The sequence below is a fragment of the Brachymonas sp. J145 genome (genome assembly GCF_036312245.1).
GTDB lineage: Bacteria > Pseudomonadota > Gammaproteobacteria > Burkholderiales > Burkholderiaceae_C > Brachymonas > Brachymonas wangyanguii.
Genome location: NZ_JAZDCI010000005.1, coordinates 1 through 55,440 on the forward strand (window position 1 = coordinate 1; position 55,440 = coordinate 55,440).

Below are 55,440 nucleotides of genomic sequence, written 5' to 3' on the forward strand. Positions count from 1 at the left end.
TGGAGTTCCCCCCATTTGACGGACACTTTCACTGAGAAGAAAGGAGCCCCCATGGGAAAAACCAAGCCCCCGTACCCCGAGGCATTCAAACAGCAGATCGTCGAGCTGTTTCATTCCGGTCGCAGCCAATCCGAGCTGGCACGTGAGTTCGATGTGTCAGCGGTGAGCATTGCCAACTGGGTTGCACGCGCTGCAGCCGATGCTGGCAAGCCGTTATCCGGCAAGGATGTGTTGACAACGTCCGAGCGCGAGGAACTCGTCCGCTTGCGCCGGGAGGTCAAGCGTCTTCAAACGGAGCGCGACATCCTGGCAAAGGCTACGGCCTGGTTTGCCGGACAAAGCGAGAAGACGTCCACGCCGTCTACGCGCTGATGCAGGCGAACCAGGCCGATCTCCCAATACGCACCATGGCCCGGGTGTTGGGTGTGTCCAGCAGTGGTTACCACGACTGGCTAAATCGCCGACCCAGTGCACGCGATCAGGCCAATGCCGAGCTGCTGCTGCGCATCAAAGCCATCCATCAGATGAGCGATACCACCTACGGCGTGCCGCGCATGGTCGCGCAACTGGCGCGCGATGGGGTGATCGTCAACAAGAAGCGCGTCGAACGCCTGATGCGTCAGGCGAGTCTGAAGGGTGTCAGCCGCCGGCGCGGCTGGTGCGTGACAACGCGCCGTGATCGAGAGGCTGGGCTGGCCAGCGATCTGGTCAATCGCCGCTTTGCGGCGGATGCTCCTAACCAACTTTGGGTGGCAGACATGACCTACCTGCCTACCTGGAGCGGGTTTGCCTATCTGGCGGTAGTCATCGACGTATACAGCCGCAAAGTAGTGGGTTGGGCCTTTGGCACGCGCATGACGGCCGATCTGGTGGTGCAGGCGTTGGAGATGGCCGCCTTCACGCGCAAGCCCCAGGGCGTCATCCACCACTCCGATCAGGGCAGCCAATACACCAGCACGGTGTTTGGCAAGCGTTGCGAGGAAATGGGCGTGCGCCCAAGCATGGGATCGGTGGGGGATGCTTACGACAACGCCATGGCCGAGAGTTTCTTTGCCAGCCTGGAATGCGAACTGGTCAACCGAAGAAGCTGGAAAAGCCAGACCGAGGCCAGGCATGCCGTGTTTACCTGGATAGAGGGCTGGTACAACCCACATCGGTTGCACAGCGCACTGGGCTACCTTGCTCCCAACGAATTCGAGCAAATCAATGCACAATCCGGGCAGTCCCCGGTAGAAAATACCACCGTTACCGCGCTGAATTCTTCAGCGCTCAACCGTCCGTGAGATAGGGGGAACTCCAGGTCGTCCCGACCTGCACAGCCTGCGTGAAGTTCTGCTCAGCCATGGCTACGAAAACCAGCTCAGCGAGCGCCCGCTGCAGGATGTGCCGGCGCTGGCCGTGCCCCTGCTGGTGCTCACCACCGATGGCGATGCCGAACTGGTGTCGGAGATCCAGGGCGAGGGCGCACAGCGCCGCTACACCCTGATGGAGCAGGAAGGCAGCACGCGCACGGTGTCCCATACGGAACTGGAGGCGCGCTACCTGGGCTACAGCTGGTTCGTCAAGATGAAGCCCGAGCTGGACAACCGTTCCGAGCTGCCCGAGTACACCATGGGCAAGGCTTGGTTCTGGAAGGTCATCTGGCGCTTCCGCAGCTACTACTCGCAGGTGGTGCTTGCCACCGTGCTGATCAACGTGCTGGCCCTGATCGGCTCGCTGTACGTGATGAACGTGTACGACCGCGTGATTCCCAACAAGGGCTACGAAACCCTGTGGGTGCTGAGTATCGGCGTGCTGCTGGCCAACCTGTTCGAGTTCATCGCGCGGACCTTGCGTGCGCGCCTGACCGATATCGCCGGCAAGAAGGCCGACCTGATCATCAGCTCTGCGCTGTTCCGCCGCGTCATGTCGCTCGACCTGACGCAAAAGCCGGCGTCCTCCGGCTCCTACGCCAACAACCTGCGCGACTTCGAATCGGTGCGTGACTTCATGACCAGTGCCAGCCTGCTGGTGCTGATCGATTTGCCTTTCGTGCTGCTGTTCGTGTTCGTGATGTCCATGGTGTCCGGCCGTCTGGCTTTTGTGCCGCTGCTGACGATTCCGATCGTGGTGATCGCCGGTCTTCTGGCACAGCGTCCGCTGGCGCGCTCGATCAACGCCTCCATGAAGGAAAGCTCGCAGCGCCAGGGCCTGGCAGTCGAGGCCATCGAGGGTATCGAGACACTGAAGGCCAACAACGCCACCAACTGGGCGCAGCAGCGCTGGGAGCGTTTTACCGCTTCCACCGCCTCCGCCTCCATGAAGCAGAAGGACATCAGCAACCTGGTGGTCAACTTCTCCATGCTGGTGCAACAGGCCAACACGGTCTTCCTGGTGCTCTGGGGTACCTACCTGATCCACCATGAGGATCCGGCCGTGCGTATCACCATGGGTGCGCTGATCGCTACCGTGATCCTGTCTGGCCGTGCGCTGTCGCCGCTGTCGCAGGTGGCCGGCCTGATGATCCGCTTCCAGCAGGCGCGCATGGCGCTGCAGGGCATCAACCAGGTGGTGGAACGCAAGACCGAACGCGACCATACCCGCAGCTATATCAGCCCGACCCATATCCGCGGCGACCTGGCCTTTGACAACGTCAGCTTCCATTACGGCGAGCAGGGTCCGGATGTCTGCAAGGAGATGCGTTTCCAGATCAAGGCCGGCGAACGCGTCGGTGTGCTGGGCCGTATCGGCAGTGGCAAATCGACCATGTTGCGCCTGGCGGCCGGCCTGTACGAGCCGCAAAAGGGCAACGTGCTGCTTGACAGCATGGATGTGCGCCAGATCGATCCGACCGATGTGCGCAACCACATCAGCCTGCTCAGCCAGCAGCCGCGCCTGTTCCTCGGAACGCTGCGCGAAAACCTGGAAATGGGCCGCATGGACCGCCTCAGCACCGACGAGGAGCTGGTGGCCGCACTGCAGCGTTTCGGCCTCGAATCCATCGTGCGTGCGCATCCGATGGGCCTGAACATGCCGCTGGGTGAAGACGGTGCCGGCCTGTCCGGTGGCCAGCGCCAGCTGGTCGGCCTGAGCCGCATGACGCTGCGTGATCCGAGCGTGGTGCTGCTGGATGAACCCACCAGTGGCCTGGACCAGATGACCGAGATGGCGGCCCTGCGCGGCATTGCCGACTGGGTCAGCAAGAGCAAGCGCACCATGGTAGTGGTCACGCACCGTCCGCAGGTGCTCAATATCGTCGACCGCATTATCGTCGTCGACCAGGGCAAGATCATCATGGATGGCCCGCGCGATGCCGTGCTGCAGCGCCTGGCCGCTAATGAGCGAGACGCACAGCAACAGGCGCAGCAGCGTGCCGCCCAGGCGGGTGCTGCTGCAGGGCAGCAGGTCACGGCCACCATCCAGCCGGCAGCCGCATCGGCTGATGGTGCAGCGCCCCGTACGCAACGCGTGGTGGTGAGCCGTCGTGCCGATGGTCAGCCTGCCAACGCGCAGGTACGTGTCCAGCAGACAGCCGCGCCTGCCGCAGCTCCTGCTGCCGAAACACCCGCTGCCGCCGTGACAGATACAAGCGACAAGAACCCTACCCCGACAGGTAACTGAAGATGTTTGGCAAAGACAAGCAAAACGCTGGCCATGGTGGCCAGCAAGCCTCCGGCGAAAAGATCAGCAAGAAGGATCTGCCGCTGCTGAATGACCTGCAGGCCGCAATGCAGCATGAAAAGCACCGCGGCATGTCCTGGACCATCAGCCTGCTGGCGGTATTCCTCGTGGTGTTCGTGGTCTGGGCCTATTTCAGCAGCGTCGAGGAAGTGGCGCGTGGCCAGGGCAGCGTGATCCCGAGCAGCAAGGAGCAGGTGATCCAGAGCCTGGATCCGGGCGTGCTGTCCGAGATGCTGGTGCGTGAAGGCGATGTGGTCGAGAAGGACCAGGTCCTGCTGCGCCTGGACGATACCCGCAGCACCGCCATTTACAAGGAAACCGAGAACAAGGTGCAGGCGCTGGAAGCCAGCGCTGCGCGTCTGCGTTCCGAATCCTATGGCGTGCCGCTGGCCTTCAAGCCAGGCCTGAGCCAGGAACTGGTACAGCGCGAGACGGCTGCCTACCATTCCCGTGTCCGCGCCGTGAATGACAGCATCCGCAGCATGCGCCAGACCAAGGCGCTGCTGGATCGCGAAATCGCCATGACGGCGCCCATGGTCGGCAAGGGCGTGGTGTCCGAGGTGGAGCTGCTGCGCCTGCGTCGCCAGTCGAGCGACCTGAACATGCAGATCACCGAGCGTCGCAACAAGTTCAAGGCCGATGCCAACACCGAGCTGGTGCGCGTCGAGGCCGAACTGGCGCAGAGCACGGAAACCATGGCGGCGCGTGCCGACCCGGTCAACCGTGCTGCGATCAAGGCACCGCTGCGTGGCATCGTGAAGAACATCAAGATCAACACTGTGGGTGGCGTGGTCAGCGCCGGCCAGGACATCATGGAAATCGTGCCGCTGGACGGCCCGCTGCTGGTCGAGGCCTACATTCGTCCGCAGGACGTGGCCTTCATTCACCCCGATGCCCCGGCCACGGTCAAGCTGACTGCCTACGACTATTCGCTGTATGGTGGCCTGGAGGGCAAGGTGACGCACATCAGCCCGGACACGCTGCAGGACAATCGCCGCCCGAGCGAACTCAAGCTCAACCCGGACGAATCCTTCTACCGCGTCATCATCCAGACTGAACAGAATACGCTGCGCGACAAGAAGGGCGAGACCATGCCCATCATCCCGGGCATGATTGCCTCGGTTGACATCCGTACCGGCGAAAAGACCATCTTCCAGTACCTGGTCAAGCCGATTACCCGCCTGAAGCAGGCACTGCGGGAGCGTTGAGCATGCGCAAGAAGTCCAACACATCCACCTCCTGGCAGCCACGGCTGGCGGCCGTCTGCGCCGGCATCAGCTGCCTGATGGCGGGCCTGCTCTGGTCCGGTACGGCGGCAGCTACCGGCCTGGCCGGCCTGATCGTCGATGCCACCGAGCGCGACCCCTCGGTGCTGGAAGCACGTGCGCGCGAGGAACAGGCCTCCATGCAGACGCAGCGTTCGCGCTCTGGCCACTGGCCGGTGGTGGGCGTGCAGGCGACTGGTGACATCCAGCGCAGCAATGGCATGGATTCAGCCGATCCGGTGGCGCTGGTCGGTCGGGTAAACCTGTTCTCTGGTGGTGCCATACGCTCGCAGATCCGGCGCGACGAGTTTCACCAGAAATACTACGGTGAAAAAATCGGCGAAACCCAGGAAAACCTGGCCATGCTGATGGGCGAGCAATACCTGGCAGCGCTGCGCAACCGCGAACTGCTGGATACCGAGCAGCGCAACCTGCAGCGCCACGACCGCATCATCGACGACCTGCGCGTGATCGTGCAGCACGACCCGGGCCGTGACTACGAACTGGTCCAGGCCCAGGCCCGCGCGCTGCAGGTGCGCATGCGCCTGGTGCAGTATGAAAAAGGCCTGCGTCTGGCGCTGAGCAAGCTCAGCCGTTATACCGACAAGAACGTGACGCTGGGCAACCCCTTCGGTCCGGACTGGCGCAAGGTGGTGCCTGACAACAGCAAGGCCACCAACCCGACCATCCTGGCGCAGCAATATGAAATGGACGCCACGCGCGAGGAAATGGAAAACCTCAAGCGTTCGCGCTGGCCCAAGGTGGACCTGATGGCCGCTGTCGGCAAGGACGACCAGTACACGCGCGTCGTGATGAACTGGGACTTCCTGGACCGTGGTGCCTACTACAGCCAGCAAAGTGCCGCCAAGCAGCTGCTGGCAGCGCAGAGCCGGGTGGACATGCTGAACCGCGAAATCGACGAGCAGACCCAGACCGCCGAATCCGACATGGCCCAGAGCCGGCTGCAGGCGATGGCGGCGCAGCAGCAGATCGGTGCTTCCGAGAAGGTGGTGGAGCTGTACCAGATGCAGTTCCGCATCGCCCGACGCAGCCTGCTGGATCTGCTGAACGCCTACGCCGAACTGGCTTCGGTCGAGGTGTCCAAGGTGACGGCCGAGAACGATTACCGCCGTGCCGTGTTGTCCTATCTGGACGCGACCGCTTCCATCAATGACTGGGCACGTCACAGTGCTGGCGCACCGGCGGTGCAGCCGCAGGTGATGTCGGTGGCGCCACAGCGTCCGGCGGCCGCCGTGGTGGTGCCGGCAGCCGTCGAACCGGTTGCCGCACCTGCTGAGCCGCTGCTGGTAGGCGCGCACGACGATGTGCATCCCTCTGGTACGGCAATGCCCTCGGTGCATGCACAGCCGCCGGCACCGGTGGTGGTGTCGGCACGCGAGTACCTGGGTGCCGATGCGCCGGCCGAACCCGAACCGGCTGTGGTTCCGGTGGCAGCCGTCGAGCCGGTCCAGTGGATCGAGCCCGAGCCTGTTGCGGCAGAGCCGGTGGCGTTAGCCGCAGCAGCAGAGCAGCTGCCGGCAGAACCGGTGGTTGAGGTGCAGCAGGTGGTGGCTGTGGAGGCTATGCCTGTCGCGGAGGTCGTTGCCGAAGCCGCGCCTGACAGCACGCCGCAGGCAGCCGTGCCCAGCACCAATATCGTCTCGCGCTTCGATCAGCCAGATGCGGACGGTCTGAGCACCTACTGATTGCCCAGCGGCGGGCGCTGGCCCAGCCGCTGCAACAGCAGGGCCAGATTCTGGCCTTCCAGCCGCCAGGCCTTGCCAAAGCCGCCGTTGAGGCTGGCCGCCTGTGGTCGCAGCCGCCAGAAGGCGAAGTCGGCAAAATCCACATACAGCTTCGCCTTGGGTTGCCAGGCGACAAAGGCATCGCGCAACAGGGCGCGTTCGGTATCGTCCGTGCGCTCTGCCAGGCACTCCAGACTCAGCCGGGGGTGTGCCAGCGGATCGCCCGCGCCCGGCTCACCTACCAGCAGGCCGCAGCGTGCATCCTGCTGCAGCGCTGCAAAGTGGGCCGACAGTTGCGAGATCAGGATCAGTGGCAGGCCCTGGACATCGTGACCCAGTGCTACCCGGCTCAGGGCCGGCATGCCGTTGTCCGGCTGCAGCACGCCCAGGCTGGCATGGCGCGCTTCGCCCAGCAGACGACAGGCCAGGTACAGCGCCGCTTCGTCAGTGGCTTGCAGGAATCGGGAAGCTTCAGGAGGCATAGGGGTTAACCGGACGTAAGAGGGTGCTGTGGAACAGGTATCATCAGAGGAGTGCACACGATTGGTGCATTTTGCCAAGTCGTGCCCAGAAGGATCAAGTATATGGCCACCTCCAAGACTGCCAAGCCCAGCTCCCAGACCGACCTGCCGGCGGACGACACCGCGGCCACCGCCAGCGATCCGTCCCTGCGCATCATCAAGAAATACCCCAACCGCCGGCTCTACGACACCACCAGTTCGTCCTACGTGACGCTGACCGAGGTCAAGGCGCTGGTGATGCAGGGCGAGCGCTTCGTGGTGCGTGATGCCAAGACAGGCGATGACCTGACGCGCAGCATCCTGCTGCAGATCATCCTGGAAGAAGAAGCCGGCGGCAGCCCGATCTTTACCGAGGCGGTACTGGCCAACATCATCCGCTTCTACGGCCATGCCATGCAGGGCTTTTTCGGTGCCAACCTGGAAAGCAATATCCAGGCCTTTGCCGACATGCAGAAGAAGATGATGGAGATGACACCGGGCTTCAACTCTGATGCCTGGAGCAAGATGCTGGAAATGCCCGGCCAGAAGATGGTGCAGAGCATGATGCAGAACTATTCCGAGCAGTCCAAGCAGGCCATGCAGCAAATGCAGGACCAGCTGCAGAACCAGTACCAGGCCAATATGCAGCAGTGGCTGGCGGCCTTCCAGCCCAAGCGCTGATCCTTATTGACAGGGCAGGGGGCTGCCAGAAACGGTGGAAGCTGCGACAATAATGCACCATGAGTGCATCCACCAACACGCCCCCTGTTGCTGCCAGTGGCAGCAACCCCAAGATCGGATTTGTCAGTCTCGGCTGCCCGAAAGCTTTGACCGATTCCGAACTGATCCTGACCCAGCTCTCCGCCGAGGGCTATGACACCTCCAAGACCTTTGCCGGTGCTGATCTGGTGATCGTCAACACTTGCGGCTTTATCGATGATGCCGTCAAGGAAAGCCTGGACACCATTGGCGAGGCCCTGGCCGAAAACGGCAAGGTGATCGTCACCGGTTGCCTGGGTGCCCGCAGCGGCGCCAGCGGCGACAACCTGGTACGCGAGATCCACCCCAGCGTGTTGGCCGTGACCGGTCCGCACGCCACGCAGGAGGTGATGGACGCCGTGCACAGCCATTGCCCGCGCCCGCATGATCCTTTCATGGATCTGGTGCCGGCTGCCGGCATCAAGCTCACGCCGCGCCACTATGCCTACCTGAAGATCAGCGAAGGCTGCAACCACCGTTGCACCTTCTGCATCATCCCATCGATGCGCGGTGACTTGGTCAGCCGCCCGATTGGTGATGTGCTGAAAGAGGCGCAGGCCCTGTTCGAAGGCGGCGTCAAGGAATTGCTGGTGGTCAGCCAGGACACCTCGGCCTATGGCGTGGACGTCAAGTACCGCACCGGCTTCTGGGATGGCAAGCCGATCCGTACGCGCACCTTCGAACTGGCGCAGGCTCTGGGCCAGCTGGCGCGCGAACATGGCGCCTGGGTGCGCCTGCACTACGTCTACCCCTACCCGAGCGTGGACGAGATCATCCCGCTGATGGCGGAGGGCCTGATCCTGCCGTATCTGGACGTTCCGTTCCAGCACAGCCATCCCGATGTGCTCAAGCGCATGAAGCGCCCAGCCAGCGGTGAGCGCAACCTGGAGCGCCTGCAGCGCTGGCGCGAGCTCTGCCCGCAGCTGGTGGTGCGCAGCACCTTCATTGCCGGCTTCCCGGGCGAGACCGAGGCCGAGTTCCAGGATCTGCTGAACTTTGTCGAGGCGGCACAGATTGATCGCGCTGGCTGTTTTGCCTATTCCCCGGTGGAGGGTGCCACGGCCAACGAACTGCCGGGTGCTTTGCCCGATGATGTGCGCGAAGAGCGTCGTGCACGCTTCATGGCTGTGGCCGAAAGCGTGTCGATCAGCAAGCTGAAGCAGCGTGTCGGTTCCACCATGCAGGTGCTGGTAGACCATGCGCCGCAGCTGGGCAAGAAGGGTGCCGTCGGTCGCAGCTATGCCGATGCTCCCGAGATCGATGGCCTGGTGCGTCTGCTGCCGCCGCAGAAGATCAGCAAGACGCTGAAGGTCGGTACCTTTACCCAGGCGCGCATCGTCGATACCGACGGCCACGATCTGGTGGCGCTGCCCATCTGATCCGACCTGACACCCGCCAACGACAACGCCCCGCTGCAGTGCAGACGGGGCGTTGTGCTTTTGGACGGGACCGGTTTACTGGTTGAACAGGCCGTTCAGGCGCGCCGTGTGGATGGCCTGGGTGCGGCTCTTGACGCCAAGGCGGCGGAACAGGCGCCACAGGTGCACCTTGACGGTGTGCTCGCTGATGCCCAGGCGTTCGGCGATGTCGCGGTTGCTCAGCCCTTCTTCCAGCGCGGCCAGCAGCTGCACCTGGCGCTTGGAGAGCTTGCTGTTGGTCAGCGGGCTTTCTTCTTCCACGCTGTCCGGAATCAGCAGCTGGCGCAGCGAGGTATACAGTTCGGCACTGTTGAGCTGCTTGGACAGGTAGGCATCGCTGCCGGCTTCCAGGCAGGACGCATCGGTTTCACCGTCCGGCAGGTCGGAGACCGTGACGAGCAGGGCGTTCGGGTAGTGGTGGCGGATTTCACGGATGCCGGAATAGCCCAGGGTGTCGCTCAGGGTCAGATCCAGCAGGATGGCATCGGGTTCGCCATGGGTCTTGACGGCGAGCGGCAGGCTGCCAACGCGTTCCAGTTCGACCACTTCCGTGCCCGGCTTGATGCGGCGGATCAGGTTGCCGAGGGCTTCGCGGTACAGGGGGTGGTCTTCGATGATGAAATAGGACATGGTATGAGGGTGTGGTAATCACAGGGGAGCATTACATGCAGCGACCCTCAAGGTAGTCAACCCTTTGGAATAAGGATGATCACATGTTTGGCCAAACTTGCAGAAGATTGACGCTGTGATGATCGCTTAAGAATGCATGTCCAGCATTTTATAGTAATTATGGGGATTACTGCAAAAGTGCGCGCAAAGGTGCCATCAAAGTTTCAATTACGCCATAGGTGGCATGCATCAGTGGCATCATCCAGATCGCGCCAGCTACGCCAGTGACCACCAGCAGCAGCACGATATAAAAGCCGAAAGGCTCGATACGGGCAAACTGCATGGCCAGCCTGGGCGGCAACAGGCTGGCCAGGATGCGACCGCCATCCAGCGGCAGCAGCGGAAACAGGTTGAACACGAACATCACCACGTTGACCAGCACGCCGCCGGTGCACATCTTCAGGAAGAATTCCTCGCGGATGCCGCCCAGCTGCAGCAGGTAGTAGAGTGAGGCCCAGAAAATCGCCTGGATGAAGTTGGAGCCGGGACCGGCCAGCGCGACCCACAGCATGTCGCGGCGCGGATTGCGCAGCCGGTCCATGCGCACCGGTACCGGCTTGGCGTAGCCGAACAGGAACTTGCCGCCGGTCATGAACAGCAGCGCGATCGGGATCAGGATGGTGCCGACCGGATCAATGTGCTTGAACGGATTGAGCGTGACGCGGCCCAGGCTCCAGGCCGTGTTGTCGCCGAAATGGCGTGCCACATAGCCGTGTGCGGCTTCGTGCAGGGTGATCGACAGCAGCACCGGGATGGCATAGATGCTGATGTTCTGGATGAGCTGGCTGATATCCATGGCAATACTTTCGTGAAGGCAGGGCTGGCCCGGAGCGGCTCAGAGGCCGAGCAGGGCCGGATCGCCGGCACCCTGACGGATCAGTTCCGGGGCATCGCCCTTGTCCATCGGTGTCAGGTCGACCACGGTGGTGGGCTGCAGCGGGCAGCTGCCGCTGGCGACCACGGCAGCGACCTGGTGTTCCAGCCGGTCCAGGATCTCATCGGGATCGTTCAGCGGGTCGTCTTCGCCGGGCAGGATCAGCGTGGCGCTCAGCAACGGCGCGCCGTGTTCTTCCAGCAGCGCCAGCAGCGTCTTGTGGGCCGGCACGCGCAGGCCGATGGTCTTGCGCGAGGGATGGCTGAGGCGGCGCGGCACCTCCTTGGAGGCTTCGAGCACGAACACGAAGGGGCCGGGCGTGGCCTGCTTGAGCAGGCGGAACTGGCGGTTGTCGACACGCGCATAGCTGGCCAGCTCGCTCAGGTCGCGGCAAAGCAGGGTCAGCAAGTGCTTGTCGTCCATCTGGCGGATGCGGCGCAGCTGGTCGCTGGCGGACTTGTCGTCCAGATGGCAGACCAGGGCATAGCTGGAATCGGTGGGCACCGCCAGCACTTGGCCCTTGCGCAGCATGTCGGCGGCCTGGCGCAGCAGGCGCGGTTGCGGATCTTCGGGGTGGATGTCGAGCAGAAAGGCCATGTCAGGCTCCGGTGGCAACAGGTTGCGGGTAGCGGATGCGGCTGGCCAGCAGTTGCCAGACCGGCTGCAGGCCAGCGGGCAGTGCAGGCAAGGTGCCCAGGTCGATGCGGCTTTCGTTGGGCGAATGGAAATCGCTGCCGCGCGAGGCATGCAGGCCATAGTCGCGCGCCATCTGGGCGTACTGCTGCACTTCGGCTTCAGAGTGGCTGCTGGTCATGACTTCCACGGCCTGTCCGCCCAGCTCCTTGAAGCGTGAGAACAGGGCATGCTCTTCCTGCGGCGTGAAATCGTAGCGTGCCGGATGGGCGATTATGGCGACGCCGCCGGCATCGCGGATCCATTGCACGGCCTGTTCCAGCGAGGCCCAGCGGTGCGGCACGTAGCCGGGCTTGCCTTCTGTCAGGTAGTTGCGGAACACTTCGGGCACATCGGCGCAGACGCCGGTTTCAACCAGGAAGCGGGCAAAGTGCGAGCGCGAGATCAGGTCCGGGTTGCCGACAAACTGGAGTGCGCCTTCGTAGGCGCCGGGGATGCCCGCAGCCGCCAGCTGATCGGCGATTTCGCGCGCGCGCTCGTCGCGGCCGCCGCGTGTCTGGCGCAGGCCTTCGACCAGGCCAGGGTGTTCCGGATCCACGCCCAGACCGACGATGTGCACCGTCTTGTCGATATAGGTGATGGAGATTTCCACGCCGGCCAGAAAGGGCAGGTTCAGGGCAGCCGCAGCAGTGGCGGCACGGGCGCAGCCCGCTACCTCGTCGTGATCGGTCAGCGCCCAGAGCTGGACGCCGTTGTCGGCGGCACGCTGTGCCAGCCATTCAGGCGACTGCGTGCCATCGGACACGGTCGAGTGGCAATGGAGGTCGGCATTGAGGGCCGCATCCAGGGAGAGGGTGGTCGCGTTCATGCAACCATTGTAGACATGCAGCGCGCAGGCTGCAGGCGCCTTGCTCAGGTTTTGCGGTGCTGCAGCTGTTCGGCCAGGGCGCGCAGAGCATCGCTCCAGGCGTTGACGGGCAGGGTGGCCATGGCGTCGATGGCGCGCTGTGCCTCGGCGGCGGCAGCCTGACGGGCGCCGTCCAGGGCACCAGTGCTGCGCACCACGGCCACCACATCGTGCAGGCGCTCGACCGAGCCGTTCTCGATCGCTTCGCGTACCAGGGCGGATTGCTCTGGCGAGCCATTGCGCATCGCCAGGATCAGCGGCAGCGTGGCCTTGCCTTCACGCAGGTCATCGCCCACGTTTTTGCCGAGTTCCTCGACCTGGCCTTCGTAGTCCAGCACATCGTCGATGATCTGGAAGGCGGTACCCAGTGCCTGGCCGTATTCGGCGCAGCGTTCTTCCTGGGCGCTGTCGCAGCCGGCGATCACGGCGCTCAGGCGCGTGCTGGCCTCGAACAGCTTGGCGGTCTTGGAACGGATCACGTGCAGGTAGCCGGCTTCATCGAGCGAGGCATCGTGCATGTTCATCAGCTGCATCACCTCGCCTTCGGAGATCACGTTGGTCGCCTCGGCGAGGATTTCCATGACGCGCATATTGTGCGTCTCGACCATCATCTGGAAGGCGCGCGTGTAGATGAAGTCGCCGACCAGCACACTGGCCGGGTTGCCAAAGGTGGCGTTGGCCGTGGGACGGTTGCGGCGCAGCGTGGATTCGTCGACCACGTCATCGTGCAGCAGGGTAGCCGTGTGGATGAATTCGATCAGCGCTGCCAGATGGTGGTGCAGTGTGCCCTGGTAGCCCAGTGCGTTGGCCATCATCAGCAGCATGGCCGGGCGCAGGCGCTTGCCGCCGGCGGAGATGATGTATTGCGCCACTTCGGCCACCAGCGGTACGCGGGTATCCAGTCGGTTCTGTATCACGCGGTCCACGGCCTGCATGTCGGGAGCGACCAGGTTCAAGGCAGATTGTTGTGGCGAGGCAGACAAGGTGGAATCCTGAAAAATGGGTGGCAACGGCCGGTCGCGTGGTTCCGCCAAGAAGCGGGCGACCTCGAAGTCATCCGATGATTATAGGAGGCTGCAACGGCACCCAAGGAGGGCTGCGACCAGTTCCGGCTGTTATTGTTGCTTTGCAGCAGGTGCCTGCTTGACGCCGTAGAAGGAATGCGTTAATATCTTTGGCTTGCCGGAAATCCGTCTGGCAAGAATCCATATTTGAGGTTTACACATGTACGCAGTCATAAAAACCGGCGGCAAGCAGTATCGCGTTGCGGCTGGCGACAAGATTAAAGTAGAACAGATTGCTGCGGACGAAGGTAACGAGATCACCATCGATCAGGTTCTGGCCGTCGGCAACGGCGACACCCTGACCGTGGGAACTCCCCTGGTGTCCGGCGCAACCGTAGTGGCCAAGGTGGTCGCTCATGGCAAGCACGACAAGGTTCGCATCTTCAAGATGCGCCGTCGCAAGCATTACCAGAAGCGCCAGGGCCATCGTCAGCAGTTCACAGAACTGGAAATTGCTTCCATCAACGCTTGATGCCCGAAGGAGAGTAAGTCATGGCACAGAAAAAAGGCGGCGGCTCTACGCGTAACGGGCGTGATTCCAAGCCCAAGATGCTGGGCGTGAAGGCGTTCGGCGGTCAACTGATCAGCGCTGGCTCCATCATCGTGCGTCAGCGTGGCACCAAGTTCCACGCTGGCAACAACGTGGGCGTGGGCCGCGACCACACCCTGTTCGCCCTGGTGGACGGCCACGTGTCTTTCGACACCCGTGGCGCCCTGAACAAGCAGGTGGTGGACATTACTCCGGCGGAGTAATCCTTCCCAGCTGACCAACGGCATCTGTGGATGCCGGTTCGCCAAGCCCCGATGCCGCCAAGGTTCGGGGCTTGTGTTTTCTGGCGATACGGATCGCCTACAATTTGCCGATACAGCGGAACCACGGCATCCGCACAGGAAATACTGGCATGAAATTCGTTGACGAAGCGTTCATCGACATCGCTGCGGGCGACGGCGGCAATGGCTGCGCTTCGTTCCGCCACGAGAAATACAAGGAATTCGGCGGTCCCGATGGCGGCGACGGTGGTCGTGGCGGCCATGTCTGGGCGATTGCCGATACCAACCTCAACACCCTGGTGGACTACCGCTACACGCGCCGCTTCGAGGCCAAGCGTGGCCAGCACGGCATGGGTTCCGACATGTTCGGTGCTGCCGGCGATGACATCACGCTGAAGATGCCGGTCGGCACCATCATCACCGACGCCGAAACCGGCGAGACGCTGTTCGAATTGCTGGTTCCGGGCGAGAAAATCCTGATCGCCAAGGGCGGTGAGGGTGGCTACGGCAACCTGCGCTTCAAGAGTTCCATCAACCGCGCGCCGCGCCAGAAGACGCTGGGTCATCCCGGTGACCGTCGCAGCGTCAAGCTGGAGTTGAAGGTGCTGGCCGATGTCGGCCTGCTCGGCATGCCCAACGCTGGCAAGTCCACCTTTATTGCGGCTGTCTCCAACGCCCGCCCCAAGATTGCCGACTATCCGTTTACCACGCTGCACCCGAACCTGGGTGTGGTGCGCGTCGGTCCGGAGCAGAGCTTTGTCGTGGCCGATGTGCCCGGCCTGATCGAAGGTGCAGCCGAAGGCGCCGGCCTGGGGCACCAGTTCCTGCGCCACTTGCAGCGCACGCGTCTGCTGCTGCACGTGATCGACATGGCGCCGTTCGACGACGAAGTTGATCCGGTGGCACAGGCCAAGGCGATTGTCGGTGAACTGAAAAAATACGACGCCGAGCTGTACGCCAAGCCGCGCTGGCTGGTGCTGAACAAGCTCGACATGGTGCCTGCAGACGAGCGCGAGGCGCGCGTCAAGGACATGGTCAAGCGCCTGCGCTGGAAGGGGCCGGTGCACCAGATTTCCGCCCTCACGCGTGAAGGCTGCGAGCAGCTGATCCGCGAAATCTACCAGCATGTGCATCAGGCCCAGGTCGAGGAATTGCCGCCCGAGCCGGAGCAGGATCCGCGCTTCATCGAGCTGCCTGACGAAGATGCGCCGCAGACCGAATCGCAGCCTGCACCCGCCCGCAGGCGCCCGGTACGTCGCAAGAAGCCGGCTGCCGAATAAGAACAACACCGGTGCTGCGGCACCTTCCCGAACCTGTCCCGAGTCTCCATCATGTCCGAGCTTGCCTTCCAGCCCGATCCCGTCAGCATGCTGCTGTCTGCCCGCCGCATTGTCGTCAAGGTCGGCTCCAGCCTGGTGACCAACGAAGGGCGCGGACTGGACGAGGCGGCAATCGGTGAATGGTGCCGCCAGCTCGCCGCCCTGCGTGCCGATGGCCGCGAAGTGGTCATGGTGTCCAGCGGGGCCATCGCCGAAGGCATGCTGCGCCTGGGCTGGCGCACGCGCCCGAAGGAGGTCAACGAACTGCAGGCTGCGGCCGCCGTTGGCCAGATGGGCCTGGCGCAGATGTACGAGACCAAGTTGCGTGAAAACCAGCTGCAATCGGCGCAGATCCTGCTGACGCACGCCGACCTGGCCGATCGCGAGCGCTACCTGAATGCACGCTCCACGCTGTTGACGCTGCTGGAGTTGGGCGTGCTGCCGGTCATCAACGAGAACGACACGGTGATTACCGACGAGATCAAGCTGGGTGACAACGACACCTTGGGTGCGCTGGTGGCCAACCTGATCGAGGCCGACCTGCTGGTGATCCTGACCGACCAGAAGGGCCTGTTCGATGCCGATCCGCGCAAGAATCCGCAGGCCAAGCTGGTGCAGGTGGCGCGCGCCGGCGATCCGGCGCTGGAGGCCATGGCCGGTGGCGCCGGCAGCACGATTGGTACCGGCGGCATGCTGACCAAGGTGCTGGCGGCACGCCGTGCCGCCGGTTCCGGTGCCAGCACTGTGATCGCCTGGGGCCGCGAGCCGGATGCGCTGCTGCGCCTGATGCAGGGCGAGATCATCGGCACCGCACTGATTGCCACCACGCCCAAGATGCAGGCGCGCAAGCAGTGGATGAAGGATCACCTGAAGCTGCACGGCTCGGTGCTGGTCGATGCCGGTGCCGTGGCCAAGCTGAAGCACGAAGGCAAGAGTCTGCTGCCGATTGGTATGACCGAAGTGCGCGGCGAGTTCCGCCGTGGCGAAGTGATTGCGATCTGTACGCCGGAAGGGCAGGAGATTGCGCGTGGCCTGGCCAACTATGCCAGCCACGAGGCGCGCCAGCTATGCCGCCATCCTTCGCGCGAGATCACAGCGATCCTGGGTTACGCGGCCGAACCGGAGTTCGTGCACCGCGACAACCTGGTGATGCTCTGAGACTTGCCGGTTCAGTAGCCGCCGTTGCGGTCCCAGAGTGACTGGCCGGTGCGCAGGATGCGGCGTGCATCGCGCGAAGACGTTGGCGGCGTCAGGCCGGTGCAGAGGCCGCTGCTGGCAATCGCACGGGCCTGGCGGTTGGTCTGGCGGTCATGCAGGCTGGTCCAGTCTGTCTCGACGTTTTCCCAGCCGGGAGGCGTGGTGTTGAAATCGTAACGGGCATAGGTGCGCACGGCAAAGGTCGTGCAATTGATGCCCTGGTAGTAGGCGCTACGGCTGGCAGCGCCATCGCGACCCTGCATCAATACCACATAGCGCACGATGCCATCGGGAGCCACTTCGACGCTGTCCAGGTCCACCGAGGTGCGCATGGCGGAAAACCCGGGCATCTCGATATCCACCAGCTTGCGCGTGCTCAGCGCCGGAGCCGGTGGCACCGGGCTTTCCTGTGTCGTTTCCTTCAGGATCTCGGGCTGGTCTTCCTTGGGACCACCACCCCAGAGCTGGATCTGGGCCTGGCTGGCGGTGCTGGCCAGCAGGCCGAGAGCGAGCAGGCCGCAGCCGGCCAGCGAATGGGAGAACTTCATGATGGGGTATCGCCTGCAGTAGGGGGTTGCGGGTCGAAGCTGGCACCGGGCGGCAGATCCAGCGTGTTGCGCATGGCTGCAGATTGCAACGGGCGCAGATTGCCCATGGCACGCATGGGGTCGTCCTGGCGCTCGGCGCGTGGCTTGCCTTGCGGATTGCGCAGATAGCGGTTGCGATGATCGTTGCGTGGCAGGAAGCGGGCCAGTTCGGTCAGCGCCATCTCGTAGACGCCGCGCTTGAACTCGACGACCACATCCAGCGGCACCCAGTAGTCATTCCAGCGCCAGGCATCAAATTCGGGACGATCGCTGGCACGCAGATCCAGCTCCCAATCCTGACCCAGCAGTTGCAGCAGGTACCAGATCTGCTTCTGGCCCTTGTAATGGCCGCGCGATTCGCGGCGGATAAAACGGTCTGGCACTTCATAGCGCAACCAGTCCCGGGTTCTGGCGACGATGCGGACATGATGCGGGAGGAGGCCAACTTCCTCTCGCAGTTCACGATACATGGCCTGTTCGGGCGATTCCCCGCGATCTATGCCGCCTTGGGGGAATTGCCAGCTGTGGGTGCGAATACGCTTGCCCCAGAACACCTGGTTCTTGCGGTTGAGCAAGATGATGCCGACGTTGGGGCGGAACCCTTCCCGGTCGAGCATGATCAACTCCAATTCTTTAATGCGACCATTATGCACTGTTGGGCCTGGATATCAACGAGAATACGAGTTGTTGCCATGCAGCAGAGAAGGCTGTTGCCTGGCGTGTTTTCCTATCCTGCAGAACCATGAAAGCTTCCCAGTTCCTGATTACCACCCTGCGTGACGCCCCGGCCGATGCCGAGATCGTCAGCCACCAACTCATGATGCGTGCCGGCTTCATCAAGAAGCTGGGCGCCGGCATCTACAACTACATGCCGATGGGCCTGCGCGTGATCCGCAAGGTCGAGGCCATCGTGCGCGAGGAAATGAATCGCTCTGGCGCCATCGAGCTGACCATGCCGGTGGTGCAGCCGGGCGAGCTGTGGAAGGAAACAGGCCGTTTCGACCAGATGGGCGACGAGCTGCTGCGTTTCCAGGATCGCCACGACAACGATTTCGTCATCCAGCCGACCAGCGAAGAAGCGGTGACCGACATTGCGCGCCAGGATTTCCGCAGCTACAAGCAGCTGCCCAAGAACCTGTACCAGATCCAGACCAAGTTCCGCGACGAGCGCCGTCCACGCTTCGGCCTGATGCGTGGCCGCGAGTTCATCATGAAGGACGCCTACAGCTTCGACAAGGATGCCGATGCCGCGCGCGACAGCTACCAGAACATGGTGGACACCTACCGTCGCATCTTTGACCGCTTCGGCCTGGACTACCGTGCCGTGGCGGCCGACAGCGGCGCCATCGGTGGCGACCTGAGCCAGGAATTCCAGGTGATCGCCGCCACCGGCGAAGACGCCATCGTCTACTGCCCGAACAGCGAGTACGCGGCCAATATCGAGAAGGCCGAGGCGCTGGCGCCGACGCAGTCGCGTCCTGCTGCCAGCCAGGCGATGCAGGTCACGCCGACGCCGGGCAAGAGCACCTGTGCCGATGTCGCCGAGTTCCTGAAGGTGCCGCTGCAGACCACGGTCAAGTCGCTGGTGCTGGCGACCGACGTGACGGACGAGGCCGGCAACATCACGGGCAGCCAGATCTGGCTGCTGCTGCTGCGTGGCGACCACGACATGAACGAGGTCAAGGTCGGCAAGCTGCCGGGCCTGGACAAGGGTTACCGCTTTGCTACCGAGGACGAGATCGTGGCGCACTTTGGCACGCGCCCCGGTTATCTGGGCCCGATCAGCACGCGCCAGCCGGTGCGCGTGGTGGCCGACCGCGAAGTCGCCATCATGGCCGACTGGATCTGCGGCGCCAACCAGGAAGATGCCCACATCACCGGCGTCAACTGGGGCCGTGACCTGCCCGAGCCGGAACTGGTCGCCGACCTGCGCAACATCGTCGAGGGTGATTTGTCGCCGGACGGCCAGGGCGTGCTGGCGATCGAGCGCGGTATCGAGATTGGCCATGTGTTCTACCTGGGCACCAAGTACAGCCAGGCCATGAACGCCACCTTCCTCGATGTCAATGGCAAGGCGAAACACTTCGAGATGGGCTGCTACGGCATCGGCATCACGCGCCTGCCGGCAGCGGCGATCGAGCAGAACCACGACGAGCGCGGCATGATCTGGCCCGAGGCGATCGCGCCGTTCACGCTGGTGATCTGCCCGATTGGCATGGACCGCAGCGAGGCGGTCAAGGCCGAGGCGATGCGCCTGTACCAGTCCATGCTGGACGCCGGCGTGGATGTGATCCTGGATGACCGCGGCGAGCGCCCGGGCGTGATGTTTGCCGACTGGGAGCTGATTGGCGTGCCGCACCGCGTGGTGCTGTCCGACCGTAGCATCCAGGCCGGTGAAGTCGAATACCAGCAGCGTCGTGACAAGGAGGCCAGCAAGCTGGCCCTGGCCGATATCGACGCGCTGCTGCGCGACAAGCTGGGCCTGTAAGCCGGCCATGCTGCAGTCGCCTGCCTTTTCCCGGCGCCACTGGCTGCAGGCCACGGCGCGCTGGGGCGGAGCCGGGCTGCTCGCGCCTGCGCCTTGGCCGCTGGCTTGGGCCGGCGCACAGAAGGAAGAGCATCTGGCCGATTCGGTGCGTACCGCGCTGAGCGCCGCGGTGCGCATGAGTTCGGCGCCGCCCGTACCGCTGTTTGGCAGCCGCCAGCAGGAGCTGGAGTACCTGCGCTGGCTGGACGAGATGCAGCGCCGTCTCGGCAACCGGATGGAAAACGACTTTACCCGGCGCGAGTTCCTGCAGACGGTCTGGTACGAGGCGACACGTGCCGGGCTGGAAGTGTCGCTGGTGCTCGGCCTGATCCAGGTCGAGAGCAATTTCCGCAAGTTCGCGATTTCGTCGGTAGGCGCGCGTGGACTGATGCAGGTGATGCCGTTCTGGGCGCGCACCATCGGCGATGGCGATCCGGCGGCGCTGTTCCACCAGCAGACCAACCTGCGCTTTGGCTGCGCGATCCTGCGCTATTACCTGAATCGCGAGAAAGGCAATCTGTTCATGGCGCTGGGGCGCTACAACGGCTCACGCGGCCAATCGAAATATCCCGATGCCGTGATGGCGGCGCAGCGTCGCTGGGAGCTGGCCTAGGGCCTTAGCGCAGCTTGCGGAACCAGATCGCGTTGACCGTGACCAGGCCTGCCAGAAAGGCGTACAGGCCGGTACGCTCACCCCACTGGTCCTGGCCGAGCCAGATCAGCAGCGGAATCGCGATAAAGGCGATCGTGGTGAGCACCAGGCGACGGCCGACAGCGCGGGCGTATTCGGGGCCATGCTTTTTCAGGCCAAGCACGCCACTCAGGATCTGCCAGCAGGCAAACACGGTCAGCGCCAGTGCGGCGCCCAGCAGCATCTCGGTCTGGCCGATCATGCCTGGCCTGCCTGCAGGCGCTGCGTGTGGCGCGCCAGTTGCGCCTGCACCTGCGCCGGTGCGGTGCCGCCCAGGGTATTGCGTGCATTCAGCGAAGCTTCCAGCGTCAGTGCCTGCTCGAACACGTCTTGCTGGATGTCCGGGTTGAACTGCTGCAGCGTGGCCAGCGGCAGCTCGGCCAGGTCCACGCCCTGGTCCTGCGCCGTCTTGACGGCGTGCGCCACCACTTCGTGGGCATCGCGGAAGGGCAGGCCCTTCTTGACCAGGTAATCGGCCAGGTCGGTAGCCGTGGCATAGCCCTTGCTGGCGGCAGAACGCATGGCTTCGGGGTTGACCGTGATGCCGCCTTCCTTGGTGCCCGTGGCCGGGTTCAGCTGGCCGCCGACCATCTCGGCAAAGATGCGCAGCGTGTCGCGCACGGTATCGACGGTGTCGAACAGCGGTTCCTTGTCTTCCTGGTTGTCCTTGTTGTAGGCCAGCGGCTGGCCCTTCATCAGCGTGATCAGCCCCATCAGGTGGCCCACCACGCGGCCGGTCTTGCCGCGTGCCAGCTCGGGCACGTCCGGGTTCTTCTTCTGCGGCATGATACTGCTGCCGGTAGTGAAGCGGTCGGCGATGCGGATAAAGGCAAAGTTCTGGCTCATCCACAGGATCAGTTCTTCGCTCAGGCGCGAGACATGCACCATGATCAGCGATGCGGCGGCGGTGAATTCGATGGCAAAGTCGCGGTCGCTCACGGCGTCCAGGCTGTTCTGGCAGACACCTTCCATGCCCAGCGTGCGTGCCACGCGCTCGCGGTCCAGCGGATATGTGGTGCCGGCCAGTGCGGCACTGCCCAGCGGCAGGCGGTTGACGCGCTTGCGCACGTCCTGCAGTCGCTCCTCGTCGCGCGCGAACATTTCCACATAGGCCAGCAGGTGGTGCGCAAAGCTCACCGGCTGCGCCACCTGCAGGTGGGTGAAGCCAGGCAGGATCACGTCGACGTTGCGGCCGGCGACATCGACCAGCGCGCCTTGCACCTCGCGCAGCAGGCCCAGGATCAGGTCGATCTCGTCACGCAGCCAGAGGCGGATGTCGGTGGCGACCTGGTCGTTGCGGCTGCGGCCGGTGTGCAGGCGCTTGCCGGCATCGCCGATCAGCTGGGTCAGGCGCGCTTCCAGGTTCAGGTGCACGTCTTCCAGCTCCAGCTTCCAGTCGAAGCTGCCGGCCTCGATTTCGGACTTGATCTGCGCCATGCCGCGCTCGATGGCGGCGCGATCGTCCTGGCTGATGATGCCCTGGGCGGCCAGCATCTCGGCGTGCGCCAGGCTGCCCTGCATGTCGGCCTGCCACAGGCGCTTGTCGAAGAACACGCTGGCGGTATAGCGCTGCACCAGTTCGCTCATGGGTTCGCTGAACAGGGCAGACCAGGCCTGGGACTTGGTATCGAGCTGGTTGTGGGAGGTGGACATGGCAGAAACAATCGGAAAAGACAGGCCGCAGTGGCCAGAAAATGACGGGGCTTGCGCAGCGGCAAGCCAAACCCCCATTGTAACGATGCCTGCCGTGGCAGCAGAATGCCGCCGGCGTTTTCCCCGGTGCCCGTGCTAGCATCGCAGCATCAGGATCAGCGTCCGCAAGGGCGCACCACACCCTATTGACCTTATCTGGCAGGCCTGCCTGCGCGCGCATGACACAAGCAACTTCTCCCCTGAACCTCACCATCGCTACCCGCGAAAGCCGCCTTGCCCTGTGGCAGGCCGAGCATGTCAAGGCCCTGCTGGAGCAGCAGGGACACACGGTCACGCTGCTTGGCATGACTACGCGCGGCGACCAGATCCTGGATCGCACGCTGAGCAAGGTGGGCGGCAAGGGCCTGTTCGTCAAGGAGCTGGAGCTGGCACTGGAAGAGGGCCGGGCCGATCTGGCGGTGCACTCGCTCAAGGATGTGCCGATGGAGCTGCCGCCTGGTTTCGAGCTCGCTTGCGTGATGGAGCGCGAAGATCCGCGCGATGCCTTTGTCTCGCCGCAATGCGCCAGCCTGGACGATGTGCCGCAGGGTGGCGTGCTCGGCACCTCCAGCCTGCGCCGCACCGTGCTGCTGCGCGCGCAGCGTCCGGACCTGCGCATTGAGCCCTTGCGCGGCAACCTTGATACCCGTCTGCGCAAGCTGGATGAAGGCCAGTATGACGCCATCGTGCTGGCTGCCGCCGGTCTCAAGCGCCTGAAGCTGGAAGATCGCATCCGTACCATCTTCGAGCCGGAGCAGATGCTGCCGGCAGCCGGGCAGGGCGCGCTCGGCATCGAGGTCCGCAGTGGTCGCCCGGAGCTGGTGCAGGCGCTGGCACCGCTGGTACACCTGCCGACCTGGCTGCGTGTCGCCGCCGAACGGGCCGTCAGCCGCACCATGGGCGGCAGCTGCTCGATGCCGTTGGCGGCCCATGCCACACTCGATGGCGATAGCTTGCACATCGAGGCCGCCTGGGGCCGTGAAGACGATGCCAGTGGCGGACTGGTGCATGCCAGTGCCACGGCCCCGGTACAGACGCTGGAACAGGCCGATCAGCTCGGCGAGCAGGTGGCGCGCCAGCTGATTGCCGCCGGTGCCCAGGTGCACGCAGGCTGACGGTGGCACAGCGCCCCCTGGTGCTGGTGACGCGGCCGGAGCCGCAGGCCAGCCGCTGGACCAGCCAGCTGCAGCAGCTGTTGCCGGAGGTCGACATCCGGGCCTTGCCGCTGATCGTGACCGCGCCGGTCCATGCGCCAGCCTACCAGCAGCGGCTGCAGCTGGCCTGGGACAGTTTGCCGGAGCTGGTCGCGGCCTATTTCGTCAGCGTGCCGGCCGTGACCGGTTTTTTTGCCGCCGTGCCGGATGCGCTGGCGCGCTGGCAGGCTGCTGGCGTGCGTGCCTGGGCGCCCGGCCGCGGCACGCGCGATGCGCTGCTGCAGACCGGTATCCCCGCAGCGGGTATCGACAGTCCGCCGGCCGATGCCGCCCAGTTCGATTCCGAAACCCTCTGGCCGCTGGTCCAGCCGCAGGTCGCACAGGCGCTGCAGCAGGGCAGGCGCATGCTGCGCGTGCGCGGCACCGACCAGTTGCTGCCTGGCGAGCAGGTGGACCAGGGCGCTGGCCGAGACTGGATGGGGCAGCAGCTACAGGCAGCTGGCGTTACGGTCGATACCGTGGTCGCCTACCAGCGCCAGCCGCCTGCCTGGGATGATGCCTTTGTCTCCTCCCTGCGCCAGCAGCTGGCGGCACGTCGCTGCCTCTGGCTCTGGAGCAGCTCGCAGGCCCTGGAGCATGCCGTGGCCTTGCTGCCCGGGCATGACTGGTCGGCGGATGGAGCTGTCGCCACCCACCCACGGATTGCGGAAAATGCACGCCGTTGCGGTTTTGTGCAACTGCAGCAGGCGCGTCCGGTGCTTGCAGACGTGGCCCAGTCGATACAATCACTGCTATGACGATCTCCGACCAGACCGACGCTGCAATTCCCGCTCCGATGCCCGTGAACGCTCCCCCGGCAGCGGCACGTGCCGGCATGTCGGCGCTGGCACGTGTGGGGCTGGTGCTGGCCTTGATCCTGGCCTTGCTGGCCATGGCTGGCGTGGCCTATCTTTGGCAGGATGCACGCCGCATGCAGCGCCAGATCGCCACGCAAGTGGCTGACATGAACCGCCAGGCCAGCGAGCTGCAGGCAGTTGCCGAGCTGGCTAGCCGCCAGAGCCAGGACGCCACGGCGCGTACGGCACTGCTCTCGGCCAAGGTCGCCGAATTCGAGGGGCGCAATGCCCAGGTCGACAGCGTGCTGCAAGGACTGGCGCGCGCCAAGGACGAGAACCTGCTGGTCGATATCGATGCCGCGATCCAGATGGGCTGGCAGCAGAGCCAGCTGACCGGCGGCGTACAGCCGCTGCTGGCCGGTCTGGTCAGCGCCCAGAACCGCCTGAGGCAGGCCGCACAGCCCAAGCTGCTGCCGCTGGAACAGAGCATTGGCCGCGATATCGAGCGCCTGCGCCAGACCAGCGAAAGCGATGTGACCATGTTGCTGGGCCGTATCGACGGCGTGCTGCGCGAGATCGACGGTCTGCCGTTGCAGAGCAATCTGGTGCGCCTGAACGAGCGTACCTGGCAGGCGCAGGCCAGCAGCGCCGCCAGCCTGCCATCCGATGCGCCCTGGTGGCAGCGCAGCTGGGCGCATGTGAGTGATACCTTCTCCGATCTGGTGCGCGTGCGCACCATCGAAAGCCGCGATGCCGCGCTGCTGCAGCCGCAGCAGGGCTACTACCTGCGTGAAAACATCAAGCTGCAGCTGCTCAATGCGCGCATGGCGCTGCTGGCGCGCCAGCCTGAAGTGGCCCGCAGCGACGTGCAACAGGTGCGTGCCATGATGAGCCGCTACTTCCAGTCCGATGCCCAGGCCGTACGCAGCTCGCTGCTGACGCTGGAAGAGGTCGGCAACAACATCCACGTCGTGCAACTGCCCACCATTCAGGAAACCCAGGCAGCGCTGGCAGCCGCGCAGAATGCGGCGGCACTGGCTGCGCCGGTGATTGTTCCGGCGCTGCCGGCAGCATCGGCGGCCTCGGCGCCGGCTCCGGCACAGCCTGCGGCATCGGCTGCGACCGTCGCAGCTTCGGGGGCCTGATCGATGCGCGCGCTACTCTGGCTGGTCCTGCTGTTTCTTCTGGCCACGCTGCTGGCCCTGCTGGCAGGCGGCAACCAGGCCGTGGTGACTGTCTACTGGTCGCCGACGCAGGCCATCGACCTGTCGCTGAACCTGGTGGTGGCAGTGATCGTCGGCCTGTTCCTGCTCGGTTTTGCGCTGTTGCGTGGCGTACAGATCCTGTCCAGCCTGCCCTTGCAGGCGCAACGCTGGCGCACGCACCAGAAAGAGCGCGCCATGCACGGTTATCTGCTTGATGCCATGTCCTACCAGATTGCCGGCCGTTATGGCCGTGCCCGCACCGCCGCCGGCAAGGCGCTGGAACAGGACGAGGGCCTGTATGGCAGGCCGGATCCGGCACAGCCTGCCGAAACGGAATCGGATCAGACTAAGGCCGGTCATGCCGCAGCGCCGGCTCCGGCGTATCGCATGCAGATGCGCACGCTGGCGCACAACCTGATGGCTGACAGCAGCCAGGGCATGCTGGATGCCGAATGGCGTGATACCTGCCAGGCGCGCGCCGAACAGGAGGCCCGCCTGATCCACGGTGGCGCAGCGGCAGAAACACGCGAAGGCTTGTTGTTGCGCTCGGTGCGCCGTGCGCTCGACAGTCACCAGCCGGACAAGGCGCTGCAGTTGCTGGACCAGTTGCCGCAGGGGGCGACGCGCCGGATTGTCGCCTTGCGCTACCGCCTGCGTGCGGCGCAGCAGCAGGGCGATGTACAGCAGGCGCTGGATACGGCACGTGCGCTGGTGCGACACAAGGCGTTCTCGCCGCTTGCCGGCCAGGCCCTGATCCAGCAGCTGGCGGCCGATTGGCTGCGCTCCGCCCACGATGTAGAGCAGCTGCAGCAGCACTGGCGTGCCCTGGCCGCGCAGGAGCGCAGCGTACCGGCGATTGCCCTGGCTGCAGCGGAGCGCCTGCAGTTGCTGGGAGGCTCGCCCGCGCAGGCCAGCCACTGGCTGCTGCCGGTCTGGGAACAGCTGGCCATATCGCCCGAAGCGCTGAACCCGGTACAGCGCCAATCCGTGGTGCTGATGCTGGGGGATTCGCTGGGCAGTCTGGAGCTTGACTGGCAACAGCGTATCGAGCAGGCCAGCCAGCGTCATCCGCAGCAGGCGGAGCTGCAATACCTGTACGGTCTGGTCTGCCTGCAACGCCAGCAGCCAGACTCGGCACGCCAATGGCTCGAACAGGCCTTGCCGCGCCTGCAGCAGGTGCCGGCGTTGCGCCGCAAGGCCTGGATGGTGCTGGCGCAACTGGCGGAACAGCGCGCCGATACCACGGCGGCGCTGGAAGCCTGGAAGCAGGCTGCCATCACGTCTGCCTGAGCCTTCTTCTTCTGGCTGGCCGCTGTACGTGCCACAGCTTACACGTGCACTGACGCCTGCAGTTGTACCCAACCCTTTCATGCGGCTTGATGTGCCGCCAGGCCTTGCGTACGTCCTGCTTCGCTTGATCGATCCGATCCTGTGCTTGACGCTGCAGTTGCGGCTGTCCTGCCGGTAGCTTCGCCCATGAAAAAGCGGCCACTGTCGGGGACAGTGGCCGCCTGGCCGAAAGCGACAGGGCGCGGGCCCTGTCTGTGGCTGTGCTTACTGCGCAGCCTGCTCGAATGGCAGCGGGTTGGCTGCCAGGTCACGGCGCGTTTCCACCAGAATCAGCGGGCCTTCGTCCAGCACCACCAGCGGCGGGCGCTCGCGCGGCACGTGTACCGGCTTGGGCGTGGCGGCAATTTCGGCCTGTACGGCAGCGACCTTGTCGGCATCGGAATGCACCCAGACCAGGCCAGCCTGCTCGGCGACCTGCTGCAGCTCTGTCAGCGGCAGGGTGAAGGTGACAGGTTCTGCCGCCACTGTTTCGGCGACTTCGACCACGGCCACGGCTGGCTCTACCTGGGGCGTTGCCAGCGGAGTGGGAGCCGTTTCGGTGGCTGTTGCTGCCACGGGAGCGGTTTCGGCTACGGTGGCCACGACAGCAGGGGTTTCTGCTGGAGCGGCGATGGCCAGGACGGTGCCGGATTCGGCAACAGTCTCGGCAGCTACTTCAGCCGGTGCGGCTGTTTCGGTGCTCTCCGGGGCCGACAGGGCCAGGCCCGGTACCGGCGCATTGGCTTGCGCCGAGAAATAGCTGCGCGGTGCGTTGTCCTCGGTGCTGGCGCTGCTGCTGTCGGCAGTGTCCTGCGATTCGTCGGATGCGGTGCGCTCGGCACGGTCACCACGGTTGCGGCGGTCACGGCCGTAGCGGTCACGCGAACGGCGTTCGCGGCGCTCGCGCGGCTCGCCGTTGTCGGTGCTGCTGCCGGTCTCGGAAGCGGTGGCGGCGGTGTCGCCGGCGCTGGCTTCAGTCGCGGCAACAGCGCTGACGGCTGCTGCGGCTACGCCAGCGGCCAGTACTTCGGCGTTGTCTGCCAGCGGCTGTTGCTGGGTCTGGCGCGGCTGGCGGCGTTCGTTGCGCTGCTGCTGGCTGTTGTCGCCTTCGCTGCGCTCGCCGGAACCGGAGCGCTCACCGCCGCGGCGGTTGCGGTTGCCGGAACTGCTGCGCTCCTGGCGTGCCTCGCCTGGCTGCTCGCTACGCGGAGCACGGCTGTCGCGCGACTCCTCGGAGCGGCTGCTGCCGTCATCCTGGCGCTCGCCACGGCCACCCTGGCGCTGGCCGCTGCGTTGGCCATTGCTGCTGCGGCCATTGCCGCCACGGCTGCCACGCTGGCCACCACGGCGACCATCGGACTTGCCGGCCGGCTTGACTTCGGGTTCCGGCTTGACCGGTTCGGGTTGCACTTCCGGCTCGGGCTCGGCCATGCCGAACATGCGCTTGATCTTCAGCCACAGCGCGGCGAAGCCACTGGGTTGCTCGACCACCGGCTGCGGAGCTGCGGCAGCTGCCGGCGCGGCAACCGGCTCAGGCGCCACTTCGGGTGCGGCCACGGCTGGCGGTTCGGGCAGGAAATTCTTCAGCACCGGCGTCTGGCGGTTGGTCGGCTCCTGCGAGCGGCGCGTGACGGCGGTCGGATCCTCGATTTCTTCGGCCAGGTTGTAGCTGGCATCCATGTTGTCCAGGCGCGGATCGTCGTGCTTCAGGCGCTCCAGGCGGTAGTGCGGCGTTTCCAGGCCCTTGTTCGGCACCAGCATCACGTGCACGCGCTGCTTGAGCTCGATCTTGGCGATCTCGGAGCGCTTCTCGTTGAGCAGGAAGGAGGCGACCTCGACCGGCACTTGCGTGTGCACGGCCGCAGTGTTGTCCTTCATCGCCTCTTCCTGGATGATGCGCAGGATCTGCAGTGCACTCGATTCGGTATCGCGCACGTGGCCGGAGCCACCGCAGCGCGGGCAGGGGATGGAAGCACCTTCGGACAGGGCCGGGCGCAGGCGCTGGCGGCTCATTTCCAGCAGGCCGAACTTGCTGATGGTGCCGAACTGCACACGCGCGCGGTCCTGGCGCAGCGCGTCACGCAGGCGGTTTTCCACCTCGCGACGGTTCTTCTGCTCGTCCATGTCGATGAAGTCGATCACGATCAGGCCACCTAGGTCGCGCAGACGCATCTGGCGCGCCACTTCGTCGGCAGCTTCCAGGTTGGTGCGGGTGGCGGTTTCCTCGATGTCGCTGCCCTTGATGGCGCGCGCCGAGTTGACGTCGACCGAGACCAGTGCCTCGGTGTGGTCGATCACGATGGCGCCACCGCTCGGCAGGGTCACGATGCGGGAGTAGGCCGATTCGATCTGGTGTTCGATCTGGAAGCGGCTGAACAGCGGTGCGTCGTCGCGGTAGCGCTTGACCTTGGATGCGTGCTCCGGCATCACGTGGTTCATGAACTGGTGCGCTTGCTCGTAGATGTCGTCGGTATCGATCAGGATGTCGCCGATTTCCGGGCTGAAGTAGTCACGCAGGGCGCGCACCACCAGGTTGGATTCCTGGTAGATCAGGAAGGCACCCTTGCCAGCGCCGGCAGCACCCTCGATCGCTTCCCACAGCTTCAGCAGGTAGCTCAGGTCCCACTGCAGCTCGGGTGCGCTGCGGCCGATGCCGGCAGTGCGCGCGATGATGCTCATGCCCTTGGGGTATTCGAGCTGGTCCATTGCCTCTTTCAGCTCGGCGCGGTCCTCGCCCTCGATGCGGCGGCTGACGCCACCGCCACGCGGGTTGTTCGGCATCAGCACCACGTAGCGGCCGGCCAGGCTGATGAAGGTGGTCAGGGCGGCGCCCTTGTTGCCACGTTCTTCTTTCTCGACCTGCACCAGCAGTTCCTGGCCTTCCTGGATCACGTCCTGGATGCGCGCCTGGCTGACCGGCACGCCTTCGGCAAAGTACTGGCGCGAAATTTCCTTGAACGGCAGGAAGCCGTGGCGGTCCTCGCCGTAATCGACAAAACAGGCTTCCAGCGAGGGCTCGACGCGTGTCACCACGGCCTTGTAGATATTGCCCTTGCGCTGTTCGCGGCCTTCGATCTCGATTTCGTAGTCGAGCAGCTTCTGGCCGTCGACGATGGCAAGTCGGCGTTCTTCCGACTGGGTGCCGTTGATCAGCATCCGTTTCATGATGCGTTTCCTTTATGCAGTTACAGACATGCAGCAGCGGCACAGTGCAGCTGTTGCTGACATGCCAGGGCAAACGCCGGAAACGGAAGGGAATTGCCGGGAGACTCCGTCACGCAGGCCGCAAGGCCGGACAGGGGAGGGTAGGCGCGTGGAGGAATGCAGTGGCGCGGGCGGGTTGCCGCGCAGGTGACCGTGCGCCTCCGTGCCGCCTGGCGGCAGGGAAGGAAGCAGGGCGGAAAGCCGTGACGGGGCGGTTGATCAGGGGCTGGGCTTCCTGACCACGGTCATCCGCTGCCAGGCGCACGGGAAGGCGCAGCACGGAAGTGAGTCCGGTAGACAGGAGAGAAAAAACCAGCAAAATGCCGCGCACTTGCATTCATCCGACCGCCTGCGCTGGCACGGAGGCCAGTCAGGCGGAAAATATTCCAATATGGTGTTTCTGGGGCGTCAGCCTGGGCTGAGGGAGCTGGTGCCATCGGATGACTCTGGCATCCGGTCTGCAGGCAGCCCCGCCAGTGGCATGGACTTGCTGGAAAGCCGCGACTGGGGCTTGTGCCTTACACTAGTTGCTATTGGGCACAGCCTATCGGACAGACTTTCACAGTGAAAAACATTATAGGGGCGAATGCCGGAAATGTAGCGGCACCCAGCGTCAAATATCTCGAGGTCGGTGACGACGGCGAAGGCCAGCGTCTCGACAACTACCTGCTGCGCGTGCTCAAGGGCGTGCCGAAGACGCATGTCTACCGCATCATCCGCAGCGGCGAAGTGCGCATCAACAAGGGGCGCGCCCAGGCCGACAGCCGGCTGCAGCCCGGTGATGTGGTGCGCGTGCCACCAGTGCGTGTGGCCCAGCGCAGTACCGTCGAGCAGGCCGAAGCCACGCCGCCGCGTGAATTTCCGGCACTGCTCGAGGACGAGCACGTGCTGGCCGTCAACAAGCCAGCAGGTGTTGCTGTGCACGGCGGCAGCGGTGTCAGTTTTGGCGTGATCGAACAGTTGCGCCGGGCGCGGCCGCAGGCCCGCTTTCTGGAGCTGGTGCACCGGCTGGATCGCGAAACCAGCGGCATCCTGCTGATCGCCAAGCGCCGTTCGGCCCTGACCGCGCTGCAGGACCAGTTCCGCCAGCGCGAGACCGGCAAGACCTATCTGGCGCTGGTCTGGGGCGACTGGCAGGAGAAGCGCAAGGTCATCGATACGCCGCTGCGCAAGTTCCTGCTGCCGGGCAAGCCGGGGCAGGAGGGCGAGCGCCGCGTGCGAGCCACCACGCGCGATGATCCCGAAGGCATGAAATCGGTCTCGCTGGTGCGCGTGGCGCAGCGCATCGCGCATCCGCTGGGCGCCATGACGCTGCTCGAAGTCACCATCAAGACCGGCCGTACGCACCAGATTCGCGTGCACCTGGCTTCGAGTGGCCACCCAATCGCTGGCGACGAGAAATATGGCGATTTCGAGCGCAACCGCAGTCTGCAGAAGGCCGGGCTCAAGCGCATGTTCCTGCACGCCTGGCGGCTGCGCTTCGTGCACCCGGCCACGGGCGAGGAAGTACAGCTTGAACAGCCGCTGGAGCCGGCGCTGGCTGGCTTTGTGCAGCAGGCCGGCGATGCCGCCAGCCACACTATGGAATGAGGACGGAAGACAACACCATGCAACACCGCTTCGACCTGATCTGTTTTGACTGGGACGGTACCCTGTTTGACTCCACCAATTGCATCACGCTGGCGCTGCAGCAGGCGGTGGTCGATGTGGGTGGTGCCCGCCCGACGCGCGAACAGGCCAGCTACGTGATCGGCCTGGGCCTGCTCGATGCATTGCGCCAGGTCGCGCCCGATGTGCCGCAGGAGCGCTACCGCGAGCTGTCCGACCGCTATCGCGTGCATTATTTCCGCCATATCAACGACATCACGCTGTTTGATGGCGTGCCGGAGCTGCTGGCCGAGCTGCGCGGCCGTGGCCACCAGCTCGCCGTCGCCACCGGCAAGAGCCGCCGTGGCCTGGATGAGGCACTGGAAACCGTCGGCCTGACGCACATGTTCGATGCCTCCCGTACCGCTGACCAGACCGCAGGCAAGCCGGATCCGCAGATGCTGCTGGAGCTGATGGAAGAGCTGGACGTGTCACCCGAACGCACGCTGATGATTGGCGATACCACGCACGATCTGGAACTGGCCTACAACGCGCGCTGCGCCAGCGTGGCGGTGAGCTATGGCGCACACGGCACCAGCGGCTTCGAGCGCTGGCAGCCGCTGCAGGTGGTGCACAGCGTGGCCGAATTGCGCAGCTGCCTGCTGCAGCCGCCTGCATGAACGCGATTCCGCTCTGTGCCTCCAGTGATATCACCGACGGTGGCGATGCCTGGCCGTTCGAGGTGCTGGAGCGTGGCTATCCGTGCCGTGCCTTTGTCGTGCGTTTTGAAGGGCAGCTGCATGCCTGGCTGAATCGCTGCACCCATGTGGCCATGGAGCTGGACCTGATGCCGAATCGCGTGTTCGATGCTTCCGGCCAGTGGCTGATCTGTTCCAGCCATGGTGCCTTGTTTGATCCGGCCAGTGGTGCCTGTGCGGGTGGTCCGTGCCAGGGTGGCCTGCAGGCGGTGCAGGTGCTGGAGCAGGATGGCCAGGTGTTCTGGCTGCCGGATGCCGATATCCAGCCTGCAGGCTGACAGGGCAGGCCCTACAATGGCTGAACGCCGGGCTGGCAACAGGCCGTGCCCGGTTTGCATTTTTCACTCCGAAACCCCATGTCCGAACCTCAAGACGATTCCCTGATCCCGGTCCCTCCGCGCAAGCAGGACTGGGAACGCACCACCCTGGAAAAGATCGCGATGGCCTCCATCCGCGAACAGCAGGCGGCACGCCGCTGGCGCACTGTCGTCCGCATGGCCTGGCTGGCCTTCTTCGTGCTGCTGGCCTGGCTGCTGTTCCAGCGCACCCCGTCCAGCATGGGCAAGGTGACTGCGCCGCACACTGCCATGGTCGATATCCGCGGCGAGATCGCCGACGGCTCCGATGCCAGCGTCAGCAATATCCTGCCGGCGGTAGAGGCGGCCTTTGCCGACCAGGGCTCGCGTGCCGTGATCCTGTCCATCAACTCCGGCGGTGGCAGTCCGGTGCAGGCCGGCATCATCAACGAAGAGCTGATCCGCCTCAAGAAGCAGTACAACAAGCCGCTTTACGCCGTGGTCTCTGACACCTGCGCTTCCGGTGCCTACTACATCGCCGTGGCGGCCGACGAGATCTACGTTGACAAGGCCAGCATGATCGGCAGCGTCGGCGTGCTGATGGACGGCTTTGGCTTCACCGGCACCATGGAGAAACTCGGTGTCGAGCGCCGCCTGATCACGGCTGGCAGCAACAAGGGCCTGATGGACCCGTTCAGCCCGCTGGACGAAGGCCAGAAGGCGCATATGCAGACCATGCTCGACCAGATCCACCAGCAATTCATCCAGGTGGTGCGCGAAGGCCGCGGCAGCCGCCTGAAGGAAACGCCCGAGCTGTTCTCCGGCCTGGTCTGGACCGGCGAGCAGGCGGTGCGCATGGGTCTGGCCGACAAGCTGGGCAATACCAGCTATGTGGCACGCGAAGTGGCCAAGTTCGAGCGCATCGTGGATTACACCCAGCGTGAGAACGTGGCCGAGCGTCTGGCACGCCGTTTTGGCTCGGCAGTGGGCGAGGGCGCGGTGAAAGCACTGGGCAACACGGCAAGCTGGCGCTGATGGCGTGACAAAGCACACACTATCGCCATTTTCTGACATCAAGCTGTCGATTCACGCGATTACACTGCAGCGTCAGACGTTTTTGTCTGCCCGTATCCAGCCGGCACCCGGGCGCCGGTCCTGACTTTTTCCAGGAGAGACCATGTCGATTGATCTGACTTCCGTGCTCAAGACCAAGGCCGCCGGCCTGTTGACCGATTACCTGCAGGGCCAGCTTGGCTTGTCCGGCGACACGGCCAGCCGTTCTGCGGCGCTGGCACTGCCGGCACTGCTGGGCAAGCTAGTGTCCCAGACTGATTCTGGCGACAACATGACCCGCCTGTTCAACCTGATCACCGGCCCCGAGGTCGAGAGTGGCTATGACCGCATCGAGCCTTCGCTGCTGCAGAAGGGCGCCAAGTGGCTGAGCCTGCTGTTCGGCGATAACGAGGTGAGCGGCCTGGCACGTCTGCTGGGTGGCAAGACTGGTATCGCACCGGAGCAGGGCAGCAGCCTGCTGTCGGCAGCACTGCCGCTGGTGCTGGGTGCACTGCGCTCGCAAGTCGAGACCGGCAAGCTGTCCAAGCCGCAATTCGTGGGCTTGCTCAACGAGCAGAAGGGCTTCCTGGCCCGCGCGCTGGATGGCAGCCTGCTGTCCGGCCTGGGTCTGGGTTCGCTGGCTGCCGCAGCTCCGGCGGCGGCCGCTCGTGCGGCGGCACCGGTGCAGCAGGCCGCTTCTGGCGGTGGCTGGAAAAAGTGGCTGTGGATCGGTGCACTGGCGGCGCTGGCGCTGCTGCTGCTGCGCATGTGCAACCAGCAGCCGGTCGAGCAGCCGTCCGCGGCTCCGGCCAGCGCCACGGCATCGGCACCTGCCGTCGTGGCTGCTGATTCGGCGTCCGAAGCGGCCGCTGCCGTGCTGGCCGCTTCCGAGGCTGTTCCTGCTACTGATGCTGCCTCTGTCACTCCGGCAGCCCCGGCCAGCGCTGTGGCCCTGGCAGATGATGCCGTTACCTGGGAAAACGGCGTGCTGTCGGTCTACTTTGCTACCGGCAAGACCGATGTGAACCAGGCTGCGGCGGATGCCGTGTCTGCCGACATCGTGGCACTGGGCAAGCAGGGCCGCAAGCTGGTGGTCAGCGGCTACAACGACCCGCGTGGTGATGCTGCCCTGAACGCCGAGCTGTCCAAGAAGCGTGCCCAGGCGGTGCAGGCCTACCTGATCGCCCAGGGTGTGCCGGAGTCAGGTATCGAGCTGCGCAAGCCCGAGCAGACTGATGGTGCCAGCGGCAACCTGGCCCAGGATCGCCGCGTCGACGTGATCGCCGAGTAATCGTGACACTCGCCACTGGCACGGACGGCCCCGCTTGCGGGGCCGTCCGTTTTTTACATCCGGCAGCGTGTCCGTCACGGTAGCGACAGCTGGCGCTGTTATCATTGGCGCCATGCTGATGTATCCCCAGATCGATCCCGTGGCCCTGCAGATCGGGCCACTCTCCATCCACTGGTATGGCCTGACCTACCTGGTGGCATTTGTACTGTTCTATGTGCTGGGCACCATGCGCCTGCGGCACGCTCCCTACAACCGCATCCAGGGTGAGGGCGCCTGGTCGCGCCGTGATATCGAGGACATCCTGTTCCTGGGCGTGATGGGCGTCATCATTGGCGGCCGCCTGGGCTACTGCCTGTTCTACAAGCCCGAATACTACCTGGCCAATCCGCTGGACATCTTCAAGATCTGGCAGGGCGGCATGAGCTTCCACGGCGGGCTGCTGGGCGTGATCGGCGCCTTCACCTGGTTTGCCCGCTCGCGCAAGCGCCCGTGGCTGCAGGTGGCCGACTTTGTCGCGCCCTGTGTGCCTACCGGCCTGGCCTCGGGCCGTATCGGCAACTTCATCAACGGCGAGCTGTGGGGCCGTGCGGCGGATCCCTCGCTGCCCTGGGCGATGGTGTTCCCGCAAAGCGGCAGCATGATCGCGCGCCACCCCTCGCAGCTCTACCAGTTCCTGCTCGAAGGCCTGCTGCTGTTCATCATCCTCTGGCTGTACGCACGCAAGGAGCGCAAGCCGGGGCAGGTAGCGGCGCTGTTCCTGTTGGGTTACGGCGTATTCCGCTTCATCGCCGAATATTTCCGCGAGCCCGACGATTTCCTCGGCCTGCTGTCCATGGGCCTGAGCATGGGCCAGTGGTTGTGTATTCCCATGATCCTGGGCGGCATGGCGCTCTGGCTCTGGTCGGATCGCCATTACGCGCGCCCGGGAGTCTGACATGGCCGAGGTACTGCTGCTGGTCGAGGAGACCGCAGGCGCACGCCATGCCGTGGTCACGCTGCGCCATCAGGGCAAGTTCAACGCCATGTCACGCAGCATGTGGGTGCAGCTGCGCGAGGTCTTCCTGCGCCTGCAGCAGGAGGCGCTGGCCGCTGATCCGCTGCGCTGCGTCGTGATCCAGGGTGCAGACGGGCACTTTTGTGCCGGCGGCGATATTTCCGAGTATTTCGGATTCCGCTTCGAGATCGACAGCCTGCGCCATTTCCACGAAAACGAGGTCTGGGGCGGCCTGTCGGCGATGCTGGCCTGTGACGCGCCGGTAATCGCCGCGATCGAAGGCAACTGCATGGGCGCCGGTGTCGAGATCGCCAGCTGCTGCGATATCCGCCTGGCAACGCAGGGCAGCCGTTATGGCGCACCGATCGGCAAGCTCGGCTTTCCGATGGCACCGCGCGAGGCGGCGCTGGTGGCACAGGTGCTCGGCCCCACCGTGGCGCGCTCCATGCTGCTCGAAGCTGGCCTCTACGATGCCGATGCCATGCTGCAGCGCGGTTTCCTGACGCGCCTGCATGCCGATGGCAGCGCGCTCAAGGACGACGTGCAGCAGACCGTGGCGCGCGTCATGCGCCTGTCGCCGGTAGCGGCACGCATGCACAAGCAGATGATGCGCACCTGGATGCAGGCCGCCGAGCCCATGCTGGACGCACAATGCGTCACGGCCTACGACTATGCCGACAGCCCGGAGCACCGCGAAGGCATCACCGCCTTTATCGACAAGCGGCCGGCGCGCTTCTGAGGATATCAGTCGGCCTTTATGTAAAACTTGCGCACAAACTGACAGCCCTCCTTACAATCCGGAGTTCTGTAGCAGTACTCCGCCAGACGGGCGGATGAGTTGGTAGCGTCATGTCCATTGCCTCCGCCATTCCATCTTCGACCCAGATCGAGATGCTGGACGACCCCGATGAGTGGTCCGAGTTCAGCCGTCGGCCTGCCGGCGATGCCAATGTGCATGCCTGGGAGTCGAATGTCGCGATCGAGGGCATGCACTGCGCTGCCTGCGCCCTCACGATCGAGGATGCGCTGAAATCCGTCCCCGGCGTGCAGGATGCCCAGGTCAGCCCGGGCAGCCACCGCGCCCGCGTGGTCTGGCAGGATGACCAGGTCAAGCCATCCCAGTGGATGCGTGCCGTGCAGGCGGCTGGCTACCGCGCCGTGCCGGCGCACGATGCCTTCGCCAGCACGCGCCGTCGCCAGGAGCAGCGCCATCTGGTCTGGCAGTGGGGTGTGGCCGGCATTGCCATGATGCAGGTCATGATGTATGCGTGGCCCGAATATGTCAGCAAGGACATCTCTACGCAGTCGCTGTACCTGCTGCGCTGGGCCAGTTGGGTGATTTCGCTGCCGGTGGTGATCTTCTCCTGCAAGCCCTTTTTCCGCAACGCCCTCAACGATATCCGCCACCGCCGCGTCAGCATGGACCTGCCGGTGGCACTGGGCATGCTGATCACCTTCATCGTCAGCTCGCTTGGCACCTTTGATCCGCAAGGCATGTTCGGCAACGAGGTCTATTACGACTCGCTGACCATGTTTGCCTTCTTCCTGCTCACCGGGCGCTGGCTCGAGTCGCGTTCGCGTGACCGTACTGCCGGCGCGCTTGAAGCGCTGATGAACCGCCTGCCCGAAAGCGTGGAGCGCCGCAACAAGAAGGGCGTGTTCGAGCGCGTCACGCTGCGCCGCCTCAAGGTCGGTGATCTGGTGCGCGTACTTCCGGGCGAAGCCTTTCCGGGCGATGGCACCGTGGTCGATGGCCGCACCATGGTCGACGAGGCGCTACTGACCGGCGAATCGCGCCCGCTGCGACGCGAGCAGGGCACCGCCGTCATCGCCGGCAGCCACAACATCCAGTCCCCGGTCGAGATCCGCATCGACCGTCTGGGCGTCAACACCCGTTACGCGCAAATCGTCACCATGATGGAGCAGGCCTCGGTCGACAAGCCGCGGCTGGCCGTCTATGCCGACCGTTTTGCCAAGCCCTTCCTGATCGTCGTGCTGCTGGCAGCCCTCCTGACCGCAGTCTGGTGGTGGCCGCGAGATCCGGCCTTTGCCGTGATGACGGCAGTAGCGGTGCTGATCGTGACCTGCCCGTGCGCGCTGTCGCTGGCCACGCCGGCGGCCATGCTGGCCGCTGCCGGTGGCTTGGCGCGCCATGGCGTGCTGGTGCGCCGCCTGCAGGCGCTGGAATCCCTGTCCCAGATCGATACCGTCGTCTTCGACAAGACTGGCACCCTGACGTCCGACACGATCGCGCTGGAGCGCATCCTGGTGCGCCCCGGCGTGGATGAACAGCAGGCGCTGCAGCTGGCTGGCGCACTGGGCCGCCACTCGCTGCACCCGGTGTCACGCGCCCTGGTGGATGCCGCCGGCCTGCAGGGCGAAGCGCTGCTGGAACAGCGCTGGCTGGTGCACGATGTGCGCGAAATTGCCGGCAAGGGCGTGCAGGCCACGGTAACCGATGCCACGGCCGCCGTGCCGGAACAGGCATTGCGCCTGGGCTCCGACTCCTTCTGCCAGGTCAGCCCGCAGCTGATCACCGACTTGCCGCCCGATACCCTGCATTGCAACCTGAGCGACGGGCAGGGCTGGCTGGCCACCTTCGTGTTGCGCGAGGATTTGCGTGCCGATGCGCAGCAGGCGGTGGATACCCTGCGCACCGCCGGCCTGCGCCTGCAGGTGCTGTCGGGCGACCGCCCGCAGGCGGTGCAGCGCATTGCCGGCCAGCTTGGCATCGACCACGCCATGGGCGGCTGTACCGCCTCCGACAAGCTCGATGTGCTGCGTGCCGAACAGGCCAAGGGCCACTTCGTCGCCATGGTCGGTGATGGCATCAATGATGGCCCGGTACTGGCCGGTGCGCACGTTTCTTTTGCCCTGGGCAAGGCGGTACCGCTGGCCCAGGCGCAGTCCGATTTCGTCATTCTCGGCAGCAGTCTGCAGGCGGTTGCCGGCAGCTATCGTCTCGCATGTGACACGATGAAAGTCGTGCGACAGAATTTGGCATGGTCCGCGGCGTACAATCTGACCGGAATTCCGCTTGCCATGATGGGCCTGGTGCCCGCCTGGCTGGCCGGTTTGGGCATGGCTCTCAGCTCGCTGCTGGTTGTCATGAATGCCATGCGCCTGGTGCGCAGGCTGGATCAAGGAAAGGAGTGAGCGTTTGGATATTCTTTTTCTGCTGATTCCGCTCTCAGTCGTTCTGGTGCTGTTCATCATCGCCGGACTGTGGTGGGCGATCTACACCGGACAGTTCGAGGACACCGAAGCAGAAGGTCAGCGCATTTTCAAGCAGGATTGAGATGTATCAACTTGTGATTTGCGTTTAAGATTACGCTTGCTGCGTTTTTTATAAAAGAGGTGAAAATGAGTTTCTCCAATACTCAGGCGAACACGTACAACGACAAGGTTGTACGCCAGTTCGCCATCATGACCGTCGTCTGGGGCGTGGTCGGGATGCTGGTGGGCGTGATCATCGCTGCCCAGCTGACCTGGCCTGAGCTCAACTTTGGCATTCCGTGGCTGTCCTATGGCCGTCTGCGCCCGCTGCACACCAACGCAGTGATCTTCGCATTCGGCTGCTCCGGCCTGATCGGCACGTCCTACTACGTGGTACAGCGTACCTGCCAGGTGCGACTGTTCTCGGACAAGCTCGCTGCCTTCACCTTCTGGGGCTGGCAACTGGTGATCGTGGCTGCCGCCGTCTCCCTGCCGCTGGGCTTCACCACCGGCAAGGAATACGCTGAACTCGAATGGCCGATCGACATCCTGATCACGCTGGTCTGGGTGGCGTACGCCGTGGTGTTCTTCGGTACGCTGGCAACGCGCAAGGTGCGTCACATCTATGTGGCCAACTGGTTCTACGGTGGCTTCATCCTGACGATTGCCCTGCTGCACCTGGTCAACAGCGCCGAAATGCCTGCCGGCCTCATGAAGTCCTACTCTGCCTACGCAGGCGTGCAGGATGCCATGGTGCAATGGTGGTACGGCCACAACGCAGTGGGCTTCCTGCTGACCACCGGCTTCCTGGGCATGATGTACTACTTCGTTCCGAAGCAGGCTGGCCGTCCGGTGTATTCCTACCGCCTGTCCATCGTGCACTTCTGGGCGCTGATCTTCACCTACATGTGGGCGGGGCCGCACCACCTGCACTACACCGCACTGCCTGACTGGACCCAGTCCGTCGGCATGGTGTTCTCCCTGATCCTGCTGGCACCCAGCTGGGGCGGCATGATCAACGGCATCATGACCCTGTCCGGTGCCTGGCACAAGCTGCGTGATGATCCCATCCTGCGCTTCCTGATCGTGTCCCTGTCCTTCTATGGCATGTCCACGTTCGAAGGCCCGATGATGTCCATCAAGACCGTGAACGCACTGTCCCACTACACCGACTGGACGGTTGGTCACGTGCACTCCGGCGCACTGGGCTGGGTGGGCCTGATCACCATGGGTTCGATGTACTACATGATCCCGCGCCTGTTCGGCAAGAAGGAGATGTACAGCGTCAAGGCGATCGAAGTCCACTTCTGGACCGCCACCATCGGTATCGTGCTGTACATCGCAGCCATGTGGATTGCCGGCGTGATGCAGGGCCTGATGTGGCGCGCGATCAACGCCGACGGTACGCTGACCTACACCTTCGTGGAAAGCGTGAAGGCGACCTTCCCCTTCTATGCAATCCGCCTGCTGGGTGGCGTGCTCTACCTGGGTGGCATGATCGTCATGCTGTGGAACACCATCATGACTGCTAGCCAGGGTCGCTCTGTGACTACACAGATCCCTGCCGTGACGCATGCACATGCCTGAAGCCCGAGGAGCTGAGAAAACAAATGGCTAATCATCCAACCAGTGGCCGCCTGAGCCACGAAAAAGTCGAAACCAACAGCTTCCTGCTGATCGTCCTGGTGCTGCTTGTGGTGGCCTTCGGTGGTCTGGTGGAAATCGTTCCACTGTTCTTCCAGAAGACCACGACCCAGCCGCTCGAGAACATGAAGCCGCCGACTGCCCTGCAGGTGGCCGGCCGTGACATCTATCTGCGTGAAGGCTGCTACAACTGCCACTCCCAGATGGTGCGTCCGTTCCGTGCCGAAACGCTGCGCTACGGTCCTTACTCCGTGGCTGGCGAATCGGTGTGGGATCACCCCTTCCAGTGGGGCTCCAAGCGTACCGGTCCTGACCTGGCACGCGTAGGCGGCCGTTACAGCGACGAATGGCACTACCAGCACTTGTACAACCCGCGTGATGTGGTGCCCGAGTCCAACATGCCTGCCTACCCCTGGCTGGCCAAGAACACGGTCAACGAGAACACCATCTCTGCCCACATGACGGCGCTGCGTCGCGTCGGCGTGCCGTTCACCGATGAGGCTATCGCCGGTGCACCGGAAGCCGTCAAGGGCAAGACCGAAATGGAAGCCGTGATTGCCTACCTGCAAAGCCTGGGCCTGGCACGTACCGGCCAGCTGAGCAGCGTGCAATCTGCTGCCCAGCCGGCTCCGGCCGCAGCCCCGGCTGCTCCGGCCCCCGCTGCAGCTCCCCAGGCTGACGCCTCTGCTGTAGCTCCGGTTCCCGCAGCAGCGGCTGCCGACGAGGCTGCCGTGAAGGTCGAGAACGGTGTGGTGCAGTTCTTCTTTGCCACCGGCAAGAAGGATGTGGCCCAGGGTGGTACCGAAGCCCTGGCTGACGTGATCGCTGGCGTGAAGGCGGGCAAGAAGGCCGTCATCACCGGTTACACCGATGCCACCGGCAACGCTGCCCAGAACGAAGAGCTGGCCAAGGAACGTGCATTCGCCGTCCGCGACCTGCTGCTGTCCGCTGGCCTGACCGAAGACCAGGTGAGCCTGCAGAAGCCCGCTGACAACAATGCCGGCGCTGGCGGCCAGGCCCGTCGCGTCGACGTGGCGCTGCAATAACCAACGACAAGGACGAGGAGCCTTTCATCATGGACATCACCTCCATGCGAAGTCTTGCCACGCTGCTGGCCTTCGTAGTGTTCATCGGCATCATCTGGTGGGCTTTTTCCCGACGGAACAAGTCCGGCTTTGATGAAGCTGCCGGGCTGCCGTTTGCCCATGATGATGCTGCTCCTCCCCAACACCACACCACCAAGGAAACAAAATGAGTGACTTTAATAGTTCCTTCTGGTCACTGTATGTGATTGCGATTGTCGTTTTTGGCGTCGTGTTCTGTATTGCAGTGCTTCTGTTCGGTGCCAATGCCAAGGCTGCCACCGCCGAAGACAAGACCACCGGTCACGTCTGGGACGGCGACCTGCGCGAGATCAACAACCCGCTGCCGCGCTGGTGGGTTGGCCTGTTCTGGATCACCATCGCGTTCGCTGTCGGCTACCTAGTCCTGTATCCGGGTCTGGGCGGCTTCAGCGGTACGCTGAAGTGGTCGTCTGCCAGCCAGTACGAGCAGGAAATGGAACGTGGCCGTGCCCAGGTCGAGCCGCTGTTCGCCAAGTACGCCACCATGCCGGTCGAAGAGATTGCCAAGGATCCGCAAGCCCAGGGCATGGGCCAGCGCCTGTTCCTGAACAACTGCGCGCAGTGCCACGGCTCTGACGCCAAGGGCGGCAACGGTTTCCCCAACCTGTCCGACAACGACTGGCTGTGGGGCGGCAAGCCGGATGACATCATCCACACCATCACCAAGGGCCGTACCGGCGTGATGACGCCCCAGGCGCAAGCTGTGGGTGGCAAGCCGGAAGACGTCAAGGCGGTAGCCAACTACGTGCTGAGCCTGTCTGGCGTGCCGCATGATCCTGCCCTGGCTGCTGTGGGCAAGACCAAGTTTGCTGTCTGTGCAGCCTGCCACGGTGCCGATGGCAAGGGTAGCCAGGCCGTGGGTGGTCCGAACCTGACCGACAACATCTGGCTGCATGGCTTTGGCGAGCAACACGTGATCAACATGATCAACGAAGGCAAGACCAACATCATGCCGGAACAGGGCAGCAAGTTCACGCCCGAACAGATTCGTCTGCTGGCGGCCTATGTCTGGGGCCTCTCCAACAACCAGCAATAAGTCAGCCATGCCAGATACCGCCGTATTTGGCAACTGACAGGGAAACTGCCATGCACTTGTCAAGGGTGCATGGCAGTTCCATTTGTGTAGTACTACAATGGTGATTTCACATAAGCTTGTGTGAAACTATCTGGACGAACAGGACAAGTCATGTCTCAAGACCCTAGTGATCAAGAGCCGAAGAAGCCTTCGGGCCAAGAAAAACGCATCATCCCGATCGAAAACATCACTAATGCCGCCACAGGTGGTTCGCTGTTTGCATCGGCCAAGGCGATCCACCCGCGATCCAGCAAGGGCCGTTACACCAACCTGCGCTGGCTGCTGGTCTGGATCACCCAGATCATCTTCTACGGGCTGCCCTGGCTGAACTGGGGCGAACGCCAGGCCGTGCTGTTCGATCTGGCCTCGCGCAAGTTCTACATCTTCGGGCTGGTGTTGTACCCGCAGGACTTCATCTACCTGACTGGCATCCTGGTCATTTCCGCCTTGTCGCTGTTCCTGTTCACGGCAGTGGCAGGGCGCCTGTGGTGCGGCTACGCCTGTCCGCAGACGGTCTATACCGAGATCTTCCTCTGGGTCGAGGCCAAGATTGAAGGCGACCGCAGCGCGCGACTGCGTCTCGACAAGAATCCCTGGAATGGCGAAAAGATCGCCAAGCGCGGTGGCAAGCACGTGATCTGGCTGCTGATTTCGCTGTGGACTGGCTTGACCTTTGTCGGCTATTTCTCTCCGATCCGTGAGCTGCTGGGCAACTTCATGGTCTGGAACCTGGGCAACTGGGAAACCTTCTGGATCTTCTTCTATGGTTTTGCCACGTACGGCAACGCCGGCTTCATGCGTGAGCAGGTGTGCAAGTACATGTGCCCGTATGCGCGCTTCCAGAGTGCCATGTTCGACGCCGATACCCTGATCGTGACCTACGACCAGGAGCGTGGCGAACCGCGCGGCGCACGCTCCAAGAAGATGAGCGATAAGCAGGTGGCAGCGATGGGCGACTGTATCGACTGCAAGATGTGCGTGCAAGTCTGCCCGACTGGCATCGATATCCGCGATGGCCTGCAGTATGAGTGCATTGGCTGCGGTGTCTGTGTCGATGCCTGTGACGAAGTGATGGACAAGGTCGGCTACCCGCGTGGCCTGATCAAGTACTACACGCAAAATGCCATGGACAACAAATGGAATGTCAGCCAGGTCTGGGAGCGTGTGCGTCGTCCGCGCGTGCTGGTCTACACCACCATCCTGCTGGCGATTGCGGCAGCGCTGGTGGTCAGCCTGACCATGCGTTCGTCGATGCGCGTGGACGTGATCCGTGACCGTGGCGTGATGGCGCGCATGGTGGATGGCGGCAAGATCGAGAACGTCTATACGCTGCGCGTGATGAACACGACCGAGCGTGAGCAGGACTACGAAGTGCGCGTACACGGCATTCCGGGCGCGCTGGTGGCCAGCGGCAGCACCTTCAAGGTGGCGCCGGCCCAGGTGACGCAGCAGGCCGTGAGCGTACGTATCCAGCACGGCAGCATGGAGCCGGGCTCGCACGAGATCTACTTCGACGTGAAGGAATTCGTGAGTGGCGACACGGTGTCTGAAAAGGCGGCCTTCTTTGTTCCCAACCGTTAACCAGACAGATGCAGACTATCGTGAGCCAAGCCCCGCAAAACCCTAGCCCTTCCCAGGATCCGAACCGTCAGCCGCACCCGGAAGACGGCCGGGTCTGGTGGAAATATCCCATCGTGTGGATGGTGATTGCCGGTCCGGTGGCCGTCATCATCGCCAGCCTGATCACCTGGATCCTGATCATGCGCTCACCCAACGAGGTACTGACGCAGTTCCAGGATGTGGAAGACCAGTCGCTGGTACAACAGAAGGGCGGCCAATACACGCCGGCCCACCGTGCGCGCAACCATGCGGCGACCGGCGGCGTGGCACCGGACGCCGAGAAGTGATGTCGCAGGCAGATTGACAAGCGCCTGCCGCCAATGACAAATGCCCCGCAACTGGTGTTGCGGGGCATTTCTTGTGCTGTCTGCAGGCTTATGCGCCTTGCTGGTTGACGATGCGCTCCAAGGCTTCCGGATCGATGATGTGGACGTGGCGCTGGCGCACTTCGAGGATGCCTTCGTCGGCGAAGCGCGAAAACATGCGGCTGACGGTTTCGAGCTTGATACCCAAGTAGCTGCCGATTTCCTCACGCGTCATGCGCAGCACCAGCTCGGATTGCGAGAGGCCGCGCACATGCAGGCGCTGCACCAGGTTGAGCAGGAAGGCGGCCAGGCGCTCTTCGGCGCGCATGCTGCCCAGCAGCAGCATCATGTTCTGGTCGCGCACGATTTCGCGGCTCATCAGCTTGTGGACATGGGTCTGCAGGGCCGGTACCTGGCGTGAGATGTCGGACATGCGCGAGAACGGCAGCACGCAGATCTCGGCATCTTCCAGTGCCACGGCGTCACAGGTGTGCTGGTCGTTGACGATGCCATCCAGCCCGACGATTTCGCCAGCCATGTGAAAACCGGTGACCTGCTCACGGCCATCAGGGGTGGTCACCACGGTCTTGAAGAAGCCGGTGCGGACGGCGTACAGGTTGGTGAACGGCTCACCGTGGCTGTACAGCACATCACCGCGCTTGAACTTGCGGCGGGCGCTGATCAGCTCTGCCAGCGCATCCATATCGTCGGCATCGCCTTCGACGGGCATGCAGAGATCGCGCAGGTTGCAGTTGGAACAGTTGACCTTGAGAGGGCTGAAAGTGGTGGCAGGCATGGCACAGTCTGGCAGCGATATCCCTTGATATCAGTAGTGGATCGGCCGATTATGGCACGGGCACCCCTTCCGTTGATACAAATCAAGACCCTGCGTACGGACATTGGGCACATTGCTGCCATCACCACGTGTTTGCTGGATCGCAATACGCATCCGGCCGGTTCGCCATTGGCAGTCCCCGGCTGCGCATGCTTGCTTAAAAGTCTAGAATTTCCCTTATGAGCCTGAATCACCATCCTGCACTGACCCCCGAGCTGCTGACGCGTTACGACGTGCCCGGCCCGCGTTACACCTCCTACCCGACAGCTGACCGTTTCGTCGAAACCTTTGGCGAAGCGGACTATATCGCAGCGCTGGCACAGCGCCACAATTCGCGCCCGGCGCATGCGACGCCGCTATCGCTGTATGTGCATGTGCCGTTTTGCGAATCGCTGTGCTACTACTGTGCCTGCAACAAGATCATCACCAAGCACAAGGAGCGCGGTGTCGAGTACCTGGACTACCTGCAGCGCGACATCGACCTGCATGTAGCGCAGCTGGGCGAAGGGCAGACGATCTCGCAGCTGCACTTTGGTGGCGGTACGCCGACCTTCCTGGATGATGAGAACCTGGGTCGCCTGATGGGCATGATCCGCAAGGCTTTCACGCTGATTCCGGGTGGCGAGTATTCCATCGAGGTGGATCCGCGCACGGTGGATGCCGAACGCCTGAAGACACTGCACGCGCTCGGCTTCAACCGCCTGAGCTTTGGCGTGCAGGACTTTGACCCGCAGGTGCAGCAGGCGGTGCACCGCATCCAGCCGGCCGAGCAGGTGTTTGCATTGGTGGCAGCAGCGCGCGAGATCGGCTTTGACTCGATCAACGCCGACCTGATCTATGGCCTGCCGATGCAGTCGGCTGCCTCGTTTGCGCGCACGCTGGAGCAGATCCGCGAACTGCGCCCGGACCGTATCGCGCTGTACGCCTATGCGCACCTGCCAGAGCGCTTCAAGCCGCAGCGCCGCATTGATGCCTATACGCTGCCGACTGGCGCCGAGAAGGTGCAGATGCTGGCGCAGTCGCTCAAGGCCTTTGAGGAGGCCGGCTATGTCTATGTGGGCATGGACCACTTTGCGCTGCCCGGGGATGCGCTGGCGATTGCCAAGCAGCAGGGCCGCCTGCACCGCAACTTCCAGGGCTACAGCACGCAGCCGGATTGTGACCTGATCGGTCTGGGTGTATCGGCGATTGGCCGCATTGGTGCGACCTACAGCCAGAACGAGAAGTCGCTGGACGACTATTACGATGCGCTGGAGCGTGGCCATTTCCCGGTGGTGCGCGGCCTGACACTCACCAACGACGACCTGCTGCGTCGCAGCGTGATCATGGCCATCATGTGCCAGGGCGAGTTGCGCTTTGAAGCGATTGAGCAGGCTTACCCGGAGATCCGTTTCCGCGAATACTTTGCACGGGAACTGGAAATGCTCCAGGAGAAGGAGCGCGAAGGCATGGTACAGCTGACCGATCAGGGCCTGACGGTGACGGCGCAGGGCTGGTATTTTGTGCGCGGCATTGCCATGCTGTTTGACAAATACCTGCAGGATGCGCGTTCAGCGACCAAATTCTCTAAAATCATCTGATACCTGCCACGGGGGTAGGATCAGGGCATGCGCTGCGAGGCAGCTGGCGTGCCAGCAACAGGCCTGTCGGCAGTTCTGGCAGGCCGGATGAGGATACGTTCATGCAGACTTCGATGGCGATCACGGCCCTGCTGATGGGTTTGGCAGGGGGGCCGCATTGCATTGCCATGTGCGGTGCCGCCTGTGCCGGCATTGGCTATACGGCTGGAGAACAGCAGCGACAGCAGACCACGGCGATGGGCCTGTTCCAGCTCGGACGAGTGATCGGCTATGCGACGCTGGGCGCCGTGGCCGCCGCCACGATCCAGGCGCTGGGCTGGCTGACGACGCAGAGCGCTGCCTTGCGTCCGGTCTGGACCATGGTGCATATTGCCGCGCTGCTGCTGGGCCTGGTGCTGCTGGTACAGGCACGCCAGCCGGCCTGGCTGGAGCGCTCGGCGCGGCGCGTCTGGGACAAGGTGAAGACCTTGCAGCGCAAGGGCGGCGTGGCTGGCCCGGTGCTCGTCGGCATGCTATGGGCGCTGCTGCCTTGTGGCCTGCTGTATTCGGCGCTGATGGTGGCCGCCCTGACGGGTGAGCCGCTGCAGGGCGCTGCCGTGATGGCGCTGTTCGTGCTGGGCACCAGCGTGTCGCTGATGGCCGGTCCCTGGCTGCTGTTGCGCCTGCATCACCTGGGTTGGGCCAATGGCCAGTGGGGCGTGCGCCTGGCTGGTCTGGCACTGGCCGTGAGCGCCGGTATTGCGTTGTATCTGGGTCTGGTACATGACCAGGCACCCTGGTGCTGATGGCCTGATCGCAGCGACGGCAGACGCTGTCTGCCCTGAAAAACCAAAGGCCTGCAATGCGTTGCAGGCCTTTGTTGTTGGCGCTGGAGGACGCTTAGCCGCCGAGCAGCTGCATGCCCTTGACCAGCATGCTGATCGCCAGGCCGGTGAGGATCAGGGCGAACACGCGCTTCAGCGTCTTGACCGGCAAGGCGTGGGCGGTACGGGCACCGACGGGAGCCATCAGCACGCTGCAGGAAGCGATGCAGACCAGCGCCGGCAGCCAGACATAGCCGATGGAATAGGCCGGCAGGTTGGGCGCGTTCCAGCCGCTGATGATGTAGCCGATGACGTTGAAGATGGCGATCGGAAAGCCGAGCGCGGAGCTGGTGGCCACGGCATTGTGGATCGGCACGTTGTGCCAGGCCATAAAGGGCACGCTGAGGAAGCCACCCCCGGCACCGAGCAGGCCGGACAGAAAGCCGATGACGCCACCGGCGGCTACCTGGCCACCCGGACCAGGCATCTGGCGCGTGGGCTTGGGTTTGCGGTCCAGGAACATCTGGCCACCGGCAAAGATCACCAGCACGCCGAAGATGATGGATAGCCAGGCGCCCTTGAGCAGGGCAAACACGCCGATGCTGACGACCAGCGCGCCGATCATGATGCCGGGCGCGATGCCCTTGACCAGATCCCAGCGCACCTTGCCGTGCTTGTGGTGGGCACGCACCGAGGAAATAGAGGTAAAGATGATGGTGGCCATGGAGGTGGCAATGGCCATCTTGACAGCAAGCTGGCTGTCCACGCCGCGGCTGGTCAGGATCCAGGTGATGAAAGGCACCAGCACCATGCCGCCACCTACACCCAGCAAACCCGCCATGAAGCCACCCAGCAGACCCAGCATGGCGAGCTGGGCAATCGTAATCGGTTCCAGAATCATGGGCTGGAATTGTAAACGTTGGGGGTGGGGGAGTGCGTCGTGGGGAGATAAGGGTCTGCAGCATGCCATGACCGTCATCCTGAACGGAAGGGTTCAGGTGGGCGAGGGCAGCGAGGCCGTGGGTTCATCTGACGCGAGATGATCACGCTGGCCAGGCGATTTACCAAGCCCGGGCTCCAGGAGCATTGGTTCAAGGAAATATAAAGCCATGACCGCTGCAGACGAGCCCATTGTAGGCCGAACCTGTCTGTCTGGGGTGTCAGCTTTGTAAAAATGCCGACATATTTCACGCGGCCCGTGCCGGGGCCGCGCGCCTTGCTCAGATCAGGCGGCCGTCCTCGGCCAGCGCCTCGTCGATGCGCGCCATCAGGGTCTGCAGGCGGGCCTGGGCTTGCAGCTGTTCCTCGCTCGGGGCGCCGTCTTCGGCGAGCGGCAGTGCCAGCGGCATGGCCTGGGCCTGCTGTTCCTGCTGGATGATGTCGAAGGCCAGGTTGAGCGCGGCCAGCACGGCGATGCGTTCCCGCGCGCGGAGCTTGCCGGCATCGCGGATACGGCACATGGCGGCATCGACACGTGCCACGGCTTCGTGCATCTGGGTTTCGGAGTCTTCGGGGCAGGCCAGCACATAGGCCTGACCCATGATGGATTTTTCAAGTTGCTTCATGCTTGGTCCTTGGCAGCTTCGTCATCGACCGAATCGTGCAGGCCCCAGGCGGCCAAAGGGGCCGAGCTGCTTGCCTGCAGCGGCTGCGCCGGATCGACCGACTGCAGGCGCGTCAGCAGCACGTCCACGCGCGAGCGGGCGGCCGCCAGGCGGGACTTGAGCGAGTCGCGCTCCTGGGTGACTTCCTGCAGCTGCTGTTGCAGCAGGCTGTTGGTCTTTTGCAGCTCCTGGTAGCGCAGCAGCATGCGTTCCATGCGGTCAGCCACATGGTCGAGGGAAATCGGGGGGACAGGAGTAGTCATGGCACCGAATGGCATGAAAAAGATGTGCGGGCAAGCCGAGCTAGACCCTTCATTGTAGATGATGCAACCCGGCTTGTCGGCGGCGCGCCGGGAGCCGTAGCCGGTCTGCCGGGTTTTGCCTGCGTTTGCTTTTACAATGGACGGATTGCTGGTGCCCCGGCGGCCATTCCGGCCAGGGGCTTCAACGGGAAGCAGGAGGAGGGCCAGGGGCCTGTCCGCAGCCTGCGCTGCCCCCGCAACGGTGAACGGCGTCGCTCCCTGGGCGACAGCCATTGCGCAAATGCCACTGGCTACGGCCGGGAAGGTGCCAATGGCCTGCCGTCAGCCCGGAGACCGGCCAGCAAGGGGGTGTGGCCGCTGTGCCAGCACCATGTCGGATGCCGCGGCGGGGTGGACTGCAGGCGTCTGTAAGTACACACATTTCTCTCATGCCCTGGCTGGCTTTCCCTGATCCTGTTGCACGCATCCGCTTGCAGCCCTGCAGCAGCATGTCCGTGCCCGCACAGGAGGCTTCGGCATGAGCGCGCACCACGAACTGATTCTGGGCGGCCAGAAATCGGGCAAGACCGTGCGTGCCGAGCAACTGGCGGCGCAGTGGCTGGCGACGGATGCTGCGCACCGGGCGCTCTACCTGGCCACGGCCCGGCCCTGGGATGCCGAGATGCAGACGCGCATCGTGCGCCACCAGCAGGAGCGTGCACGCCGCGTACCCGGCATGGAGACGCTGCAGATGCCAGAAGGCAGTCGCAGCCTGCCGGTGGTGGAGCTGCTGCAGCAGCATGCATCGCCCGATACCGCGATCGTGCTGGATTGCCTGACGCTGTGGCTGACGCAGCAGCTGATGCCGCTGGATGGCGATTCGGCCAATGCGGTGCAGGCCGAGCAGGCGATCCACCAGCTGTTGCAGGCGCTGCGCGAGTATCCCGGCCCGCTGTATATCGTGAGTAATGAAATTGGCCTGGGCGTGATTCCGCTGGGACGCGAGACGCGTGCCTTTGTGGATAGCCTGGGCAGCCTGAACCAGCGCGTGGCTGCGGATTGCAGCCATGTCACGCTGATGGCGGCAGGCCTGCCGCTGATCCTGAAATCGACCGACTAGCATCGCAAGGAGCTGACCATGCAAATCGAAGAACCCCCCAAGGACAAGCCCTACGAGACGCCGGAAGGCGAGCGTCGTGGCCTGCTGATCATCAATACCGGCGATGGCAAGGGCAAGAGCACGGCGGCCTTTGGCCTGGCACTGCGCGCCAGCGGCCGTGGCAAGGACGTGAAGATCTACCAGTTCATGAAGGTGCCGAGCGCGCGCTTTGGCGAGCACCGCAGCTTCGAGAAGCTCGGCGTTCCGGTAGAAGGCCTGGGCGATGGTTTCAGCTGGAAGAGTCAGGACCTGGAGCGTTCGGCGCAGCTGGCGCGTGAAGGCTGGGAAAAGGCCAAGGCCTCGATCCTGAGCGGCGAACATTTCCTGGTGGTGTGTGACGAGATCACCTATCCGCTGGTGTATGGCTGGGTGGATCTGCAGGATGTGCTGGAGACACTGCGCAATCGCCCGAAAGAGGTGCACGTGTGCCTGACTGGCCGCCGTTGCCCGCAGGAGATTGTGGATCTGGCCGATACCGTGACCGAGATGCGTCCGATCAAGCATGCGTTTGATGCCGGCATTCCGGCACAACGTGGCATCGAGGACTGAGTTGACTGATTCAGCCGCATTTGCCTACCCGGACGCCGAGCGCGAGGTGGTCTACCGCGTGATCGCGCAGCGGCGCGACATGCGCCACTTCCTGCCTGGCTGCACGGTGGAGCCGGAGGTGCTGCAGCGCCTGCTGCAGGCGGCGCACTGGGGCCCGAGCGTGGGTTTCATGCAGCCCTGGCGCTTTATCCGCATCAGCAGCCGCACACTGCGTGAGCAGCTGCATGCCTGTGTCGAGCGTGAGCGCATCGAAACGGCACGCGCGCTCGGCCAGCGTGAAGAAGAGTTCATGAAGCTCAAGGTCGAAGGCCTGCTGGAAGCGGCCGAAGTGCTGGCCGTGTGCCTGGCGGATGGCCGTGAACAGCACGTGTTTGGCCGCCGTACCATGCCCTATATGGATATTGCCTCGGTTGCCTGTGCACTGCAGAATATGTGGCTGGCGGCACGGGCCGAAGGGCTGGGCGTGGGCTGGGTCTCCTTGTTTGATCCGGATGAGTTGGCGCAGTTGTTGCAGCTGCCGCCCGGTGCCAGTCCGCTGGCACTGGTTTGCCTGGGTCCGGTGCCGGCTTTCTATGACGAACCGATGCTGCAGCAGGAGCGCTGGGCCCAGCGCATGCCGCTGGCCGATGTGGTGTTCGAAAATGGCTGGGGACAGCCGGAAACCGGCTTGCCGCTGTAAGATGCGGACGTTTTACCCGCCTGGAACACGATTTTCATAATTATTAATTTTATATAGACAGACAACAGGAGCCACCATGCTGGACGCACCCACCACTACCCATAACCCTTCCAGCTGCCACGGCACGGCCGAGCAGAGCGTGCATTTCTGTACGCCGCGCAGCCAGCAGCCGCAGCCGGCCAGTACCAACCGCTGGGCGGTCGAGGACATCGAGGCGCTGTTTGCGCTGCCGCTGCCGGAGCTGATGTTCCGTGCCCAGCAGGTGCACCGCGAACATTTCGACCCGGCCGAGGTGGAATTCGCCACGCTGCTGTCGATCAAGACCGGTGGCTGCCCGGAGGATTGCGGCTACTGCCCGCAGTCGGTGCACCACGAGACCCCGGTCGAGGCGACCAAGCTGATGGAAGCCGATGCCGTGCGTGAAGCGGCGCTGAAGGCCAAGGCGGCCGGTGCCACGCGTTTCTGCATGGGCGCAGCCTGGCGCGCGCCCAAGGACCGCGACATCGAGAATGTGGTGACGCTGATCAAGACGGTGAAGGAAGTCGGTCTGGAAGCCTGCTGCACGCTGGGCATGCTGACGAAAGAGCACGCGGTCGAGCTGAAGGAAGCCGGCCTGGACTACTACAACCACAACCTGGACACCGCGCCCGAGAACTACGGCAACATCATCACCACGCGTGACTATCAGGATCGCCTGGACACGCTGGAGAATGTGCGCAACGTCGGCGTGAGCGTGTGCAGCGGCGGCATCATCGGCATGGGCGAGAACCGTCGCCAGCGCGCCGAGCTGATTGGCCAGCTGGCCAACCTGCATCCGCACTACCCGGACAGCGTGCCGATCAACAACCTGGTGAAGGTGGAAGGCACGCCGCTGGCCGAGGTGGACGATATCGATCCGCTGGAGTTCGTGCGCATGATCGCGGTGGCACGCATCACCATGCCGGAGGCGCGCGTGCGCCTGTCGGCGGGGCGCACCGCCATGGCCGACACCATGCAGGCGATGTGCTTCATGGCCGGTGCCAACTCGATCTTCTATGGCGAGAAGCTGCTGACCACCGGCAACCCGGACGTGGAAGCCGACATGCAGCTGATCGAGCGCCTCGGCATGCGCGCCGGCAAGCAGCAGGCCTGATCGGCACGATGCAGGATCAGGCGTGCCCTGAGCCCGCCGGGAGCAGGGCATGATGCCGGAGTGGCTGGCCAGCCAGGTGCTGGCCGTACTGGTGGCCTGGTTGATCGACCTGTGGTTGGGCGAACCCTCGCCGCGCTGGCATCCGGTGGTCTGGATCGGTCGCTACCTGCAGCGCGCCGGTGACTGGCTGCAGGCTGATGCGCGCGCAGAAGGCGATGACTGGCGCGTGTTCTGGCGCGGCGCCGCGGCCTGGGGGCTGGGAGCTGGCGTGGTCGTGCTGCTGGCGCTGCTGGTGCAGCTGCTGCTTTCGTGGCTGCCCTGGACCTGGACTGGCGTGTTGCTGGGCGTGCTGCTGAAGCCGCTATTTTCCTGGCGCATGCTGGCTGACGAGGTGGCGGCGGTGGAAACCGCGCTGGCGCAGTCCTTGCACGATGGCCAGCAGCAGCTGGCGCGCATCGTCAGCCGTGACGTGACGGTGCTGGATGCGGTGCAGGTGCGCGAAAGTGCGCTGGAAAGCCTGTCGGAAAACCTCAATGATTCGGTGATTGCGCCGCTGTTCTGGTTCCTGTTGCTGGGATTGCCGGGGGCGGCGCTGTTTCGTTTTGCCGATACGGCTGACTCCATGTGGGGCTATCGCGGCGTCTATCGCGGCAAGCGCTGGGAATGGGCCGGCAAGTGGGCGGCGAAGGTGGATGATTGGCTGGCCTGGCTGCCGGCGCGCCTGACCGGCATCGGCCTGTTGCTGGCGGCCTGGCCGCGCCGCTTGCGCTTGTCGGCCTTGCGCCAGCAGGCGGCGCAGACGCCATCGCCCAATAGCGGCTGGCCGATGGCGGCCCTGGCGCTGGCGCTGGATGTGCAGCTGCGCAAGCCCGGCGTCTATACCCTGCATGCTGATGGTGTGCAGGCGCAGCCCGGCCATGTGCCGCAGGCGATCCGGCTGGCGCAGCGCGCCATCGCCATCGTGCTGACGGGATGGCTGGCGCTGGCCCTGCTGACTGGAATCTTCACATGACAACTCTGGACAAGACGCTGCCGATCCATGGCGGCAGCGATGCGCTGGGAGCGGCGCGCTGGGATTTTTCTACCAACAGCCATGCCGGCGGGCCCTGTCAGCAGGTGGTGCAGGCATTGGCGCAGGTCAATGCCACGCGCTATCCGGATCCGGCCTATGCCGGCTTGCGCCAGCAGCTGGCCGCTCGCCATGGCGTGGCGGCGGAGCGCGTGCTGGTGGGCGTGAGCGGCAGCGAGCTGATTGCGCGCATCACGGCTTGCGTGGCGGCACGGCAGCCGCAGGCACGCGTGTGGTTGCCGCCGCACCATTATGGCGATTACGCCACGCAGGCGATGCTGCACGGGCTGCAGCGCACTGGGGCGCTGGCGCAGGCCGATCTGGTCTGGCTGTGTGCGCCCAGCAGCCCGCTGGGGCAGGACATGGACTGTCCGGACGATTGGGCGCAGCTGTCGCCGCAGGCCACCGTGGTGCTGGATTGTGCCTACGCACCGCTGCAACTGGAAGGGCCGACACCGCTGGCCGACTGGCTGGCGCGTGACCAGGTCTGGCAGATCTGGACGCCGAACAAGTCGCTCGGGCTGTGTGGCGTGCGGGCGGCTTATGTGATTGCGCCGGCTGCTGCATCGGTGCAGCAGCTGCAGGCGATGTGGTGGCGGGCGCCATCCTGGCCGCTGGGCGCGCATGGTGTGGCCTTGCTGCAGGCCTGGTGCGAACCGGCGGTGCAGGACTGGCTGGCGACATCGCTGGAGACCTTGCGGGACTGGAAGCAGCAGCAGCTGGACATGCTGCAGGCGCTGGGCTGGCAGTGCCTGCCGAGCCTGACGAATTTCCTGCTGTGCCGGCCGCCGCCGCTGGCCATGGGCTGGGACGCCATGC

The 55,440-nt window shown here is 64.1% G+C and carries 54 protein-coding genes, 1 pseudogene and 1 riboswitch (1 of these 56 only partly in view); of the genes and pseudogenes, 40 read left to right on the forward strand and 15 right to left on the reverse strand.

The window, feature by feature from the left end:
- Window positions 1–51: 51 nt before the first annotated feature.
- The 4 genes from V1261_RS06180 to V1261_RS06195 all read left to right on the forward strand — a co-directional run bounded on the left by V1261_RS06180 (window position 52) and on the right by V1261_RS06195 (window position 6,631).
- Window positions 52–1,283 (forward strand): IS3 family transposase gene (locus tag V1261_RS06180; RefSeq protein ID WP_405197982.1). Its coding sequence is split into 2 segments (ribosomal slippage): window positions 52–319 and window positions 319–1,283, totalling 1,233 coding nucleotides; the frame shifts between segments, so codons are not numbered across the junction.
- Window positions 1,284–1,311: 28 nt separating this feature from the next.
- Window positions 1,312–3,600: a type I secretion system permease/ATPase gene (locus V1261_RS06185; protein ID WP_329770905.1), complete on the forward strand. Its 2,289-nt coding sequence runs from the start codon at window positions 1,312–1,314 to the stop codon at window positions 3,598–3,600.
- A 2-nt stretch (window positions 3,601–3,602) separates the two neighbouring features.
- Window positions 3,603–4,868 (forward strand): HlyD family type I secretion periplasmic adaptor subunit, encoded by a 1,266-nt coding sequence (locus tag V1261_RS06190; RefSeq protein WP_329770758.1) that lies wholly within the window; start codon window positions 3,603–3,605, stop codon window positions 4,866–4,868.
- Window positions 4,869–4,870: 2 nt separating this feature from the next.
- Window positions 4,871–6,631: a TolC family protein gene (locus V1261_RS06195; protein WP_329770759.1), complete on the forward strand. Its 1,761-nt coding sequence runs from the start codon at window positions 4,871–4,873 to the stop codon at window positions 6,629–6,631.
- On the opposite strand, the gene V1261_RS06200 is transcribed toward V1261_RS06195, so the two are convergent.
- Window positions 6,625–7,152 (reverse strand): HugZ family pyridoxamine 5'-phosphate oxidase, encoded by a 528-nt coding sequence (locus V1261_RS06200; RefSeq protein WP_329770760.1) that lies wholly within the window; start codon window positions 7,150–7,152, stop codon window positions 6,625–6,627. The two genes, V1261_RS06195 and V1261_RS06200, sit on opposite strands and share 7 nt — an antisense overlap.
- Window positions 7,153–7,254: 102 nt before the next feature.
- Between V1261_RS06200 and phaR the strand changes: the two genes are divergently transcribed.
- Entirely contained in the window at window positions 7,255–7,851 is a 597-nt protein-coding gene (gene phaR, locus V1261_RS06205) for a polyhydroxyalkanoate synthesis repressor PhaR (protein WP_329770761.1), read from the forward strand.
- Between the two features lie 59 nt (window positions 7,852–7,910).
- Window positions 7,911–9,308, forward strand: coding sequence for a 30S ribosomal protein S12 methylthiotransferase RimO (rimO, locus tag V1261_RS06210; protein ID WP_329770762.1), 1,398 nt, complete (start codon window positions 7,911–7,913; stop codon window positions 9,306–9,308).
- 75 nt (window positions 9,309–9,383) lie between these two features.
- On the opposite strand, the gene V1261_RS06215 is transcribed toward rimO, so the two are convergent.
- From V1261_RS06215 to V1261_RS06235, 5 genes are all read right to left on the reverse strand, one after another.
- Window positions 9,384–9,977: a response regulator transcription factor gene (locus tag V1261_RS06215; protein WP_329770763.1), complete on the reverse strand. Its 594-nt coding sequence runs from the start codon at window positions 9,975–9,977 to the stop codon at window positions 9,384–9,386.
- A gap of 166 nt (window positions 9,978–10,143) precedes the next feature.
- The gene (locus V1261_RS06220; protein WP_329770764.1) at window positions 10,144–10,812 is read right to left on the reverse strand and encodes a site-2 protease family protein; all 669 of its coding nucleotides are present in this window, start codon (window positions 10,810–10,812) and stop codon (window positions 10,144–10,146) included.
- Between the two features lie 39 nt (window positions 10,813–10,851).
- On the reverse strand, window positions 10,852–11,487 hold the full coding sequence (locus V1261_RS06225) for an L-threonylcarbamoyladenylate synthase (RefSeq protein WP_329770765.1): 636 nt from the start codon (window positions 11,485–11,487) through the stop codon (window positions 10,852–10,854).
- Between the two features lies 1 nt (window position 11,488).
- On the reverse strand, window positions 11,489–12,391 hold the full coding sequence (locus V1261_RS06230; protein ID WP_329770766.1) for a 3',5'-nucleoside bisphosphate phosphatase: 903 nt from the start codon (window positions 12,389–12,391) through the stop codon (window positions 11,489–11,491).
- Between the two features lie 44 nt (window positions 12,392–12,435).
- Window positions 12,436–13,365 carry a polyprenyl synthetase family protein gene (locus tag V1261_RS06235; protein WP_329770906.1) on the reverse strand — a complete coding sequence of 310 codons (930 nt, stop codon included), beginning with the start codon at window positions 13,363–13,365 and terminating at the stop codon, window positions 12,436–12,438.
- A gap of 289 nt (window positions 13,366–13,654) precedes the next feature.
- Between V1261_RS06235 and rplU the strand changes: the two genes are divergently transcribed.
- The 4 genes from rplU (at window position 13,655) to proB (ending at window position 16,742) form a co-directional block, all read left to right on the forward strand.
- Window positions 13,655–13,966 carry a 50S ribosomal protein L21 gene (rplU, locus tag V1261_RS06240; RefSeq protein WP_329770767.1) on the forward strand — a complete coding sequence of 104 codons (312 nt, stop codon included), beginning with the start codon at window positions 13,655–13,657 and terminating at the stop codon, window positions 13,964–13,966.
- A gap of 20 nt (window positions 13,967–13,986) precedes the next feature.
- Window positions 13,987–14,247 carry a 50S ribosomal protein L27 gene (gene rpmA, locus V1261_RS06245; RefSeq protein WP_329770768.1) on the forward strand — a complete coding sequence of 87 codons (261 nt, stop codon included), beginning with the start codon at window positions 13,987–13,989 and terminating at the stop codon, window positions 14,245–14,247.
- A gap of 149 nt (window positions 14,248–14,396) precedes the next feature.
- Window positions 14,397–15,545: an Obg family GTPase CgtA gene (gene cgtA / locus V1261_RS06250; protein ID WP_329770769.1), complete on the forward strand. Its 1,149-nt coding sequence runs from the start codon at window positions 14,397–14,399 to the stop codon at window positions 15,543–15,545.
- 51 nt (window positions 15,546–15,596) lie between these two features.
- On the forward strand, window positions 15,597–16,742 hold the full coding sequence (proB, locus tag V1261_RS06255; RefSeq protein WP_329770770.1) for a glutamate 5-kinase: 1,146 nt from the start codon (window positions 15,597–15,599) through the stop codon (window positions 16,740–16,742).
- Window positions 16,743–16,753: 11 nt separating this feature from the next.
- On the opposite strand, the gene V1261_RS06260 is transcribed toward proB, so the two are convergent.
- On the reverse strand, window positions 16,754–17,329 hold the full coding sequence (locus V1261_RS06260; RefSeq protein WP_329770771.1) for a CNP1-like family protein: 576 nt from the start codon (window positions 17,327–17,329) through the stop codon (window positions 16,754–16,756).
- Window positions 17,326–17,985, reverse strand: coding sequence for an RNA pyrophosphohydrolase (locus V1261_RS06265; RefSeq protein WP_329770772.1), 660 nt, complete (start codon window positions 17,983–17,985; stop codon window positions 17,326–17,328). Before V1261_RS06265 ends, V1261_RS06260 begins: the two co-directional genes overlap by 4 nt.
- Before the next feature lie 125 nt (window positions 17,986–18,110).
- Here V1261_RS06265 and V1261_RS06270 point away from each other — a divergent pair, with 125 nt between their 5' ends.
- Window positions 18,111–19,856 carry a proline--tRNA ligase gene (locus V1261_RS06270; RefSeq protein ID WP_329770773.1) on the forward strand — a complete coding sequence of 582 codons (1,746 nt, stop codon included), beginning with the start codon at window positions 18,111–18,113 and terminating at the stop codon, window positions 19,854–19,856.
- A gap of 7 nt (window positions 19,857–19,863) precedes the next feature.
- Window positions 19,864–20,508 (forward strand): lytic transglycosylase domain-containing protein, encoded by a 645-nt coding sequence (locus V1261_RS06275; protein ID WP_329770775.1) that lies wholly within the window; start codon window positions 19,864–19,866, stop codon window positions 20,506–20,508.
- Window positions 20,509–20,512: 4 nt separating this feature from the next.
- Here the strand turns inward: V1261_RS06275 and V1261_RS06280 are convergent, their stop codons facing one another.
- Together V1261_RS06280 and argH are read right to left on the reverse strand one after the other, a co-directional pair.
- Window positions 20,513–20,788: a hypothetical protein gene (locus V1261_RS06280; protein ID WP_329770776.1), complete on the reverse strand. Its 276-nt coding sequence runs from the start codon at window positions 20,786–20,788 to the stop codon at window positions 20,513–20,515.
- A complete protein-coding gene (argH, locus tag V1261_RS06285) occupies window positions 20,785–22,239 on the reverse strand; it encodes an argininosuccinate lyase (RefSeq protein WP_329770777.1) in 1,455 nt (484 codons plus the stop codon). Before argH ends, V1261_RS06280 begins: the two co-directional genes overlap by 4 nt.
- A gap of 218 nt (window positions 22,240–22,457) precedes the next feature.
- On the opposite strand from argH, the gene hemC reads away from it, so the two are divergent.
- Genes hemC through V1261_RS06305 form a run of 4 tightly spaced genes read left to right on the forward strand, consistent with a single transcriptional unit; the run spans window position 22,458 to window position 26,763 of the window.
- The gene (gene hemC, locus V1261_RS06290; RefSeq protein WP_329770778.1) at window positions 22,458–23,393 is read left to right on the forward strand and encodes a hydroxymethylbilane synthase; all 936 of its coding nucleotides are present in this window, start codon (window positions 22,458–22,460) and stop codon (window positions 23,391–23,393) included.
- 2 nt (window positions 23,394–23,395) lie between these two features.
- On the forward strand, window positions 23,396–24,229 hold the full coding sequence (locus tag V1261_RS06295) for a uroporphyrinogen-III synthase (RefSeq protein ID WP_329770779.1): 834 nt from the start codon (window positions 23,396–23,398) through the stop codon (window positions 24,227–24,229).
- On the forward strand, window positions 24,226–25,413 hold the full coding sequence (locus V1261_RS06300) for a uroporphyrinogen-III C-methyltransferase (RefSeq protein ID WP_329770780.1): 1,188 nt from the start codon (window positions 24,226–24,228) through the stop codon (window positions 25,411–25,413). Before V1261_RS06295 ends, V1261_RS06300 begins: the two co-directional genes overlap by 4 nt.
- Before the next feature lie 3 nt (window positions 25,414–25,416).
- Window positions 25,417–26,763 (forward strand): heme biosynthesis HemY N-terminal domain-containing protein, encoded by a 1,347-nt coding sequence (locus tag V1261_RS06305; RefSeq protein WP_329770781.1) that lies wholly within the window; start codon window positions 25,417–25,419, stop codon window positions 26,761–26,763.
- Window positions 26,764–27,027: 264 nt separating this feature from the next.
- Here V1261_RS06305 and V1261_RS06310 read toward each other — a convergent pair whose 3' ends face one another.
- On the reverse strand, window positions 27,028–29,967 hold the full coding sequence (locus tag V1261_RS06310; protein ID WP_329770782.1) for an Rne/Rng family ribonuclease: 2,940 nt from the start codon (window positions 29,965–29,967) through the stop codon (window positions 27,028–27,030).
- Window positions 29,968–30,570: 603 nt separating this feature from the next.
- On the opposite strand from V1261_RS06310, the gene V1261_RS06315 reads away from it, so the two are divergent.
- The 16 genes and pseudogenes from V1261_RS06315 to V1261_RS06390 all read left to right on the forward strand — a co-directional run bounded on the left by V1261_RS06315 (window position 30,571) and on the right by V1261_RS06390 (window position 44,951).
- The gene (locus tag V1261_RS06315; RefSeq protein WP_329770783.1) at window positions 30,571–31,596 is read left to right on the forward strand and encodes an RluA family pseudouridine synthase; all 1,026 of its coding nucleotides are present in this window, start codon (window positions 30,571–30,573) and stop codon (window positions 31,594–31,596) included.
- A 17-nt stretch (window positions 31,597–31,613) separates the two neighbouring features.
- A complete protein-coding gene (locus V1261_RS06320; RefSeq protein WP_329770784.1) occupies window positions 31,614–32,273 on the forward strand; it encodes an HAD family hydrolase in 660 nt (219 codons plus the stop codon).
- Window positions 32,270–32,629 (forward strand): Rieske (2Fe-2S) protein, encoded by a 360-nt coding sequence (locus V1261_RS06325; RefSeq protein ID WP_329770785.1) that lies wholly within the window; start codon window positions 32,270–32,272, stop codon window positions 32,627–32,629. Before V1261_RS06320 ends, V1261_RS06325 begins: the two co-directional genes overlap by 4 nt.
- Before the next feature lie 78 nt (window positions 32,630–32,707).
- Complete coding sequence (locus V1261_RS06330) at window positions 32,708–33,682, forward strand: S49 family peptidase (protein ID WP_329770786.1); 975 nt, start codon at window positions 32,708–32,710, stop codon at window positions 33,680–33,682.
- 142 nt (window positions 33,683–33,824) lie between these two features.
- Window positions 33,825–34,991 carry an OmpA family protein gene (locus V1261_RS06335; RefSeq protein WP_329770787.1) on the forward strand — a complete coding sequence of 389 codons (1,167 nt, stop codon included), beginning with the start codon at window positions 33,825–33,827 and terminating at the stop codon, window positions 34,989–34,991.
- 112 nt (window positions 34,992–35,103) lie between these two features.
- Window positions 35,104–35,925 (forward strand): prolipoprotein diacylglyceryl transferase, encoded by an 822-nt coding sequence (gene lgt / locus V1261_RS06340; protein WP_329770788.1) that lies wholly within the window; start codon window positions 35,104–35,106, stop codon window positions 35,923–35,925.
- A gap of 1 nt (window position 35,926) precedes the next feature.
- Complete coding sequence (locus tag V1261_RS06345) at window positions 35,927–36,724, forward strand: enoyl-CoA hydratase/isomerase family protein (protein WP_329770789.1); 798 nt, start codon at window positions 35,927–35,929, stop codon at window positions 36,722–36,724.
- A gap of 110 nt (window positions 36,725–36,834) precedes the next feature.
- Window positions 36,835–39,141 (forward strand): heavy metal translocating P-type ATPase, encoded by a 2,307-nt coding sequence (locus V1261_RS06350; RefSeq protein WP_329770790.1) that lies wholly within the window; start codon window positions 36,835–36,837, stop codon window positions 39,139–39,141.
- Window positions 39,142–39,145: 4 nt separating this feature from the next.
- The gene (gene ccoS / locus V1261_RS06355; RefSeq protein WP_329770791.1) at window positions 39,146–39,283 is read left to right on the forward strand and encodes a cbb3-type cytochrome oxidase assembly protein CcoS; all 138 of its coding nucleotides are present in this window, start codon (window positions 39,146–39,148) and stop codon (window positions 39,281–39,283) included.
- A gap of 65 nt (window positions 39,284–39,348) precedes the next feature.
- Window positions 39,349–40,788 carry a cytochrome-c oxidase, cbb3-type subunit I gene (gene ccoN / locus V1261_RS06360; protein ID WP_329770792.1) on the forward strand — a complete coding sequence of 480 codons (1,440 nt, stop codon included), beginning with the start codon at window positions 39,349–39,351 and terminating at the stop codon, window positions 40,786–40,788.
- 23 nt (window positions 40,789–40,811) lie between these two features.
- Window positions 40,812–41,429: pseudogene (gene ccoO, locus V1261_RS06365) on the forward strand (cytochrome-c oxidase, cbb3-type subunit II); the annotation flags it as partial.
- Between the two features lie 168 nt (window positions 41,430–41,597).
- Complete coding sequence (locus V1261_RS06370; RefSeq protein ID WP_329770907.1) at window positions 41,598–41,891, forward strand: OmpA family protein; 294 nt, start codon at window positions 41,598–41,600, stop codon at window positions 41,889–41,891.
- A gap of 29 nt (window positions 41,892–41,920) precedes the next feature.
- Window positions 41,921–42,100: a cbb3-type cytochrome oxidase subunit 3 gene (locus tag V1261_RS06375; RefSeq protein ID WP_405198034.1), complete on the forward strand. Its 180-nt coding sequence runs from the start codon at window positions 41,921–41,923 to the stop codon at window positions 42,098–42,100.
- Window positions 42,097–43,005, forward strand: coding sequence for a cytochrome-c oxidase, cbb3-type subunit III (gene ccoP, locus V1261_RS06380; RefSeq protein WP_329770793.1), 909 nt, complete (start codon window positions 42,097–42,099; stop codon window positions 43,003–43,005). Before V1261_RS06375 ends, ccoP begins: the two co-directional genes overlap by 4 nt.
- Before the next feature lie 150 nt (window positions 43,006–43,155).
- A complete protein-coding gene (gene ccoG / locus V1261_RS06385; RefSeq protein WP_329770794.1) occupies window positions 43,156–44,625 on the forward strand; it encodes a cytochrome c oxidase accessory protein CcoG in 1,470 nt (489 codons plus the stop codon).
- A gap of 20 nt (window positions 44,626–44,645) precedes the next feature.
- Window positions 44,646–44,951: a nitrogen fixation protein FixH gene (locus V1261_RS06390; RefSeq protein WP_329770795.1), complete on the forward strand. Its 306-nt coding sequence runs from the start codon at window positions 44,646–44,648 to the stop codon at window positions 44,949–44,951.
- 88 nt (window positions 44,952–45,039) lie between these two features.
- Here V1261_RS06390 and fnr read toward each other — a convergent pair whose 3' ends face one another.
- A complete protein-coding gene (gene fnr, locus V1261_RS06395) occupies window positions 45,040–45,765 on the reverse strand; it encodes a fumarate/nitrate reduction transcriptional regulator Fnr (RefSeq protein ID WP_329770796.1) in 726 nt (241 codons plus the stop codon).
- Between the two features lie 218 nt (window positions 45,766–45,983).
- Here fnr and hemN point away from each other — a divergent pair, with 218 nt between their 5' ends.
- On the forward strand, window positions 45,984–47,384 hold the full coding sequence (hemN, locus tag V1261_RS06400; RefSeq protein WP_329770797.1) for an oxygen-independent coproporphyrinogen III oxidase: 1,401 nt from the start codon (window positions 45,984–45,986) through the stop codon (window positions 47,382–47,384).
- A 101-nt stretch (window positions 47,385–47,485) separates the two neighbouring features.
- Window positions 47,486–48,169 (forward strand): sulfite exporter TauE/SafE family protein, encoded by a 684-nt coding sequence (locus tag V1261_RS06405; protein WP_329770798.1) that lies wholly within the window; start codon window positions 47,486–47,488, stop codon window positions 48,167–48,169.
- Between the two features lie 94 nt (window positions 48,170–48,263).
- On the opposite strand, the gene V1261_RS06410 is transcribed toward V1261_RS06405, so the two are convergent.
- The 3 genes from V1261_RS06410 to V1261_RS06420 all read right to left on the reverse strand — a co-directional run bounded on the left by V1261_RS06410 (window position 48,264) and on the right by V1261_RS06420 (window position 50,054).
- The gene (locus V1261_RS06410) at window positions 48,264–49,088 is read right to left on the reverse strand and encodes a sulfite exporter TauE/SafE family protein (RefSeq protein ID WP_329770799.1); all 825 of its coding nucleotides are present in this window, start codon (window positions 49,086–49,088) and stop codon (window positions 48,264–48,266) included.
- Between the two features lie 319 nt (window positions 49,089–49,407).
- Window positions 49,408–49,752, reverse strand: coding sequence for a cell division protein ZapA (locus V1261_RS06415; protein ID WP_329770800.1), 345 nt, complete (start codon window positions 49,750–49,752; stop codon window positions 49,408–49,410).
- The gene (locus V1261_RS06420; RefSeq protein ID WP_405198035.1) at window positions 49,749–50,054 is read right to left on the reverse strand and encodes a DUF904 domain-containing protein; all 306 of its coding nucleotides are present in this window, start codon (window positions 50,052–50,054) and stop codon (window positions 49,749–49,751) included. Before V1261_RS06420 ends, V1261_RS06415 begins: the two co-directional genes overlap by 4 nt.
- 132 nt (window positions 50,055–50,186) lie before the next feature.
- Window positions 50,187–50,410: riboswitch (cobalamin riboswitch) on the forward strand.
- Window positions 50,411–50,571: 161 nt separating this feature from the next.
- Between V1261_RS06420 and V1261_RS06425 the strand changes: the two genes are divergently transcribed.
- The 6 genes from V1261_RS06425 to V1261_RS06450 all read left to right on the forward strand — a co-directional run.
- Window positions 50,572–51,153, forward strand: a complete 582-nt coding sequence (locus V1261_RS06425; protein ID WP_329770801.1) for a bifunctional adenosylcobinamide kinase/adenosylcobinamide-phosphate guanylyltransferase — start codon at window positions 50,572–50,574, stop codon at window positions 51,151–51,153.
- Window positions 51,154–51,171: 18 nt separating this feature from the next.
- Window positions 51,172–51,741, forward strand: a complete 570-nt coding sequence (gene cobO, locus V1261_RS06430) for a cob(I)yrinic acid a,c-diamide adenosyltransferase (protein WP_329770802.1) — start codon at window positions 51,172–51,174, stop codon at window positions 51,739–51,741.
- 1 nt (window position 51,742) lies between these two features.
- Complete coding sequence (gene bluB / locus V1261_RS06435) at window positions 51,743–52,420, forward strand: 5,6-dimethylbenzimidazole synthase (protein WP_329770803.1); 678 nt, start codon at window positions 51,743–51,745, stop codon at window positions 52,418–52,420.
- Between the two features lie 76 nt (window positions 52,421–52,496).
- Window positions 52,497–53,552: a biotin synthase BioB gene (gene bioB / locus V1261_RS06440; protein ID WP_329770804.1), complete on the forward strand. Its 1,056-nt coding sequence runs from the start codon at window positions 52,497–52,499 to the stop codon at window positions 53,550–53,552.
- A gap of 52 nt (window positions 53,553–53,604) precedes the next feature.
- Entirely contained in the window at window positions 53,605–54,564 is a 960-nt protein-coding gene (cbiB, locus tag V1261_RS06445; RefSeq protein ID WP_329770908.1) for an adenosylcobinamide-phosphate synthase CbiB, read from the forward strand.
- A protein-coding gene (locus tag V1261_RS06450; RefSeq protein ID WP_329770805.1) for an aminotransferase class I/II-fold pyridoxal phosphate-dependent enzyme crosses the window boundary here: on the forward strand, window positions 54,561–55,440 show its 5' portion. The gene runs 146 nt beyond the window's last position; only the first 880 of its 1,026 coding nucleotides appear in the window; it begins with the start codon at window positions 54,561–54,563; the stop codon falls past the right edge of the window. The genes cbiB and V1261_RS06450 overlap by 4 nt, the downstream gene beginning before the upstream one ends.

What these genes read in the sequence shown, in the direction of transcription:
- rimO (WP_329770762.1), top strand. Translation starts at nt 7,911, where the DNA reads ATGAGTGCATCCACCAACACGCCCCCTGTTGCTGCCAGTGGCAGCAAC.
- hemC (WP_329770778.1), top strand. Translation starts at nt 22,458, where the DNA reads ATGACACAAGCAACTTCTCCCCTGAACCTCACCATCGCTACCCGCGAA.
- V1261_RS06265 (WP_329770772.1), bottom strand. Translation starts at nt 17,985, where the DNA reads ATGCTCGACCGGGAAGGGTTCCGCCCCAACGTCGGCATCATCTTGCTC.
- rplU (WP_329770767.1), top strand. Translation starts at nt 13,655, where the DNA reads ATGTACGCAGTCATAAAAACCGGCGGCAAGCAGTATCGCGTTGCGGCT.
- V1261_RS06235 (WP_329770906.1), bottom strand. Translation starts at nt 13,365, where the DNA reads ATGCAGGCCGTGGACCGCGTGATACAGAACCGACTGGATACCCGCGTA.
- V1261_RS06415 (WP_329770800.1), bottom strand. Translation starts at nt 49,752, where the DNA reads ATGAAGCAACTTGAAAAATCCATCATGGGTCAGGCCTATGTGCTGGCC.
- V1261_RS06425 (WP_329770801.1), top strand. Translation starts at nt 50,572, where the DNA reads ATGAGCGCGCACCACGAACTGATTCTGGGCGGCCAGAAATCGGGCAAG.
- V1261_RS06420 (WP_405198035.1), bottom strand. Translation starts at nt 50,054, where the DNA reads ATGACTACTCCTGTCCCCCCGATTTCCCTCGACCATGTGGCTGACCGC.
- V1261_RS06325 (WP_329770785.1), top strand. Translation starts at nt 32,270, where the DNA reads ATGAACGCGATTCCGCTCTGTGCCTCCAGTGATATCACCGACGGTGGC.
- V1261_RS06305 (WP_329770781.1), top strand. Translation starts at nt 25,417, where the DNA reads ATGCGCGCGCTACTCTGGCTGGTCCTGCTGTTTCTTCTGGCCACGCTG.
- V1261_RS06215 (WP_329770763.1), bottom strand. Translation starts at nt 9,977, where the DNA reads ATGTCCTATTTCATCATCGAAGACCACCCCCTGTACCGCGAAGCCCTC.
- V1261_RS06405 (WP_329770798.1), top strand. Translation starts at nt 47,486, where the DNA reads ATGCAGACTTCGATGGCGATCACGGCCCTGCTGATGGGTTTGGCAGGG.
- V1261_RS06260 (WP_329770771.1), bottom strand. Translation starts at nt 17,329, where the DNA reads ATGAAGTTCTCCCATTCGCTGGCCGGCTGCGGCCTGCTCGCTCTCGGC.
- phaR (WP_329770761.1), top strand. Translation starts at nt 7,255, where the DNA reads ATGGCCACCTCCAAGACTGCCAAGCCCAGCTCCCAGACCGACCTGCCG.
- cobO (WP_329770802.1), top strand. Translation starts at nt 51,172, where the DNA reads ATGCAAATCGAAGAACCCCCCAAGGACAAGCCCTACGAGACGCCGGAA.
- hemN (WP_329770797.1), top strand. Translation starts at nt 45,984, where the DNA reads ATGAGCCTGAATCACCATCCTGCACTGACCCCCGAGCTGCTGACGCGT.
- V1261_RS06280 (WP_329770776.1), bottom strand. Translation starts at nt 20,788, where the DNA reads ATGATCGGCCAGACCGAGATGCTGCTGGGCGCCGCACTGGCGCTGACC.
- V1261_RS06275 (WP_329770775.1), top strand. Translation starts at nt 19,864, where the DNA reads ATGCTGCAGTCGCCTGCCTTTTCCCGGCGCCACTGGCTGCAGGCCACG.
- rpmA (WP_329770768.1), top strand. Translation starts at nt 13,987, where the DNA reads ATGGCACAGAAAAAAGGCGGCGGCTCTACGCGTAACGGGCGTGATTCC.
- V1261_RS06320 (WP_329770784.1), top strand. Translation starts at nt 31,614, where the DNA reads ATGCAACACCGCTTCGACCTGATCTGTTTTGACTGGGACGGTACCCTG.
- V1261_RS06410 (WP_329770799.1), bottom strand. Translation starts at nt 49,088, where the DNA reads ATGATTCTGGAACCGATTACGATTGCCCAGCTCGCCATGCTGGGTCTG.
- bioB (WP_329770804.1), top strand. Translation starts at nt 52,497, where the DNA reads ATGCTGGACGCACCCACCACTACCCATAACCCTTCCAGCTGCCACGGC.
- proB (WP_329770770.1), top strand. Translation starts at nt 15,597, where the DNA reads ATGTCCGAGCTTGCCTTCCAGCCCGATCCCGTCAGCATGCTGCTGTCT.
- ccoP (WP_329770793.1), top strand. Translation starts at nt 42,097, where the DNA reads ATGAGTGACTTTAATAGTTCCTTCTGGTCACTGTATGTGATTGCGATT.
- ccoG (WP_329770794.1), top strand. Translation starts at nt 43,156, where the DNA reads ATGTCTCAAGACCCTAGTGATCAAGAGCCGAAGAAGCCTTCGGGCCAA.
- V1261_RS06230 (WP_329770766.1), bottom strand. Translation starts at nt 12,391, where the DNA reads ATGAACGCGACCACCCTCTCCCTGGATGCGGCCCTCAATGCCGACCTC.
- V1261_RS06345 (WP_329770789.1), top strand. Translation starts at nt 35,927, where the DNA reads ATGGCCGAGGTACTGCTGCTGGTCGAGGAGACCGCAGGCGCACGCCAT.
- V1261_RS06220 (WP_329770764.1), bottom strand. Translation starts at nt 10,812, where the DNA reads ATGGATATCAGCCAGCTCATCCAGAACATCAGCATCTATGCCATCCCG.
- V1261_RS06225 (WP_329770765.1), bottom strand. Translation starts at nt 11,487, where the DNA reads ATGGCCTTTCTGCTCGACATCCACCCCGAAGATCCGCAACCGCGCCTG.
- lgt (WP_329770788.1), top strand. Translation starts at nt 35,104, where the DNA reads ATGCTGATGTATCCCCAGATCGATCCCGTGGCCCTGCAGATCGGGCCA.
- V1261_RS06190 (WP_329770758.1), top strand. Translation starts at nt 3,603, where the DNA reads ATGTTTGGCAAAGACAAGCAAAACGCTGGCCATGGTGGCCAGCAAGCC.
- V1261_RS06300 (WP_329770780.1), top strand. Translation starts at nt 24,226, where the DNA reads ATGACGATCTCCGACCAGACCGACGCTGCAATTCCCGCTCCGATGCCC.
- argH (WP_329770777.1), bottom strand. Translation starts at nt 22,239, where the DNA reads ATGTCCACCTCCCACAACCAGCTCGATACCAAGTCCCAGGCCTGGTCT.
- V1261_RS06330 (WP_329770786.1), top strand. Translation starts at nt 32,708, where the DNA reads ATGTCCGAACCTCAAGACGATTCCCTGATCCCGGTCCCTCCGCGCAAG.
- V1261_RS06375 (WP_405198034.1), top strand. Translation starts at nt 41,921, where the DNA reads ATGGACATCACCTCCATGCGAAGTCTTGCCACGCTGCTGGCCTTCGTA.
- V1261_RS06350 (WP_329770790.1), top strand. Translation starts at nt 36,835, where the DNA reads ATGTCCATTGCCTCCGCCATTCCATCTTCGACCCAGATCGAGATGCTG.
- fnr (WP_329770796.1), bottom strand. Translation starts at nt 45,765, where the DNA reads ATGCCTGCCACCACTTTCAGCCCTCTCAAGGTCAACTGTTCCAACTGC.
- V1261_RS06310 (WP_329770782.1), bottom strand. Translation starts at nt 29,967, where the DNA reads ATGAAACGGATGCTGATCAACGGCACCCAGTCGGAAGAACGCCGACTT.
- V1261_RS06195 (WP_329770759.1), top strand. Translation starts at nt 4,871, where the DNA reads ATGCGCAAGAAGTCCAACACATCCACCTCCTGGCAGCCACGGCTGGCG.
- cbiB (WP_329770908.1), top strand. Translation starts at nt 53,605, where the DNA reads ATGCCGGAGTGGCTGGCCAGCCAGGTGCTGGCCGTACTGGTGGCCTGG.
- cgtA (WP_329770769.1), top strand. Translation starts at nt 14,397, where the DNA reads ATGAAATTCGTTGACGAAGCGTTCATCGACATCGCTGCGGGCGACGGC.
- V1261_RS06270 (WP_329770773.1), top strand. Translation starts at nt 18,111, where the DNA reads ATGAAAGCTTCCCAGTTCCTGATTACCACCCTGCGTGACGCCCCGGCC.
- V1261_RS06335 (WP_329770787.1), top strand. Translation starts at nt 33,825, where the DNA reads ATGTCGATTGATCTGACTTCCGTGCTCAAGACCAAGGCCGCCGGCCTG.
- V1261_RS06200 (WP_329770760.1), bottom strand. Translation starts at nt 7,152, where the DNA reads ATGCCTCCTGAAGCTTCCCGATTCCTGCAAGCCACTGACGAAGCGGCG.
- ccoN (WP_329770792.1), top strand. Translation starts at nt 39,349, where the DNA reads ATGAGTTTCTCCAATACTCAGGCGAACACGTACAACGACAAGGTTGTA.